Origin of the sequence: Spartinivicinus poritis, from assembly GCF_028858535.1 — a bacterium.
GTDB lineage: Bacteria > Pseudomonadota > Gammaproteobacteria > Pseudomonadales > Zooshikellaceae > Spartinivicinus > Spartinivicinus poritis.
This window is the reverse complement of record NZ_JAPMOU010000035.1, coordinates 1-57,671: the sequence shown is the minus strand read 5'-3', so window position 1 is coordinate 57,671 and position 57,671 is coordinate 1. Positions and strand designations below refer to the sequence as shown.

The following is a 57,671-nucleotide window of genomic DNA, read 5'->3' as shown; positions in this document are numbered from 1 at the left end:
CCTGAATTACCTTGTTATCTATTATTGGATGGTGTTAGAAAACCAAAATTAAAACGTTGGATTTATGAAAATGAGGAAAACCCTAAATGTATATCGTTATATCTAGAAACTAAATATCACGATATCTTGAGTTGCTCCCCAGAGCTTGTGCAAACAGAGCTATATTCAGAGCTCTGGTTAAGTTATATGGATAAAGGAGTTCTAGACCATTGGGGGTTAACTTTATTTAGCGATGAATCTTTTACTGATGTATTGAATCATTGCCGTTGGTGGCTTCAGGTTCAAACTCAGGCTGGTACAATGGCATTATTTCGGTTATATGACCCTTCATTAAGCTGGCGGCTGTTTGCTGCTTCAACATCAGAACAACTATCTTACTTATTTGGGCCTATTAATGAGATCCATTGCTATTCAGATCAATGGCATCAGTTTTATAACTCAGCTCCTGTAATAGGTGATTATAGCCAACCAGTTCGTTTAGCTGATAACCAATGGCAAGCAATCAGCGATAGTAAATATGCCAGTTTTTTAAAGCGCTTGAAATCACATACCTTACAATTCTTTCCTCACTTATTAGAGGGAAAAAATATCCAGCAACAACAAGATTGGCTAGAAACACTGGTGCAAAAAGCTAACTCACATCAGTTTAATACCGTACAAGATATTTATTTTTTTACCAATGTTATCGGATATTTAGGAAGGGATGCGATGAATCCCAGCATTCACCCAGAAATCCACCAGTTAATTACTCAAAGTAGTGAATTAACACCTTCGCAACGTATAGAGCTCGCCGCTGTAAAAGCACAGCAATTTGTAGTAAGCAGGAAATCCCATGGCTAAAAAAACTGATGATGCAATGGTTGCTGCTTATCAGCAGGAACAAACAGAGCCAAAGGAGGTTGGGCAAAGTTGTCCATTTAAAGGCCCTCTTTGCTTATACCCCTTACGTTATGCCATGGTAGAGCAACCAATTGAAAAACATCCTGCAATTAAGCCAAATGTTAACACAACGGTAAAACCAATAGGGTTACGCTTAGCGCGAAAAGGTTTCTTATATTATGTGCACTCTAAATATCCAAACCGGGTAAGAGCCCAAATTATTACTGAGGAAGGAAAGTTTGCAGGTAGGCCATATTTAAAATTTCCTAGAAAAGGCACTCTTTGGGTAGTTTATTCAGAGATAGAGTGGACTAAAAAGAAAAAAAAGTATATTGCCGATAATGTAGAAGGCATGCGTAACCGTTTTATGCAAATGATTAACCTGGAAAGCTGTACTGCTGATAAAGGTTCACCTCATTTGTTGCCGTATAAGCATGGAACTGGCTTGATTGCTGAGTGTGAACCAGGTGAAATCAATGATCCATTGGAAGCACCTGCTAAAAAGGCTGCTCAAACAAGGAAAAGGCCCAGAGATACTAGTAATTGGTTTGAGTTTGAAACTGACCCCTTCTATTGGTCAATGAATAAAGTTGAGTTGCCAGGAGGCCATCACTTATCGAAGTTTTCTGGTAGTCCACCGAATGAGTCGGCCTTTATTTTATTACACGATGTGTTAGGGGTGTTAAAGGATTTAACTAATTTTCATGGTTATCTATCAGAATGGCAAGAAACCTGGAGAATGGATAATCAACAAAAATTCTTTGCAGCTGACTTTATTGAAAGCCTCTATACATATGACTTTAAAGAGGCTAAGAGTTACATCGAGCAAAGTAGTAAAAGTAACCAAAGCTTATCAAAGGACGAATATAAAATTCTTGAAGAACGTAAACAAAAGCAAGATGAAATTGAAGAAATAAACAAAGAAATCCACAATAGCATACCTACTATTAGTCATGACCCAGAAGAAGTAAGGAGAGGAAGAGAGGAGTATTATCGAGAGTTAGCCAAAAAGCAGGAACAAATAGATCAATTAAAGCGTGAAATTAGTAAATTGGAAGGTCAGATAAAAAATATCCAAGGAGACAATGCCGAAGGTACAATCGATAGTTTTGATGACTATGTAAAAGGTAAAGATGATTTATTTTCTGATTATGGAGGGCTTGCACCAAGAGTAAAAAATAGTACACGTTTTCAAGAAATGTCTACATTTATGAAAGAAAATCGTGCTATGTTACAACGCCATGATGAACTTATCGAGTTAATTGTTGCTGATCGTACAGAGCATATACCAAATTTTTATGAGGTAGCGTGGTATTTTGATTCAGAAGACCCATATCAGTATATAGATTATACAGAATGCCTATATGCTTGTATTAACTTTATATGTGAAACCCAAAAAGGAACAGAGTTTGCCCATGACTATTTTATTAAGCAGTTTGGCCCCCAAACGATGCTTACTCTTATGCCAACGGCTGATGTTGACTGGGTAAAAGTACATAATGAAGTGCGTAAAATGCTGGGTTTATACAAATCTATAGCGGGTGCTTTAACCCCTTTTCAAGATGCAGATAAATTAAGTGACCTTTTAAAGTTAAAAGATTTTGATAGCCCCCTGGTTCAGCGTATAAAAAATCTTCCCCAAACAGATCAACTTGCTCGTAGTGTACTCATTCCAGCCTATAATTTAGAAATGCAGCAACAGTTAGCAGGTGAGCTGGATAAACTAAAAGGAGAAAGCAAAACACAACTTAAGTCTTTTGAAAACCAGTTTATCAAGTTAATGAAAAAAAGTAACCGAGGTATGCATAGCTTTTTCTTTGAAAGTTGGGCTAAAGATGGAATTGATTTTAAGTTGGCAAGTGAAGCTGATATCCAACGGCTAGATACTTTATTAAAACAGGCTTCTACAAATCATCAGCAGGTTAAAAACCTTATTAAATCCTCGAAAGCACTAAAAAATCGACAGCAGACGATGACAAATCAAATAGATATTGACTCAATACGTCATAAGCGAGCTGTACTTAGAGAAAAAATAAATCAATCTCGTGCTCAACAAAAAACAGTTGTATCACAATTATCAGATATGACTGATGGAATATCTAAACCTGGAGCGGGGGCAGCTTCAGTTACCTTGATTCATCCAGATTTAGAGGAGTTAAGATCCAACTATAACAATGCCAAACAAGGTTTATGGCAGGGTTATGGTCACGCTGAGACCGAAATAGAGGTAAAAAAGTTAATTAGACCTGGCTTTTCGTTAGCTTTGAACTTATTGATTATGAATGTTATTAATTCTTACTTTGTAATTAGTAAATTAATGGATAAACCTGAAAGAAGCGCAATGGATGAAGTATTGCTCTTTGGAACCATCAGTGGTCTTGCTGGCGGTATAAATAGCTATATTTCAGAGGTATGGCGTAAAGGATTAAAAGATTCGTTAGAGAAGTCACAAAATCCACTAATGGCTAATAAGCTGGGTAAAGTAACTTTACTTTCTGGGTTTGCAGGTGGAATTTTTACATTTTTATCGTCCTTAGCTTATACAATTTATGAATTTGAAAACTTTACTAAAGCCAGTGAACAGGGAAATACGGGAGCTAAGTTTGCGTCTATAGCTAAAATAGGGGGTAATGTTTGGTCAGTCTATTTATCTGGTCGTCAAATGCAAGTTACAGGACATGCTGTTATACAAGTAATTATGGAGCGTAATGTTAGCTGGCGAATGGCTTTGGCAAGTCGTGCAACAGTTTTAGCCAGACTAAACTTATGGATGATTGTTGCCACAGCAATTGTAATTATAGGAGGATTAGCCTATGAAATGCTGAATCCAAGTAAACTAATATTATGGGTTAAACATTCTATTTGGGGTATAGACAATCGAAGCTGGGATTTTCCTACTACTCAACAAAAACTAGCTGAAGTTGTGTTAAGACCAAGGCTTGAAGTCAAGGCTGGTATTCAGCATATATCACAAGCAACAGGCCAATTTAGTTATAAAACCACTCAGACCTACTTAAAACATAGTCTAAGTTGCTTTGGAATAACACCAAGCCGTTTTGCTCAAGTTTTACAAATCCATCAATATCACCCTTTAGCACTATGTATTATCGTGTTGGTTGATGGAAAGTGGATAAATAAAACAGATGAAATATTAGAGACTGCAGATTTTACTGTATTGGAACAAGGGTTAAGAATTGACTATGATTGGCCAACGTACTTAGTGAAAAAAATATCACGAACAGAGTGGACTATTGCTGTTACACCAGATATAGCAGTAGAGCCGTTGGATAAAGCTTACCAATTTATCCGTTATAGCACCCAAGGTACCACAGTCACAGAAATGGCAGAAAATGATCGATTAACGACACAAGGACAATATCCTCTTATTGCTATATCCGATGACTATATAACAATGGGGCAAACTAATGATTAACCGCTCAGAAATGTCTGGTGGTACGACCTTTAAAGATAGGCTAAATCAGCTAATAATTCTATCTCCCTTGCCAGTTAATACCAATAATAAAGCAATTGATACCTCTGGATTTATTAAGAAAAAAGATTCCTCCAATATTGATATTGGAGGTGCAAGTTTTCGTTATGCTCTTGAAATCTTTGGAATGGCTATTTCAATAACTTGGGCTTTCGCTGTCGTAGCAATTTTAATTATGTATATGACAAATACTTCATCTAATATAAATTATCTCCTTTATTTTGCTATTTTTTTATTTACAATATCGTTGCCTTTATTTTTTATCATTCCAATTGTATGGAATGCTCATCGGAAACTAATTAAAAGCCCCTATCTACGCTTTAACCGTCAACGCCGAGAAGTGGCTTTGCCTTTTGGTGAGGGCAACACGCGTTTTACCATTATTCCTTGGGAACATATCTATGCTTGGGTGGGTACCTCCCGAACCTTAACGGATGAAATGACCCATGTTCAGTCCAGTTTAACCATTACCATGGCTAGTCGCAGTGATCCTCAAGGGTTTACTGGCCGTTATGAAATTATGTGTGGTGATGAACTGAACTGTATTATGCAGTGGGAATGTATCCGCCGCTTCATGGAAGATGGGCCAGAGGCTTGTCCTGATCCCTGTAATCTAGACACATTGGAGGAATACATTGATAGCCGTAAGCGCTGGAAGGAAAAGAAAGTCTTGGAAGGGTGGGATTATTGGAAACAACGCATTAGTGACTGGATGCATTGGTCTTACTTTGCCCATTGGTTTAGTGACTGGCAACAAACTAAATTACAAGATGTTATGCCAGCGGAAATTAAGCAGTGGTCACAGCCCATCCCAGAAGATCAGTGGGCTAAGCCTTCAGCTGAGTTAGTCGAGGCCAACGCCACGGTAGCAGCTTATTACCATCAGGGCGGTAAGTTTGGCGATCAAAGTATGCCAACCTTTGGCTTAAAGAACCCCCGTAGGGTAGTGGCGAGGGACGTTATCACTAAATGATTAAACGTAAAGACTATATCGCTGGCTGTCGTTTAAAGGAGGGAATGCAAGAAAAATTGGTATTATCACCTTTACCTATAAGCACTCAAGAGCAACCTTTCGATACTGTTGGTAATATGAAAGAAAAAACTAATGTGTATTTGGATGTTGGTGGCGGAAATACTCATGTTCAAATTGAACTGTTGGGGCTATTTACAATAATAATGTTTTCTATTTTTTTGTGTGTATGGTTATTCATTACAGGTATGTCTGGTTTTCAATTTAATAGAGATGATTTCCTATTATTAGCATTTATTTTAGGGATATTTTTAATTGGTGAAATGTTATTTATATATGGAATCTGGCAAACACATCGAGACTTAAAAAAATCTCCTTTTCTACGATTCAATCGTCAACACCGTGAGGTCGCTGTACCTTTTGGTAAGAAAAATAGCTTTATCACTATTCCTTGGGAGTCGCTCTATGTATGGGTAGAAACAGCCACCGTGGCGAGTGACACTATGATGGCTTCTACCTCCATTCTGATGTTCACCATGGCAAACCCTGATAATGAAGAAGAGTTTTGGAGTGGTTTTCAATTGGGCACAGGGGGACATGAAGCTAATTGTGTCATGTTATGGGAATGTATTCGTCATTTTATGGAAGAAGGACCTGAAGCTTGTCCAGAGTCGAACCAGCAAGCTAACCTGGCTGAATATATTCGCAGTCGATAGTATTTTAAAGAAAATGTCCTTACGCCCTGGGAGTATAAAAAGCTTAAAATGGCCGATTGGCTGCAATGGCGTTACTTTGCTTATTGGTTTGAAGGGTGGCAGCAAAAACGAATGGTTAAAAAGATACCACAAGAAATTCAAACATGGTCACAGCCTATTCCTGAAGACCAGTGGGCCAAGCCATCGAAACAGTTACATGAAGCGGAAAAAATTACGCAAACTTATTATCAGCAAGGTGGTAAGTTTGGTGGCAAAGATATGCCTATTTACCAACTGAAGTGACTGGTGGTAAAAATTGGAGGTTATTTTGTCTGTATCATTTTAATATACTCTTTGGTGTATTTTTCCACTAGCATGTCAACAGTTCCATCTTTTTTATACTTAACGATTTTTTGGTCAATGATACCAATATGATTTTCAAGGTTTTCCTTACTCTTTTTAGATATGGCAAAGTAAAATAATCCGGAATACAAGGGTTCGGGTAAAATCTCAATATTATCTCTTATTTTCATTTTTTCTAGAGTTAAGGTTCCTACATATTTACTATAGGGTATGAAGTCAATTCGTCCCAAGATTAGCTTTGTGAAATTTTGCTTTACAGTGCTCACTCTTTCTAAGTGAATGAGCGATTTATTTTTTAAAAGAAATTCATCAAATTCGGTTTTGAATTTGTCACCAATAATTGCGCCACCTCTACGGCCTTTTAAATCATTCCATTGTTTAAAAGGAAATGCGTTACCTTTCTTGACAAAAATCACTGCGGGATTTGTTAAAAAAGGGGTTGGAATATAAGTTAAGTATTGCTTGCGTTCTTCATTTTTATATATGCCTGCTATAAGATCAATTTTTCCTACTTTTGCTGCTTCTTGTACTCGAACCCACGGGCCAACAAATTTACTTTGGGCATCATGACCTAATTCAGATAAAATTCGTTCTGCTAATTCAGGGCCAACCCCCACAATGGCATTGTGTTTATTTTTGTACATGACCGGAGGAAATTCAGGGTGAGCAGATATGATAGTTTGCTTTTGAGCACCCTCTGTAGCTACAGTAATGAAAACTGAGCCAGCTAGCATGATGAATGGCAAGTGTATTTTCATATCCAAATTCCACTTGAGAGGAGTAGGGTGCCCTATATCAAAAGGATACTATATTTCTCGCCCCAATCACCTATTATTTATAGACTCATGGGATCTCGTCACTCGATGGCCGCACCTAAAAACCATTCGTCTTAGCTATATGAATGAGATCAATAGGGTTGGGTACAAGTTGTAACGATCACAAGAATGCTAAAGGGGCTTATTTATCTAGGCTACGTGGATTTTCTTGGTGATTTGATGAAATAGCTGGGATAGTGGTACATGAGTAAACTTGTTATGGACCACTATCTTTTCGTCTAGGCTGGATATGCGATGGTTATATTAATATAGGCGTATACTCTGAAACATGGTGCTCTAGGATATTGTAAAATGAAGCTTCATTTTTTAGTGATTTTCCGTGACTTAAATATTGATTAATAAAATAGTCTAAGTCTTGTTGAGCGATATGTTTGGTATGGCGAATAAAGCGAGCCAGGTCTTTGTAAAATCGCTGCTTTCTGAGTGGATTGCGCTTGGCTTTTTCTAAATCAATGAGCTTTGCAGTGAAAGAGGAGGATGACGGTACATCATTAACGAAGATATGTTTTGGGTATAAACAGTTATGAGTATAGCCTTTATCGTGTAACCCCTTGAGTGATCGTGCAACCGCTTTTAATACTGGCTGCCAAGAAGCTAAATGTTGAGAACGATAGCGTTGATACCATTGTTCAAGGCTGCAATAGCCTTCTAGTGCTTGGGTGATTAAAATCGCCTGGATACCATCTTTATGATGTCTCTCGCCATAGTACAGCGGAATAGCTGTAGGAATATTGTGCTGTTGAAGTACTTGTAGGTTACTGAATTCCCTGGAAAATGTCGGAATGCCTTGGATAGGGTGTCGAATTGTTTTGGTATTGTGGTTGAATTGTTTTTTGATAAAAATGGGGTGCCGTTCACTGGCTGGTGATTGTAACTCTATTTTTGAAACACCACTCCAACCGTTTCTTCGTTGGTTAGGGGGTTCTACCCATTGTTCTGGAAACTGCCATATATCTTCAAACTCATAAAAGTGGTTGCTCTCAAAAATGGCTTGCCAGGTAGGATTAGTGAAAAACTCCCGTTGGGTTTGGTGAGTTTTACTACTCATATTTCCCCCGCGTATACTTTTAGTGTTGTTTCATTTTTATTATCAATAGCTAAATCATCGATAGCTAATAACTTTTATATTTATGTATAAATAGGGTTAAATTTTAGGAAGCGTTTAGCAATAAAGTCAAAGCTTAAGGCAGGTAACATTGAGAAATTGAATGTATGTCTCAGATTATCTGAGGACTCAATTAAAGGGCCTCTAAAAATTACTATTGTAGATGGCCCTTAATACTGAAAGGAGTAAAAGGCATTGTATGCCTTGTGATGTGCCTTCAGTTGGTTTAATACCCTTGTAGCTTATCTATATATTCCGGTAAAAACAGCGATATCGATGGAATGTAGGTGATAAGGATTAAGAAGCCTAGCAACAGCATTAACCAGGGCAAAGCGGCTTTGATTACCCAACCCATACTTTGTTTGGTAATGCCTGCTGTAACAAATAAATTAAGTCCTACGGGTGGGGTGAGCATACCAATTTCCATATTAACAACCATGATAATTCCCAGATGGATAGGATCAATTCCTAACTGAATAGCAATTGGGAATAAAATCGGGGCCATGATTAATAAGATGGCTGATGGTTCCATGAAATTACCGGCTATCAGCAGCAGAATATTAACAACAATTAAAAAGCCCCAAGCAGGTAACCCCCATTCAACAATGGTTTGAGCAATAGCATGAGGAATTTGCTCGTTGGTTAATACATAAGCAAATAACATGGCATTGGCAATAATAAATAGCAACATCACACTGACTTTTGCTGCTTCTAAAACCACTTTTTTTACTTCAGCATCCACTACCGACTTAGGTAGTGCCAACGCCATTTGCCCGCAATTGCGGGTGATAGCCTTTATTATGGATTCGTCAGGGGTGCGCCATGGACAGTCTTTTAAAGGGCCAATATCCCGATAACCAAATACTGCAATCAAAAATGCATAAATGGCTGCAACGGCGGCTGCTTCTGTTGGGCTAGCGACACCACCATAAATTGCACCTAACACAATAACGATTAAAAACAGCCCACCGGTTGCTTTAATAGCCGAGATGGTAAATTGTTTGAAACCTGGAAATGTTTGTGCTGGTAGGTTTTTAATTCGAGCAACAATATAAATAGCGACTAATAAAATACCACCCATTAATAACCCAGGAATTAAACCAGCCATAAACATTTTAGCAGCAGAAACCTCTGTTGCTGCGGCATAGACTAACATAACAATAGAGGGGGGGATTAAAATACCTAAAGTGCCTGCGTTGGCAATTACTCCAGCAGCAAATTTTTCAGGGTAACCCGCTCGAACCATACCAGCTATAACAATAGAGCCAATAGCAGCAACCGTAGCGGGAGATGAGCCTGACACGGCAGCAAATAACATGCAAGCCAATACTGAGGCCATGGCCAGGCCACCTCGAATATGGCCAATACCTGCTAAGGCAAAATCGATTAAACGTCTTGCTACACCGCCAGTTGATAAAAAACCAGAAGATAAGATAAAAAATGGAATAGCCAGCAAAGTATAATGATGAGATGTAGACTCAAATAATTTTAAGGCAATGGTTGCCAAAGAAACATCGGAAAAAAATAGAATGGTTAATACGCTGGATAAGCCCAGTGCTACGGCAACGGGCATGCCGAGCAACATGAATAAAAATAATAAAGTAAATAAGGCAATTGTTGTCATTAGTCTTTACTCCCTTCTTTAGCCAGCGACATACTTTCTTTTGCTTCATTGGCAAACTGGAGGGTATTGGTTTCTCCTTTGATTAATTGGATAGCAGCCTGAATAAATCGAATGGCGAGTAAAACAAAGCCAATGACTAAAATACTTGATGCTTGCCACTTGGGGATAGGCAAGTCTTCCATTTCCAAGCCAATCATTTTTAGTTTGCTGAGATAAATCCAGCCGCCGTAAATAAATAAGCCACAGTACACCAAACAAAGTACTATGGTGAGTAGTGCAACCGACCGTTGGTACAGTGAAGGCAGTGTTTTTACAAATGCATCAACACCTATATGAGCCCCAGTTTTAACACCGTAAGAAGCACCAAATAAAACCAACCAGGCACCTAAATAAAGGGTAGCTTCTTCTGCCCAAATTAAACCCTGGTTAAAACCAAACCGCATAACTACTTCTATAAATACCAGAAGAGTCATGGATACCAGAAGCAGGCATAAAATAGCTACTTCCAGTTTATTTAGCCACTGGAAAATTTTTTTCATAATATTACTCGTGTAATTGACTGCTTAATCAGTGTAAAAACCTCTCCCTCTGAGGTTATTGCAAAAGTACTTCAAACTAAATTTCTTCTCCCCCTTGAGAGTGTCGCGAAAGTACTTTAAATCAAGTCCCTTCTCCCCTGTGGGGAGAAGGTTAGGATGAGGGGCTAGTCTGCTACTGCAAGACTAGCGACAGCAACTTTAATTGAAATAAAGAGTGCTGGCTGTTTTGCGTAGCGGTGGTTTTAAAGTAACTTTACCCTCACCCCAGCCCTCTCCCAGAGGGAGAGGGAGCTAACAATGCCTTTTGTGCCACTCTTAGAGGGAGAGGGGGCCAACACAACTTCTCTGCTAGGAGGTTGAAACTTTTTGTTATTTACCCTGATTTGCACTTATTGCTGCTTGAATTAAGTCTTTGCCTAATTCTGCTTCAAACTTTTTCCAAACGGGTTTCATTGCATCAACCCATTGCTGGCGTTCTTCAGGCGTTAGTGTTACCACTTGCGAGCGTTTTGAAGCGATAATGGCTTGCTTATCTTCCTGGCCTTTAGTCAGGGCAACTTGGTTGCCATAAACAATCGCTTCTTGTAGTGCTTTTTCGACAGTAGGGCGGATATCGGCAGGTAAACTTAGCCAGAATTCCTTAGAGCTGAGTACCACATAGTCTAAGACCCCATGGTTTGACTCTGTAATATAAGGTTGTACTTCATAAAACTTCTTAGAGTACATGTTAGACCAGGTATTTTCCTGACCATCAATGGCTTTGGTTTGTAGTAAAGTAAATACTTCAGCAAATGGTTTTTTAACGGGGTTAGCTGATACAGCTCTAAACTGTTCGACTAAAACATCAGAAGCCATAATACGGAATTTTTTTCCTTTTGCGTCTGCAGGGGTTTTCAGTGGTGAGCTAGCAGAGAGTTGTTTAAAGCCATTATGTAAGTAACCCAGACCAACCAAACCTCGTTTTTCTAGTGACTTTAATAGCTTTTTCCCTTCAGGGCCCTGCTGAAAACGATCAATGGCTGCCATATCATCAAACAGGAAAGGTAAGTCAAATACCTGAACTTGCTTATTATATTTTTTTATTTTAGATAGAGCAGGGGCTGCTAGTTGTACATCACCTAATAACATGGCTTCGAGCACTTTATCGTCACCAAACAACTGGGCGTTAGGAAACACTTTAACAACAACTTTTCCAGATAAGCGCTGTTCAACTAGCTCTTTAAATTTAGTTGCCATTTTTCCTTTAGGCGTATTTTCAGCTACCACATGAGAAAATTTAATTTCAATAGGGGCTGCTAATACACTGGTGACACTCGCTAAGGTAATTGATACTGAAGCAGCGATTGTTTTTAATAATTTCATTATTTGTCCTCGTTGCGTTTTTCTTTGTTATTTAGATTTTTTTAATTATCTAAGTTATCAATCACCAACTGTTGTCTAGTTAATGATTGCCTAATGGTCTACTAACTATCAGTAAGTATGAGTCAGCAAGTATGGGGCCAACTTTAATAAAAAGTAAATAGTTCTTATTAATCAACTAATTAAGTTATGTGAAAAGAGGGTGGAAGAGGTGTAGCCTAGTCTTAGTGGGTGAGAACTCATCCATTAGTCAGTATGGAATGGGTGGAAACCCGCCCATTACGTTAAATAGTCCTGGCGGGTTAGTCCGTATTTTTTCATTTTGTCGTATAAGGTTTTTCGTGGCAGGCCTAAACTTACCATGGTTTCTTTAATGCTACCTTGGTGTTGTTTTAATGCTTCTTCGATTAAGGCTTGCTCAAATCGTTCAACTTTTTCGGGTAGGGTTTGCCGACTTTGAATATCTTCAATAGCCTGGCTACCAGGTAATTCTATGCGCCAGTCGTTGCCTATTAGTACATAGCGCTCAGCCCAGTTTCTTAGTTCCCTGACATTACCTGGCCAATCATGTTGTAATAGGGCTTGTTGTTGCTCGGTGGTAATTGGACTAAATTCACGGCCATATCGGGCGGCGGCTACCGATGCAAAGTGCTGAAAAAGCAATGGGACATCATCAAGCCGTTCGCGTAAGGGTGGAATTTTAATAGTAAGGACATTAAGCCGGTAATACAGGTCATTTCTAAATTCACCTTGCTCACTTTTTGCCAGCAAGTCTTCTTTAGTTGCAGCTACTACGCGAATATCCAGATCAATTAAACGGTTGGAGCCTAAAGGTTGCACCTGTCGTTCTTCTAAAACCCTGAGCAGTTTTATTTGCAAATTGAGAGGCATGCTTTCAATTTCATCTAAAAACAGGGTGCCGCCATTAGCATATTCTAGTTTACCAATACGTTTTTGTTCTGCGCTGGTAAAGGCTCCAGCGGTATGGCCAAATAGCTCGCTTTCAATTAGGTGTTCGGGAATAGCGCCGCAATTAATGGCAACAAAATGGTGTTTGGCGCGGTTGCTGTGCTCATGTAAATAACGGGCAATGAGTTCTTTACCAGTGCCTGTTTCTCCTTCAATAAGAATATCTGTTGGCGTATTCATTATTTGGTGGATTAGCCGGCGCAAGTTACCTATGGCTGTATTATTACCCAAAATTCTAGGGCCTGGTGCACTTTGCGTGGCGACCTCAACTTTTAGCTGTTGGTTTTCAATGGTAAGCTGTCGTTTTTCTAAGGCTCGACGCACGACATCTAGAATTAAATCGGAGTCAAATGGTTTTTCAATAAAGTCATAAGCGCCTGCTTGCATCGCTTTTACTGCAGTGGAAATATCGCCATGGCCGGTTAGCAAAATAACTGGTTGGGTAGCATCCTGCTGTAATATCTGTTTTAGCAGTTCAATGCCAGAAATCCCTGGCATATTGATATCGGTGATAATAATGCCTGGCCAGTCTGGTTGATAAGCTTTTAGTACTGCTGAGGCAGATTCAAAAGTGGTTACTTCATAATCTGCCAGCGATAGGCTTTGTTGGACGACGCGTCGTATATGTTCGTCATCATCAATAAACCAAATAAGACCTTTCATAGTACACTCATTGTTCACAACTTGCTTTCTTTTTCATTTGTAGGGGCGCCTTTGTATAGAGGTAACTCTACACTAAAAACGGCACCTCCAGCCGGGTGGTTTGTTGCGGTTAACTGGCCATTAAATGACTCAATAATACGCTTTGAAATGGTCAGCCCTAAACCTAACCCAAGGCTAATCTCTTTTGTAGTATAAAATGGCTCAAATATTTTTTTTACATTGGTAATGCCCGGGCCTGAGTCACTAAATTGAATAATTAGTTGGTTATTGTTTGTTTCTACAGTATTTTTTTCAATATTGCTCGTTTCAACATTAATTGTTATGACTTTTTTAGTACTTTCACTGAGTTCTTGAATAGCATTAGAAAGCAAATTAACAAAAACCTGTTCCAGCCGGACGGCATCCCCTAAAATAAAGGCTTCATCAAGTTTTGTATTGACCGTGTATTCTATTTGGTTACGTTTTATTTGGTTGTCAAGCAGGCGTAGCGATTCAGTTATACAGTTGATAACTTCTACTGGTAATAAGGTGCCAGATGTTTTTCGAGAGAAAACTTTAAATTGGGCAATAATATTTGCCATTTTTTTGCATAACAAACTGATTTGACCAAGATTATCCTCTGCTTCAGCTTGCCGGTTTTTTGTTAAAAACTTTCGTGCATTATCGGCATAAGCCTGAATTGCCGTTAATGGTTGATTAAGTTCGTGATTAATGCCAGCAGACATTTGGCCTAATAGAGCCAGCTTAGCAGCCTGAATCAACTCATCTTGAGTTTGTTTTAATTCAGCGGCTGTTTTTTCCCGCTCTTCAATTTCTTCTAATAACCGCTCGTTGCTGGCAGTTAAGTCAGCTGTTCTTGCCATCACACGGGTTTCAAGTAAATCCCTTGCTTCTCTCAATTGGCGCTCGTTATTAATTTTTTCAATGATAAATAATATAACCAGTAGCCCTAATGTGAGCAAAGTTGCGACTAATATTAGTGTAAACCAGCTGTCTCTGTGAGCTGATGCTAAGTCCAGTAAGATATAAACCCGCCAACCCGCTTCTGGCATATCCAGGTGGCTGGCTAAATATTGTCTTTCTGTGCCATCAGGTTCGGGAATAGTCAGTATTGCTGTTGCAGGACTAAAGATGGATGAAAGTGGTTCTGTAGTTAAGGCTAATGCTGCTATTGTTTTATCACCATAACGCCTGGTTTGGCGTAAACGCCTGAGTTGGCTCATTGATAAGGGCTGTAACGATTTAAATCGCCATTGAGAGCGGCTACTAATAAATATAATGCCATCAGGGTCGGCTACTACCAGCTGGGGCTGGTTTCTTTCCCAGGCAGTTTCCCAGCGACTTTCTATGTTGCTCAGGCTTACTTTTACGACAATCACAGCCACTGTTTGTTGGTTATGTCGAATAGGGAAAGAGAAGTAATAGCCACGTTGTTTTGATGTAGTGCCAATAGCATAGTAACGCCCCGCTTTTCCCTGTAATGCCTGCAAAAAATAAGGACGATAGTTAAAATTACGCCCAATGAAGCTGGTAGGCTGGCTCCAATTATTGGCTGCAACAGTTAATCCAGAGCTATCCAGTAAATAGATATTAGCAGCACCTGTCAGTGCTGCGGTGGTTGCAAATAAATTGTTGATTTGATCAATAGACTGGTTTGATGGTTGAGCTGCATAAGCTTCTAGTAAGGGGTGTGAAGCCAGCAGTTGGGGAAGAGACTCATACTTTGCCAAAATACCTTGAAGGGTTATTCGGTAACGGGCTAGTTCATTCTGTGCTTGTTGTTGTAACGTAATATAAGCTGAGTCTCGTGTGTGTTGTGCAAACCATAGCAGTGTCATGAGCATTGCCAAACTACCTAGGGCAATTACAACAAGTCGCTGTTGAAATTTATTTGGTGCTGACTTCATAAAAACCCTGCTCTTGGGGTATACATGCTTTCCTTGACAGGTGTTGTTGTTTTAGCGGGCTATATAATCCATCAGCTGCTGTTTGGTTTTTTGTAACTCTGGATAGTAAGAAAAATAGATGTCCAGAAATAGTTTTTTATCTTGTTCAGGTAAAGCGCTACTATGCCTTAAAAAACATTTTAGATCTTTATTGGCTCGCCAATACTTGCTAGGTAAATATCTTAGCTTTTCAAGATCAATCACCTTAACTGGCTGTTGGTCATCTGGATCAAGTGATACAAAAATATGGTTAGGGTATAAACAAAAGTGGCATAGTTTATGGCTATGCAATTGAACAGCCCACTCAGCAATATATTGAATTATTTGTTGTCGTGAGGCTTCTGTAGGTTTTTGTTTATACCAATCAAATAAATTAACATGATTAACCAATGCTTGAGTGATTAAAATAGCCTGATGTTGGTGTTTTATACGGCGTTCACCATAATATACGGGTGTTAGGGTTGCTAACTGACGTTTCTGTAATTTACAAATATTTTTATATTCCCGAAAAAAAGTAGGCTCACCACGAAAAGGGTGGGCTAAGCTTCGGGCATTGTGGTTTTCTTGGCGCTTAATAAAAACCTGTAGTGATGATGAATTCTTTTCTGGGTAATTTTCTTTGGTAGCTGCGTTTTTATTTACTACTTGCTGGTCTTTAGCTTGTAAATGATATTGAATCACACCACTCCAGCCATTACGTCGTCGATTAGGTTGTTCAAACCACTCGGTAGTTAATGACCAGATTGATTCAAAGCTATCTAGCTGGTTACGTTGGAACAGTTTTTTGAAGTTGTCAGTTGTGAAGGCTTCAAACATCATTTCTTGGCCAGGCAATTTTTAAGCGACTGGCTAGTAAACCATAATCAGATAAATAGTCAAATTCTTATAAGAAGTTGAGGTAAAAGTTATTGTTGTGAAGCTTGATGGTTGAAGTTGTCTGGCTAAACTGAATCATAAACCATTAATCACTAGTAGTTGTTATGTTGGCTATGAACCCAGCAGAAGATTTTGATTTAAAAGGTATTTTTATTCCTCCTCAACCCAAGTTGATGATTCAGATCAAAGAGGCTGGGGAAGATCTAAAAAAATTTGCTGAAATCATTAGTACTGATCCAGGTATTGGTGCTCAAGTACTTAAAACCATCAATTCACCTGCTTTTGCAAGGCCAAAAGTCATTAACTCGATTCATCAGGCGGTAATGCTGCTAGGGCGTGGTTATGTAATCAATATTATTAATGGCCTGATGTTGAAACGTGCTTATGACCATGTAGATACAGAAGCATTGGAAAGTTTTTGGCAAGGTTCTAAAGATGTATCACTAGCGATGGTGCTATTAGCCAGGCAACTCAATATTCTGGCTGTGGATGACGCTTATCTGATTGGCTTATTTCATAATTGTGGTATTCCCTTAATGCTGCAGAAATTTCCGAATTATATGGAAGTTTGTCATCAGTCATATGGTGAGGGTATTGAGAACATAGCAGAACTCGAAAGCGCGGAGCTTAAAACCAACCACTGTATTGTTGGTTACTATGTGGCGAAAGCTTGGCAGCTTAACAAAGATGTCGCTGAAATTATCAGAGATCATCACCATTTAACCTCAACAGAAGATAAATCTGCTTATTTTAAGGGTAATGATCAGGATGACCTAGTGTGCTTACTGAAGATGGCTGAACATATTTGTAAGCTTTATCATAGCCTGGGAAAACATGAAACAGACTATGAGTGGGAGCGCATCAGAGAAACTGTGCTTGACCATGTGGGCCTATCAGAACCAGACTTTATTGACCTGCAGGAGCTGACCCGAGAGCAGCTAGGGTTGTAGCTGATATAGGAATCATTAGTCTGCTAGCGTTTTACATTTTCTGTGTTTGTGGCTGCCAGCGCCAATTGATAATTGGCAGGCGTTGCCATAAAGGAATACATAACCAGTAACCAATCATACCACCCATATCGGCAAGCCCATCAAGCCATGAAGCAGATCGGTTGGGTAGGAAGTTTTGTACTACTTCTATAAATACACCATATCCTAGTAAGGCAAGTATTTTTGCTAAACCAAACTGCGTTCTAGGAAAGCTACTATCTAATAAGTAAGCAAGATAACCAAACGCTGCAAGATGCTTAAACTTATCGTCAATGGTGGGTAAAACCAAGTCAGTCTTTGGTGTAAATGCAAGCCAGCTGATGACGACCAAGCTGATGAGTAAAAGAATGAGCGATAGGCGTTGATGCCAGTGGTTAGAAAGGTTTGTCACGTCAGTTAAAGCTGATCCTTTATTTTACAGAAAAAGCACTAAGAGAGACTTCTTGCCACTCGCCAGGTTGCAAAGTGCCTAAGTGTATAGGACCAATTTGATATCGCACAAGCCGCAAAGTTGGGTGACCAATAGCGGCGGTCATTCGTCTCACTTGTCGATTCCGGCCTTCTGTAATTGTAATACTTAGCCAGCAAGTAGGGATATGTTTACGTTCTCGAATGGGTGGGTTGCGAGGCCAAAGTTTAGGGGGAGTAATAATAGTGGCTTGAGCGGGGCGAGTAAGGCCATCTTTTAATTGCACACCATGACGTAATTGGGTGAGGGCATTGTCATCAGGAATACCCTCCACCTGTACCCAATAGGATTTTGCCAGTTTGTGGCGTGGATGGCTTAAACGATGTTGCAAGTCTCCATCATTCGTAAGTATAAGTAAGCCTTCGCTATCTCTGTCGAGTCTGCCAGCTGGGTAGATATCTGGAATACTAATAAAGTCTGCCAGGGTTTCACGACCTGCCTGATCTGTAAATTGAGTTAACACTAAGTAGGGCTTGTTAAAGATAATAGCCCGAGGCCTTGGTTTGGGAGAGTTAATGGCTTTATTTGTTTTAGCGCGTTTATAGGTAGGTTTTTGGCGCTTTATATGACGAGGGGTGGTCATGGAATATATTGATTCGAGATACAGAAAACTTGTTTGTGAATTGGTTAATAAATAATCCGTATTTGTACGGATTGTAGCCAAGCTAAATTTTGACCAGAATGAAACTGTTGATAAGCTGCTCCAACCTTATCACTTATCATGTTCGTTCTTATCTTTACCCAGCTAAATTAGCTGGGTTTTTTTATGGCTGAGATTTGACAGCCGGTTGATAGTTAATTAACCAGGTTGGGCATTTAGTTAGTAGCTACCAATCATTTCAACCACGACAGTTTTAATTACAAACGCCAAAACACCTAAACAAAGCACACCAAATAATACAAAGGTGCCAAACTTTCCTGCTTTGGACTTTTTGGCTAAGTCATACACTATGAAAGCCATAAACAAAATTAAACCTGTTAGTAGCACTTTGAGTGCAAGACTTTCAAGGTCTTCCATTACAACACCTGAACGTTAAAACTAAATGTATGACAGCACTAACTCTGTTGGAGGCCCTGTCTGCTCCTGGCTAGCAAACCATCGGTTGTGAACTCTAGTATACAATAACTAAGTTATGAAAAGGCAAACACATAAACTTGCACGCCATAGTCTGCGTTAAATATGTCAGAAAATTTCCATATAGCCCAATGAAGCTAGGAATGCTGATATCAAAAAAGTACCCGACCTATAGAGTCACCTATTGACAATATTTTGGTTAACTTTGTCACAAAATAGTGTGTTTGTTGTGATGTTTGTCACTTAATCGCGATTAAAAAAGTTGGCACGATGCCTGCTGTTGATACAGTGTCGTGTATGCTGATAGCGCTATCTTGAAGCAGCTTTCATTAAAAGCGAGAGTTTTTGAGGAAATTGCTTACAAGATAGGGCTAATTTTTTTGTTTGGCGTCTATGCGTTTGGCTCGTTAGCGGTAATCCCTAGATGACTTATCTGATCATTTTGGGCAAGCTTCCTCAGTTTTTTGATTTCTGCACTACTAATCGATTTCTTGGTAGACAACTGTTGGTGTAGATCTTCTAGAAAGCTTATCTGTGCTAAGTAAAGGGGGTGAGATTCTACATACTGGCGCAGTTCTATACCACTCAAGTCGGCTACTTCGGTATGCTTGATAAACTTTAAAATAGTCACCAAACTTAGATCGGCAACATGTACAGCATCTTCTATATTAGGTCCTAACGCAAACATTAAGCATGAAATAACAGATACGGCGCTATCTAAAGCGGGTGATGCACCATACATGTCGTATTGATCCAAATCAGGCACAATCTCTTCAGCTTGAGCCAGCCATTTCTCTAAAGCAGCCGTATTTTTTTGCCCAGCAATATGTTCCCAAAGTAAGCTAACGGCTTGTTTAAGTACATTGATATCACCAAATTGAGCCAGCTCTGAAAATAACTGATAGTTAGGCAAACTACGCTCAGCGATAGCTGTAGCAAATGCTAACTGTTGCCAGTTGGTTAGTGGTTTAAGCTGTTTAATCAATTGAGCTTCATTCAAACTGGTTGACCTTTTAATGGATTGGAAATGAGAATATATGGTAGTAGTGCATGTATTACTAGTTTACACATCAACGGGTATTAGTCTCAATGCAGGTAATATTAGAGATGCCTATAATGAGCGTTTTACATCTGATGTCGTATCATTAGCAATAGCCTACAATACACCCTAATGCTCACACAGTCTTTTGATTTTTAGGTACACTTACCCTTTGATTAATAAGACATTATTGGTTAGATAGTACATGGTTTATTTTCTAGGCCGGTTTTTTAAACAACTTAATCATCACTTTCTAAAGTTATCCCTGTCAGGAATAACACTGGCGGTTGTTGTGCACTTGTTTCTTTCTTGGGCGCTATTGTGGGGGCTCGGAGAAGAAGACTTAGTTAAGCCCGAGGTGTATGTTTACTATTATCTGACAACAGCAACCACAATAGGTTATGGTGATTATTCACCGGTGACAACCTGGGGAAGACTATTAGTTGCGTTTTGGGTTATGCCTGGTGCGGTTGCACTATTTGCAGCTTATTTAGGCAAAACAACACATTTGGTTGTAAGTTGGTGGAGAAGAGGTATGCAAGGTAAGGGGAACTACTCCAATTTAGCTGATCACTTTTTGATTTTAGGCTGGCATGGAGATGGTACTACTCGGATGGTTGAGTTAATTACTGCTGATGCTAAGCGTGCTGAGCGAGACATTGTTCTTTGTGTGGATGATGAAATAGAAAATCCTCTTCCTGATGTGGTTTCATTTGTGCAAGGTCGAGCGTTGTCTGATGAAAGCTTGCTGTTACGGGCGGGCGTGAAAAACGCAAGCCGTATTATTATTTATGGTAAAACTGATGACCAAACGCTGTCGACAGCTTTGGCAGTAGATGCGTTAAAGCCGCAAGGCCATATTGTTGCTCACTTTGAAGATGAACGTAAAGGCGAACTACTCAACAGCCATTGCCCGAAAGTAGAGTGTAATACGGATATTGCCATAGAAATGCTGGTGCGTTCTGCGGAAGACCCAGGCTCATCTCGGGTTCAAACACAGCTGCTGTCAGCGTTGGCTGGTCCCACTCAATTTAGTTTAAAGATACCTGATAATTTTGTGGGTACTGATTTTGGCAAGCTCTTCTATTATTTAAAAGAGCATCACAATGCTACTGCTTTTGGTGTAGCAGGAAATGTAGCAGGTACCGATTTAGTCCTTAATCCTAATAAAAATACCCCCATCAAAAGTGGTCAGCTAGTTTACTTTATGGCTCAAGAACGTATTACAAGTAATGAGGTGAAGTGGGATTCACTGGTGGGCTGATTCAGTGTTTTTAAATTTGTAATAGAGGCCAGTTAATGTTTGGAAAATGGTTTAAAGGTAAACAGTCTGAAACATCTGAGCAAAATAAATTACCTAGCCCTCTAAACTTACGGCTTGGAGCCGCAGTAACGTTGGACACTGTGGTAATGACCATGCTGTCTGATAAGTTAAATTTTGAGGTGCCTTCCAGCCAGCAAATTATTGAAGCACAGGGAGCCATCAGTCTTGGGATGGGGTCTTATATTAGCCGTTACTATACATCGGAAGATGGCTTTATTCAGGTGAATACGACAGGTGGTCATGAAGAACAACATATTGATGATGTAAAGTTTTTTGTGTTTGCTAAAACGCTATATCCTGGCACTGATGCAGAATGGAATACTTGGCTGGCAGAAGGCGGGCAAATAGGACAACCAACCTTGAGCTTTCTTGATACCCAGTATCAAAGGGGCTTTAATTCAGAAACACCAGGCGCTATTCGGCCTATAGAATTCACTGAAACTGTACACTCTAGAAGTGGTGAGCCACCTTACCAAGTTGTACATCGAGCGATGTTTTATGAGCGTCCTTTAAGTGGCAGTGAACGTTATGAGGGGTTGCTAGTGTCTGCAGAGCATAATTCTGATGGCGATTGCCTGGTATTTAGTTTGGGGATTGACTTAGACCCTATGTCACTTTCTGTTATTTAAAAAAACTTAACCAGTAACTGGAAAAAATCATGATTACTTACTTAGCCAATATAGGTTCGTTTTTTTTATATTTTATTTCTGCATCTCTCTTAACGATGGCGTATGTTGGCGTATACACAAAAGTAACGCCTCATGATGAATGGGAGTTGATTAAGAAAAATATTACAGCAGCAGCCCTGGCTTTTTCTGGCAGCTTATTGGGGTTTATCATTCCATTAGCCAGCTTAATTATCCATGCAGTCAATCTGATGGACTTATTTTTGTGGGGGATTGTTGCGCTGCTGGTCCAACTGTTAACGTTTAAAGCCATTAGTCACATTATGCCCTGTATTTCTGAGCGTTTGGCAAATAACGAAATGGCTGCTGGTATTTGGTTAGCTGCTGCATCTGTTGGTGCTGGTACTATTACCGCTGCTTGCTTGACCTATTAACTGGGGGATTCAATGAAGCGTTCAAAAACGGTAAAACTGGTTTTGATGGGGTTGGCCCCAATTGCTTTAACAGCCTGTGATGATGAGCCCAACTATGAATATATGACACTTAATGAGTGTATTGATTATGTCAGGGCGGTAGATAAAGACTCAGAGTTTGATCTGGATATTTTAATTGGGCCTGGCTATTCCCGCTCTAAACTGGATAAGTCTTTTTATAAATACCGCGAAAAAAAATATGGCTCTTCTTATGTGAGCTCTAAATCCTCATCTACCAGTAGCAAAAAAACGACCACTTCATCTCGTAGTGGGTTTGGTTCCTCGGCTTCTGCCAGAGGGTCTTGGGGTAGAAGTAGCTGGGGAGGCTAATTCACCATGCAGCGAGTGTCGATTAATCCGCGGGCAGACTGGCAAGCACTTGCTAATCAATTAGGTTTTAAGTTTCATACCTTATATGGGGAGCCGTATTGGGATGAGTCAGCCTATTATCAATTTACTTTACAGCAAATTGAAAGTGATATAGAAAACCCAACTGCTGAATTGCACGGCATGTGCCTAGAACTGGTTGATAAAGTGGTTAGTAATGAGCAGCTGTTGCAACGGCTGCATATTCCGGAGCTGTATTGGGACTATATCCATAATAGCTGGCGGGCAGGGGATAAGCATTTATATGGGCGAATGGATTTAGCCTATGATGGCTCGGGTCCTGCAAAATTTTATGAATATAATGCAGATACTCCCACCTCGCTTTATGAGAGTGCTTTTTGGCAATGGATTTGGCTGGAACAAATTATGGAGCAATCCATGCTACCTACTGGGTGTGACCAGTTTAACTCTATTCAAGAAAGGTTGATCGAGCGTTTAGCGGTATTGGATATACCCCAACCATTGTACTTTGCTTGTTGTAAAGGCACAGAAGAAGATCGGGGCACGGTGCAATACTTTGAAGATTGTGCACTACAGGCAGGATTAGCCACTAAGTTTATTTATGTAGAAGATATTGGTATTAGCCCTGAAGGTGAGTTTACTGACTTAGATGACTACACCATACCTGCCTTGTTTAAGCTTTACCCTTGGGAATGGCTCATGGAAGAGGCGTTTGGCCCTGCTATTCCGGACTCTGGCACTCATTTCTTAGAGCCCCCCTGGAAAGCAGTGTTGTCAAACAAGGGTATTTTACCATTATTATGGGAGATGTTTCCTAATCACCCTAACCTGTTGCCAGCCTATTTTGAGGATGAAATTAATCAAAACAATCAATTTACCAAGGGATTTGTTCGAAAGCCCTTGCTTTCAAGGGAAGGTTCTAATATTACGATACAGGATCACCAGGGAATTCAGCATGTAGTAGAAGGCCCTTACGATGATAGTGGTTATATTATTCAGGCCTATCATCCGCTACCCGCCTTTTCAGGCAATTATACTTTGGTGGGTAGTTGGGTTATTGCAGACGAACCAGCGGGTATTGGAATCAGAGAAGATCGCCAAGTAATTACCAAGGATTCGTCACGGTTTTTACCCCATGTGATTATTGATTAGAGGTGTCTTTAAGCTACACCTTAATCTGGCTCTGTGATGGGGTATTTTGAGGTTCAGAAGTGGTTAATAATTCTTTTAAGTACCAGTTACATCGGTGTACTACCCGTTGAAAACCGTCAACCACATCATCTGTTGATGCAGTCAACGGCAGTTGTAGTACTGCACAGGCCTCTGTTGCATCTGGCGTAATAAAAAAACTAGTGGGATGTTGTTGCTCAGCATCTCGATTAGCAATTAATAAGGCTGCTAATGAAGTTGGTTCATTAGGGACAGGCCCAAGTGAGGCTAGAATTTCCAGCTGTTCGTTATCTATTTCAGATAAACGTATGGTTTGCCCGGACTCTAAGGTTAAAACAATTTCTAGCTCATCGTCATCCAAAGGAGGGGAATATTCGCCACCTATTGCAGCGAATAATCCCTCCATTTTTTCATCAAATAGTTCACTGGTAAACATAATAAATCTTAAGGTTTAGCTGGCAGGGCTTATGCGCTGACTGCACCAGAAAGCCCTCTGACCTCAGCTCGATTAAATTCAGCAATATTGTTAGCATTTGAGGCTACAGCAATACGACCACCCTCGAATATTTTATAACCCGGTACTCCTGTATTCGCTTTTTGAATTTCATGGTTGCCAGATTCTAGTAATACTTTATCGTGAAGTGCTTGCCGCTCATCAGTCATTGCGCTAGAAAAGTCTGCTACATGACCACTATTTAATTCTTGCTCAATTAATGATTGCTTGACTTCGGCATCGAGTAATCCCGTGCGATCTTTACCGCTCATGCAGTTCCAGGCCGGTACAACCCCCATTTCATTACTTAATAGAACAACTAACTCTGGCAAAGCATAAGCTCTATTACCATCTAAACGGTGTTGATTAGTTAACATCAGCGCTGCAATATTATCCAGATAAATTTGGATACGTTGGTTTTTTAGCTCATCATTAGACGTGTTTTTATAATTAATGGCCCAGCTTATCAACCGGTCCAATGGCTCTCGGTTATTCTGGTCGGCCATTTTCCAGCCAGTGATATCAGAGTTAGGGTGTTGGTCAGCAAATTTAACCAGGTTAGGAAACTTACTAGCCAATTTAGCGCCGCCATTGACACCAAAATTAAATGCTAAAACGTCCAGCTGTACTTTAACCGTTTTATTTTCACCTTTAATATTAACCGTAAACTCTTTCGGACCATCACTTGCCCGTTGCCAAGCAGCTAATTGCTCTTGAATAAATTGTCTTTCTTTATAGCCCTTACCTTTATAATACTGAGAAGGGGTAAGGAGTGATGTAGAGGTGAGCTTTAAGTTGAAAGGCTCATTAGAGTTGCCAGATTGTAAATGGTTAATCAGCTGGTTTTTATTTAGTTCAAGTGCAGCGGTAATGACTTCTTGGGTACGCTTGTCAGCACCGGCTTGGCGGGCATCTGGCCCTTTCACGCCAAAAGGGGTATTAACCCCGTGGCGAACACCTTTAAAAATGGTGTTTCCAGTTGAGTCCTTAAATTCTGATACCCATAAATTAACAGCATGCTTATCTTCGCTGGTAGCCATGGAGCTGATACCTGATACCTTTGAGTGCTGATAAGCCATTTGTAGAGAGGGTAACTCTGCTGCTGGTGTCATTTCGCTGGTGTATTGTTTACCCTGCCATTCAATGGTTTTTGAAATAGGCTGCCAATTCACTTTATGGGTATTTAATTGGTGAGCAATCGCTGCTTTATAAGTCTGTTTAGCTTCTTTTAATAAGGCTTTTTTATCTGACTTGCTTAGTGGCTGAGAAGACGTTGCCTCAAATGCTTGCATAAGTTGTTTGGCAAACTGATTACTAGTAGTTTTGGTTGTCTTCATTGCCTCTTTCATAAATGCGGCTTTATTTTTTGAGACATCGAATTTTGTTTCAGAAAACCGCTCAGAAAAATCACTCAATAATTTGTCTAACTTAGGTGTTACTGCATTATAAACTTGCCATTTTTGCTTTTCTGGTAGTTCATTGACCTTCGCTATTAAGGCTTTTTTTGCCGCTTCTTGATGGGTTTTTAGCAGGTTATTCATACCTTCCAGCTTGGAATGTGCCTTGCTTTTTTCGTCTGTTTTAAGTTGGCTGTCGGCTGTCTTAAATTGATCGGTGGCTGTGGTCATACCAATCAGTTTAACTGGTTGCTGAGAGGCTGTATAAAGAGGTTGTTGCTGGGCTGAAACCTCATAAGACTTTGCTTTTTTACTGAAATGGACTTGAAAAAAATGACCAATATTTGAGAAAAAGCTGTGAATTGTTGAACGGTTTTTTTTATCACTAGCAATTTCAAGATCTCTTGCATTATTGATTGTGTTAAGACTCAGGGATGGCTGAGGGCTGCTAGTAATGGACATAAAAACGACTCCTAAAGGTCTTATCCTTAACCGTAAGCTATCAAGTAGTACAAGCAAGTAGTACAAACGATAGCGATTAGTTGCTACAGATATAGCTACTTTATAACGTTAAAGGAGGTCGTAATCTTGTAGATTTGGGTTGAATCTTTTAAAGTTTAATCAGAATCATGCATGAGAGCATAATGAGTTGTATATAAAACCACCGGCGATGCCGGTGGGTAGTGATTATTTTTCTCCCAAAAAGCCGCCTGTTTGATGAGCCCATAGCTGTGCATAAATACCACCAGCTGATACCAGCTCTTGGTGAGTGCCTTGCTCAACAATTTTTCCTTGATCCATTACAACTAAGCGGTCCATTGCTGCAATAGTTGAAAGACGGTGAGCAATGGCAATCACGGTTTTGCCTTGCATAAGCTTATATAAGTTATCTTGAATAGCGGCTTCCACTTCAGAGTCAAGAGCGGAGGTTGCTTCGTCTAATACTAAAATGGGAGCATCTTTTAACAGCATTCTGGCAATCGCAATCCGCTGTCGCTGGCCGCCAGATAATTTGACTCCGCGTTCACCTACTTGTGCTTCAAACCCTTTATTACCTTTGGGATCGGTTAGCTCATGAATAAAATCATAGGCTTCTGCTTTTTTACAGGCGGCGATTAATTCCTCTTCCGAAGCATCTGGTTTACCATAGAGAATATTTTCCCTGACAGAGCGGTGTAATAGCATGGTATCTTGGGTAACCATGCCGATGCAGGCCCGTAATGATTCTTGCTGAACAGTTGCGATATTCTTCCCGTCAATTTGAATAATACCCTGTTCAACATCATAAAACCGAAGCAGTAAATTAACCAATGTTGATTTACCTGCACCGGAGCGGCCAACTAGGCCAACTTTTTCACCTGGCTTGATACTTAAGTTCAGGTTATCGATTACGCCTGATTGCTTACCATAATGAAAACTGACATTAGAAAATTTAATGGCGCCGTCATTGATTTGGAGTGGAGAAGCTTGCTCATGATCAAGTACATCTCTTGGCTGGCTTAGAGTACCCATACCATCTACAACAGTACCAATATTCTCAAATAAAGCACTAATTTCCCACATTATCCAATGGCTCATTCCATTTAAACGAAGTGCTAGCGTAATCGCAACGGCGATAGCGCCTATTGTGACCTCATTTAATGACCACAAATAAAGGGACAATGCGCCAACAGCAAAAACCAGGGTATAATTAATCCACTCCAAGCATATATTAAAGCCCGTCACTAGTCGCATTTGCTTGTGCACAGTGGTTAAGAATAAGTCCATGCTATCTTGTGCATAGTCAGCTTCTCGTTTGGTGTGAGCAAATAATTTTACTGTTTGAATATTGGTATAGCTATCGACTATACGGCCAGTCATTACAGAGCGAGCATCCGCTTGTTGGGTTGATACTTTTCTCAACCTAGGAATAAAAAACCATTGAATACCAATATAAGCAGCTAACCAAACTAGTAGGGGAATCATTAGGCGCTTATCGGCTTGGCCAACCAGTACTATCATGGTTATAAAGTAAATGGTGATGTATACCATCACATCCACAAGCTTCATCACTGTTTCGCGAATGGATAAAGCTGTTTGCATGACTTTAGTTGCAATGCGACCTGCAAAATCATTTTGGTAAAAGGACAGGCTTTGTTTTAGCAGATAGCGGTGAGCCATCCAGCGGATAGCCATGGGATAGTTGCCTAGCAGAGTTTGATGCACCAGTAATGAGTGAATCAATATAACTCCAGGAATGCCAATTAAAAGGGCAACACTCAGGGCAATTAACCAGCCTTTTTCCTTTTCAAAGAAAGTGGCTGGATCACTTTGCTCCAGCCAGTCGATTAATACCCCCATCATGCCAAATAGAGAGGCTTCAGCAACTGCGGCGATTGCAGTAAATAGTGATACTAACAATATGGGCCGCCACATACCTTGAGTATAATGTAAACAAAACATAAGCAGGGTATTAGGGGGCTGCTCAGGTTCGCGCTTAGGAAACGCCTTTAACACTTGTTCAAAATAGGCAAACATTATTTTTCCTTTAAGAATTAAGGACCGATGATATTTTCGTTATATTTTGCAATAAAGTCCATTACGGAAATAGTCATAACTAGTAAGACAATTAATCATTCTGCTTAGGAATACTAAAAAATTAGCGAAAAGTATTATGGACATCTCTAATAATTGTTTACTACTTCTAGCCTTTTGATAAATTTGTAATCAAGACATTGTTTTGAAAACAGGCTGGTGACCTGTTGAAAAGCAATAACCCTTCTATCTGTTTAATGGAAAGAGTGGGTGGTTCCTAACGATGCATTAAAGAGAATCTTAAAACCACGGTTGCTGGTAAACTTGACAATACTTAAGACTATTAACACTCTGTGATGAAGTTTATTGCTGGCCAGTGCACGAGCAGACGTAAAGAGTCTTCTTATTGGTTAAAAATATTTTAAAGCTGAAGCTGATATTGTTAGTGATGTTATTTGCAAGCTATCTTTATTTGACACTAACGCTATTGAGTAAATTTGTTGTTCGCCTTCGAAGTGTTATCTTCACCTAGGGATGATAAAAGCTGTTCGTTTTAACTATATAGTAATAGCTGAGCTAGTTGTTTGAATCGCCATTGTGATGAGAATATGAGGTCGTTTAGTTGTAAGTATATTTTTATTGATTTTATTCCCATTTTTGTATTGAGTACTTGCTTTTATAGGCAAAACCTTAAGCGACTTGAGAGGTGGAGAAGCTGGTGATTTCTGATAGCTGTACTACCCTGTAAAGCAGCAATCTGTGGTTTTTTGTTGGGTATAAGGATCTTTTTGTTATTAAACAGATATTTAAAAGACGATAATAGCCTAAGAGGTGGAGAGATAGACAAAAATGGTGAATAAGTAATGCAAGAACAGCAAGCGACTAACAATGAAGAGGCTCAATGGCTGACATTTTCATTAGAAGGTGAAATCTATGCTGTTGAAGTGCTGCGTACTCTAGAGATTCTCAATTTTATGGAATTGGCTCCTGTTCCTGGAGCGCCAGATTACGTACTGGGTATGATCAGCTTGCGTGGAGAAGTGATTAATATTAATAGTCTCAGATTATTATTGGGTCTTCCTGGTAGTAATGTTTCTAATCAGTCTCGTATAATACTGCTTGATATCAGTGGACAGATACAAGGTATCTTGGTTGATAGTGTATCCGAAATAATTAGTATTAAAAATGCTGAAATAGATAGCTCGAATGAACATGGTACTAATTGTCCATTTGTTATCGGTACAGCACATTATGAAGAGGATATAATAATTTTGATTTCAGTAGAAAAGCTCTTAGCAGTTGATAGCCCTTGACCGTTAGTAAGTGACAAGACCGTTGCCAAGAAACAATTTATCTGCCCTTACCTCAATTACCTATTATTTATAATATTCACTGGACCATCCTCGTCATTCGGTAGTTTCCAGCTAGCGATGGTAAGCCAATGGATGTTGTTATTGCTAGCCTTACAGTAGAAGGCTAGCCCTAAATAACCCATTTTTATCGGTTATTTTATACGTTTGTTATTGAAGTATGTATTTAAATGTATGTGCAGCAGCAACAGCGCCAAAACCTCTACCGGGATTAAATATTAAAGTATAGGTTCGATAGTTTTTTAACATACCAGCAGGAAAGTTAATCGAAAAAACCCCAGAGGAGTCAATCAAGGGGCTGGTCATTTCCAAGATAGGTTGGGTGTTTTGCTCTGGTGAATCGCCAATATTATTTCCATCAAACACTTGTAGCCAGGCTAAATTATCACTTGCAACAACATTAGGTGGGCTGTTGTAAACAGCAGTAATGCCTGTAAGTGCTTTTCTTGTAACAGCTATTGTGCTGCCGCCAGATTGAGCTGGTTGACCAAATACCATTGCTCTTGTGGCAGCGACACTCCTTTCGTCTTTACCTGCTGTAATCGCGATTGTGTAAATACCTTGTTGGAAGTTTATTCTATCAGAATGCAAAACATAGTGGCCTTTATTAGAAGATAAGGGGGCTTTAAATAAAGGTTTCATTGAAAAGTCTACTTCTGTTGTATCTTTCCAAACCATTACCCAGCCAGTCTCTAAATCATTTGGTGTTATGAAATTAAAAGAAACAGTTGTTGCATCTAAGATGTTGAAATTAGAAATTGCAGAGAAATGGGATTTTGCAAATAAACCTGCAGAGCAGCTATCAGAGTTATAAATACCTTCAACATGGCTAGCATTTACTATATCAGCACATGATGTGTTTGGTGTTTCGGCATTTGTATAAGCATTAAAAAATAATGAGGATAAAACAGCTAACCCCAATGTTTTTTTTATTTTCATTATATAAGCCCTTTGATATTTGAAATGGTTTAACAGATTTGATTGACGCCATGAAGAATAATATCAATATAGCATTTAGCAATTTAATATTTCACTATAGTTATATGACATGCAATGTTTATTGTTGCGGAACTATTTTTGATTGGTTAGCCAGTTCATTGAATTATGGGTAAATATGAATGTACGGAAAGTTCGTGATAAGTAAGTTAATAAATATTAATGAGGTATCTGTTTTTATAAAAAAGCCACTGAGTAATGCAGTGGCTTAAATTGAAGTGTGTAGTTAATATTTTTTTAAGTAATTAAATACAATTAGTGGTTTATATATAGTGTTGCTATTTTATTTTTTGTTTTGTGCATAGGGCCTAGTATGGCAGTCTTTCAATATGAGTAATACCTGCATTCCCATCTAAAGGCTGGTATATACTAACCATAGCAGGGTAAGTAGCTGCGCCAGGATAAACTGGAGTAGCATTACAGAAAAAAGCATAGTTTTTACCAGAAACGACCTGAGAGGCTACAGCAACAGGTTCATACTTTACTCCTTGAAAGTGCTCAAATGCTTCGCTAAAAGCTACCTTTGCTTGTTGATCAATGTTACAGGTAAATGGTCCATATGCTCCAAGAGCTAAGTTAGGGTTAGACATTACTTTCTCCTTAAAGAATATTTCCAAGTAAATTAAAGTTAAAAGGGTGAGTTATTTACTTACTTATTAATACACCCACTATCCATTTGGTCATAATGTCGTTAGTCGTTGTTATTCAACAACTCGATAAGTATAGACAATAGATGTAGAATAACCAGAAACTAAAAAACACTTGATTTGACTATAATTAACTCTTTCGGCTTTCGAATAAAGTGTTAATATGTAAAGACAAGTTAGATTTTTATCTTCTTGATTTATTTTGTTTTTAGTAGTGAAAATACAATTATTTATTGCAAATGAAAATTCTCCAATACATTGGTTCAGTTGTTTTTCTGCTACTAGGCGTAAGCCAGTTTTTACCAATTTATCTCAAGGGCATCTCTAATAATTATTAGAGATGCCCTTATGCCTGGGTTTATTTGAGGGGCGGCTAGCAATGACACAGCTCATTTCATAGGAAAGCTTACAGGCCATATCATTGCCACACCCCTGTTTTTGTGGTTATCAGTCAAACTGTTTAAAACAGCTAACAAAAAATGAACAGAAGGGCCTTTGTGTTTGAGTTTTTGGTCTTGATTACTAGAAAACGCTAGGAGGCTCAGCACTCCCAGCATACCTTACCCTGTTTATGGCTCAGCGTAAGGCAGCACTAATTTAACAAAAAGTTGTCAGACGAACAACTTAAGTACATCTTCTGTTGGCTTGATTACGTTGTCTGTTGAAGCTATTGCAAGTAGGTTTGTTTGGCTGCTTCTGGCTGTTCATGGGGGTTGTCAATTTGCATCTGTTGTATCTTATAGCCCAGCAGCTGAACCGCACCTTTATAACGCTCAGCGCCATTCAGGCTGAACTCAAATTGATAACTGCGAGCGAATACAACTTGTCCTTGGCTATTACGCTTCAGCTTTAGCCAGTTGAGGGCAACGGTATCATCCAGTAGTTGCAACTGCATGGACTTGCAAGTTCGGGCGACAGCTTGCTTTGCTAGCTCTTTTGCTTTGACTGCATCCCACCAAAGTAAAGCGGCGGCAATACATATGATAATAAGTAACCAATCAAACATATTTCATATTTCTTTGTTTCGATAAACTTATGGCTGTAGGTTACCTGATTAAGGGTAACGACACATGGTATATTTCATAAGTATGATCTTTTTAGATTTTATCAAGAGGCGCTAGTGGGGGTAGACGCCACTAAGCTATTTTTTTTTAGCTTTTTTGCTGAGGTTGGTAACGACTTCTTCAGGTAAGTCATCTATGTTAAATGGCGGTTGAATGACTGGATAACTGGGTTTCATAGCGGTAAGAGTATGGTTCAGAATTTTGGCAATGAGCAGGTCACGAAACCAGGTATAGTCGCTAGGTATAATATACCAAGGGTGTAGTGGACTATGGGTTAGCTGGATAATTTGCTCATAGCTTTTTATAGTTTGGCTCCAGTGTTTTTGAATGTGTAAATCTGTTGGTGTTAATTTCCAGTGTTCTTCTGGATTAGAAAGGCGTTGTAAAAGACGGTGGCGATGTTCTTGGCGACTTATATGTAAATAAAACTTGATGACCTGAGTCCCTGTATCTCTTAGCAGTAATTCAAAACTATTAATGTGTGTTGCATGGTTGTGTAAGCCTTTAGGCTCAATACCCTCATTGACCATATTGCGAAGTATCCACTCATAGTAACTGTGGCTAAATATTCCAATCATGCCTTTACTGGGCACATAATGATGAAAACGCCGTAAAAAGTCATGACGCTGATCATCAATGCCGGGTGGGTCGAAGGTATGCGCTGAAATACCGTGAGGGCTAAGCCCCGTAAATACTTGCTGTAAATTGGATAATTTAGCAATGCTATCCATTGCTTGAAAAATAATAAGCAATCCCTGTTTTTGTTCTGCAAACAATTTCGTTTGCCATTCATTCAAGAGAAGGCCTAGTGTTTGGGCTTCTTTTTTGGCGTTGGTTTTATCCAGATTAAAGGTATAACTTGGGTTATATGCCTCTAGGTTAAGTTCTCCTTGTGATGGTGGTAAAAAGTAGGCAAGATCCACCATAAGCCCGTCCTCACTGTTATAGTTATATCATTTTTAGTATAAGTCTAGTTGTGACTAGTTTTTTAGTTCTTTTAGTGCTGGCTATCTACGGCCACTGTTAGATGTAACCATAGGGCACTCACCTTAATTAGTTTCAGCAATATTTCGTCGCTTAATTCGATAGTGTTCATAATCAGGTACACTATGGGTGTAGTTTTCCCCCATGAGTGGTGACTGAATCAGGAAGTCTGCTGTGGCCTGATTACAAGCAACGGGAACGTTCCATACTGCTGCAATCCGAAGCAGGGCTTTTACATCCGGGTCATGAGGCAGTGGCTCAAAGGGATCCCAGAAGAAAATGAGCATATCTATGCTACCTTCGGTAATTAGTGCTCCTACTTGCTGATCGCCCCCCAGAGGGCCACTAATTAACTTTTCAATGGTTAAATCTAAGTTATGTTCCAGTAGTGCACCCGTGGTGCCTGTTGCATATAAGTGGTGCTGTTCAAGAATAGGGGCATGTTCACTTACCCATGCAAGCATTTCTTTCTTTTTATTGTCATGAGCCACCAGTGCAATATGTTTGGGGTGATTCATGTGGCGTTGTGTATACTTCATTTTTGTGTAACCAGGCTTTGACAATTTTTATCATAGTTCATAAGGGACGTGCATGAAATAACTCGCTAGATTTTTGTTCCAAGGTGCCCGTTTGGTAAGGCGCAAAAAAGAAGGCATAGTTAGGCCTACGTCGAGTTTTTGCCCTAACCATCAATAAACTAATAGCGCCAAGCGGGATAGGTTGGAGCCAAAACCGTAAGTTATTTCATGCACGTTCCTAAGTGTTTACAGTGACAGTGCATGACGACTTTGCCACTTTAGGGTAAGAGATGGCCAAAAGTAACTTACCCACAATCCAAACATAAAACTACGAACAACTTGTAACAAATAGTAGCTGACAGTGTCGAAAGAAGTGGTGGTTTTTATGGCTACCCCTAAGCCATACCAAATAAGCAGACCACTGATTACCCCTCCAAGACAGCGGAAAAGCCTTCCTTGCGATTGAGTTAACTGCTGCCAGCCTTGTTGTTGATAGTAAAGAATAGCGCCAACCCATAAACCCGCCAGCATAGCTGTGTCACGGCATATCGACTTTAAATTAACTGGCACAAATGGCTTGTTGGTTTGGCTTGCAATATATGCGTTGGTTATCCAGTGTTCGGGAATAATAAAAGACTGAGTTGATAAATAACTGAAGATACCTATTAACAATACAACACCGCAAATGCAGAGTACCAGTGCAATCTGAGCGGCAGGCTTAAGTTGGCTAAACCAGGGTGTTAGTTTGCGCTCACAATAACTGAATATGATCAAACAACTTAAGGCAACACCCCAACCAGAAACTACCTGGCTGGGAAAATGAGCACCAAGAAAAACTCTGGAAAGTCCAATCACAAAAACAATGATTGCACAAAGCAACCAAAACCAGGGGGTATTAATAGTGAGAGCCCAGCGGCCCCAAAAGCTTAAACTACTGTTAGCATGCCCAGAGGGCATACCAAATGCGTGATCAGGAATGCTTTTATATAACTCAGGTGCTAGCCAGTAAGGGCGTGGTGCATGAATAATAAGCTTGAAAATACCATTAAGGGCACTGGCTAATAACAAATAACCACTTAAACTGACACCTAAACGAGGGTTCCAGCCCCAATACAGCAAACCAATAATTACCAGATACAGCTCACCATAGCCCAGCCAGGAAAACAGCTGAAAAACAACGTGCAAACTACTGAAATGGGCTTGAGCCCAGTTGATAATTGCTACATCCAACAGTCATTTCCTTAATTTTCTTGTTTAGTGAGATTATACATATGGGTATCTCTAAAAATAAACTGTTAGCTACTTCCCTAAAATTCAAATTGTCTGGAAGGATTAGCCTCTGAGAAGTGTCTATTATAAGAACTAGAATTTAATAAGGAGTGAGCGCAATGAAAGCAAAACAGCTGTTATTCACCACATTTGCGATGGCTTTGTCTGTCAATATCTGGGCAAGTGGTCTTGAGCAGGTTTCATCCAGTCACAGTGTAGACCAAACAACTGAAAATTTAGTCAAAGAGCTCAACAAACTTAAAGATAAGGGAGTAAGGGTTTTCACTGTTATTGATCACATGGCTAATGCTAAAAATGTAGGTTTAAAGCTGCCACCAACCAAGCTGGTTATCTTTGGTAATCCAAATGTAGGCACCAAGCTAATGCAGTGTGCCCATACGACAGCTATTGATTTACCACAAAAATATCTGGTGTATCAAAATAAAGCAGGTAAAACGGTTATTACTTACAATAATCCAAGCTACCTAGCTGAACGACATCAAATGAAAGGGTGTGAAGCCGTTATTGGTAAAATCCAGGGTTTATTAGCTGGAGTAGCAAATAAAGCAGCAGCTAAATAATATATTTTTAAAGCTATATTGTGAGGCAGTAGCCTATGGTTATAGGCTACTGCCTCAGCTAACATTGTTTTATGAGTTAAGCCTGTTTATAAATTAAAGTGCTGGCGTAAGCTTTGTTGTAAATGCTCACTACTTCCATTTGATATTACAGCCCATACTGGGTATTTGTTCCTCTGCAATGGGTTGGCCTGCTACCAAATTAGTAAGCGCTTGTCGTAAGTCTTTACCTGTGACAGGTTTGTTATTACCTGGTTTTGAGTCATCAAATTGCCCACGATAAACACACGTCAACTGACTATCAAATAAGAAGAAATCTGGTGTGCAAGCAGCATCATAGGCTTTTGCTACTGCTTGGGTTTCATCATAAAGGTAAGGGAATTTAAATCCTTGCTTTGTTGCCATGAGCTTCATTTTGTCTGGGTGGTCATCAGGGTGGCTGACCACATCATTAGCACTGATTGCTACACAGCCAATACCCTGTTCATTATATTCATTCAACAGTTGAGTATATTGATCAATAATATGAATAACGAAAGGGCAGTGGTTGCAAATAAAAGTCACCAATAAACCGTTAGAACTTTTTAGTTCAGCGAGTGAACAATCTTTACCAGACACGGTGTCAGGTAAAGTAAAGTCGGGTGCCATTGTGCCTAATGGCATCATGGTTGATGGAGTGAGAGCCATTTAGCCTCCTTGAGTTTTTACGACTAGCGTCCATTGAGAGTATGTTTTATAAGTTGTTGGAAGTATAAATTAGTTACTTCTTGTTGCCTAATTTTATAAGTAAACTTGCCTTTCATTTCATCCATAATCAATAGGTATCAATTATGTCTACTGTGACGTTTCAAGGTAATCCCATTAGTATTTCTGGTAAGTTTCCTGGGGTTGGTGAAAAAGCAGCCACTTTTGTTTTATGCGGAGCAGACTTGTCGGATATTAAATTAGAAGACTTTGCAGGAAAAAAAGTTGTGCTTAATATTTTTCCAAGTATTGATACCCCTGTATGTGCTGCCAGTGTTAGAACCTTCAATCAAAAGGCGGCTGCCAAAGAAAACACGGTCGTTGTTTGTATTTCTGCTGACTTACCATTTGCCGCAGGACGTTTCTGTGAAATAGAAGGCATTGAGGGGGTAACATCTGCATCGTTTTTCCGCGCTCCAGAATTTACTGAGTCTTACGGTGTGAATATTAACGAAGGTCCTTTACGAGGTTTAGCTGCACGGGCTGTGGTTTGTTTAAATGAACAAAGCCAAGTGGTTCATAGTGAGCTGGTTAAGGAAATTACCGAAGAGCCAAACTATCAAGCAGCACTTGATTCTTTATAAAGCGAACTTGATTTTTAGTTAAACAATTAACTAAAAAAGCAACCGTAATCAAGACAGTTGTGTGTCTTGATTACGGTTGTGTTAATAAATGTTCGCGAAGAGTGTACCAATTGTGAATTATGTTTATGTTTAAAGATAAAGCGATATATACTCACAGCGAAGGATATTTTAGGCGAGGCCACCGAGTGATGAAGCCCCAGGAGTTTAGTAAACTAAATGACTGGGGTGAAGAATGATGGTAACAAAGCCTAAAAATCATTCGCGAAGAGTATAGGTTACATTGCTTGTCTTGGGCTTAACGTAAAATCAACATTACTCACCGTATCACTTTCACTATGATTTTTTACTTCAATAATTTCCATAGTGAGTTTACTAGGAGCAATGCTACGTTTACTGCGACGTTGAGAAGTTATTCCATGTTGACGTTCATAATCTGCAATTTCTTCATCCGTTAAAGGGATATCTGGTCCTGCATCAATATTATATTGGGTACCATCTACCGTCATAAACTTTCCATTTAATTGGGCTCCGAAGCGTCTTTTACTAATTTTACCCAAGACTTGCTCTACAGAGCTTTTGCCGTATTCATTAATCATCCATGGCCAATCCCAGCGGCTGTAACCTTTAATATCATGGTGTAGGTATTGATCAATAATATCTTCTGATCCATTTAAATTATTACGGTTACCAAAAGTGTAATCAAAGAAAGGTCTGTCTTTCGGGTGATCATTTCTTGCGTTACCGCTCCAGCGTAAAAAGTTGGAATAAGTAACATTGTAATTCATATACATTTTAGATTGATAAGGGATATCTGACTTTTGTTCAAATAACGTTAGGTAAATAGTTCGTTTGGATTTTGGTGGTATGGTTGCGCGGTATTGGGCTACTTGGCTGGTAACCTGCTCATTGCCATTAGTTTCGTTCCAACCCTGGGTTGCACTAAACTCAGCGGTAATTTTAATGCCTGCCCCTAAAATTGGAAGACCCGCCTTAAATGTTTTTTCAACACCAATCTTTTCGGTAAATGAAAAATTATCCTGTTTAGACCAGCTAACTTTTTGATCGTATTTCAGGTCGGCAATGGCCATGTCTTCTGTACTGGCAAAATTGCGAACGACTGCAACATAAGTCCTTAATGGCTTTCTATCATAAACTTGTGGCTCTCCTAAGGTTAAGGAGTCTGGGTTGGTAAAGAATTTAATATTGTCAATATTCATTTTTAATCTTTTATCTGCCCAGTATTCATCAGCATGGGGATCATTACTATTATAACGAGCACTGATTGTATAACTATTAGCGCTGTTGTATTGCACTGCTAAATCTTCACCCACATACTGTGAGGCTGTACCCCCTGTCCAACCATAACCAAGGTAGTGGGCTAAAAATGCTAGAGGTTGATGAAATGCCTGATCAGAAACTATATTCCATTTTAAGCTTGTAGCATCATGATTTGCGTATAGCTTATCTTGAAAAGAGGGGATGGTATCTTTTACTGTCGCATGGGAAGTGGTTGTATGGGAAATAGTTGCAGAAAATAATAGCAAACTAATGGTGGTGCTTAGAGTAGGCAGTTGCAGTTTGAGTGGCGTAAGCATAATTGATCTCCATTACTTAAATTAGGAGTATTTAATAGTTGTTTTTTTAGTATTAGAGGTGCCCTTTAATTAATCGCAATACCTGATAACACTCATTGGCTTTTTTGCTTTGCATAAAACTAATAAAGCATATGCTTTTTTAAGTGTTCTTAAATGCAGAGCTATCAAATACAGTATTATCAAATGAAGCAGTGCCAAAATAACCTTCCGTTGTTAAAGTTAAATGACAATTGTGTTAATAGTGTTAGTCTTAAGTGGTTTAATATTAAGTGTTTAATATTTTGTTTTTGTTGTGTTTGTTTCTCCTGTGTATTTATTTAAAGTGGTGCGCAACTGTGATTTGGAGGTCGTATTTATTTTGATTTTTTGTGGCTTGGTTTTTGTCGGCCTTGATTTTGTTTTATATTTGTTTTTGGGGTGGCCTGCTCCTGATTATTTAATAATTATTATTTTAATGTTCTCGTATATGTTTTAGGAAACTGACTTATATTGTGAGCTGTTGTTTTTACGTTACTAAAGATTTGTCGTGTAAGTCAAAGGTGATTTTGTGGATTTGATGGGAGAATGAAAAGCAAAAGATAAAGCGCCTTGTTGTTTTTTGTATTTAAATGGGGCTCATCTCACCTCGTAGCACATATACAAAATTAGGTAACGTTTCTTCTCCACTGGCCTTCTGGTTACTTTGTTATCAGCTCATGACGGTAGGAGCGGCTTACGAGAGGGGCTCATATAAAAGTAATTTGATGTGCGTCACTATTTTGTAGGGAGTTCATCATGCTTTTGCTTTAATTAACCGTTTGATCAAGTAAAATGTGAATTGCTGCATAATAATATTTATACATGTGTTTATTATTTGTACGCCTGTTTGAGTAGCGAAGTGATATGTCATGGAAGCGGCAGGCAGTAATTCAGGAAAGGTTGATGTTATGACGATTATGACTACTGTTACAAATGATGAAGTTATTATTCATTTAGGTAAAACGTTCAAAAGTAGCGATGTTGCTGCTTTCGTAGAGGCATACTGTAAGCAAAGTTCATCCAAGCAATTGATTATTAATTTAGAAAAAACTGAATATATCAGTAGTTGTGCGCTAGGTTTGTTCATCAACTTAAAGAATCACTTTGGTAGAGGACCTCTACGGTTTATCAATGGGAGTGATTTTGTTAAAAAACTGTTTAGTCCAACCGGTTTGGATGAGCGATATTTTATTGAGTACGCAGCTAGTGCTTAATAGGAGCACTACCTCGTCACCATTTTACTAATTTGCTGCGCTTTATCTTCATCAGAGGCATCTGAACTTGGTGGTATAGTGATGCCTTTTTGTACGGCAGGACGTTCACTGATTAGCGTTATCCACTGTTGTAAATGGTTAAGCCCAGTAATATCGATACCACTCCATTCGTAAGATCTTACCCAAGGCCAAGTAGCAATATCGGCAATGGTGTATTCAGCACCTGCCAGATATTGATTGGCCGCCAATTGCTTGTCTATTACTTCAAATAAACGACGAACTTCATGTTGATATCGGTTGATAGCTGCAGGAATTTTTTCAGGAAAGTAGCGATAAAATACATTGGCTTGCCCCATCATTGGCCCAACCCCACCCATTTGAAACATCAGCCACTGAATGGCTTGTGAGCGCTTATAGGGATCTTGAGGTAATAATTGTCCCGTTTTTTCAGCTAAATAAAGGAGTATGGCACCAGACTCGAAGACAACAAAGTCTTTGTTATCATGATCAATAATGGCAGGAATCCTCCCGTTGGGATTAATGGCCAAATAACCTGCTTGCTTTTGCTCACCTGCAGATAAATCCAGGTGATGAACTTGATAGTCTAAGGCTAGCTCTTCCAATGCAATGGAAATTTTATAGCCATTTGGTGTTGCCGCAGTATATAGCTCAATCATGACTGGTCTCCTAACACTTTCTGGATAGCTGGGCGAGTATTAACACGGGTATACCATGATTGTAGATTGGGTAATGTTGCATCAAGGTGAATATCCAGATGAGTCATAAACCTAACTAGAACATAAGCGGTGATATCAGCAACTGAGTATTTGTCACCTGCTATGTATGAGTGTTGCTCCAGCTGTTGATCAAGGGTTGGCAAGAAATTAATTAAACGGTCTCGTGACTCTTGCCCCCAGGATTCAATACAGTTTTCACGATCACGATAAACCCCGGTAATATTTCTAAATGCCTGGAAACTAACAAATAGCCCTTGTAGTTCTACTATACGTTGCCACATTTCTATTTGAGCACGTTCTAAAGCTGTATCACCAAACAGGGAGGGTGTTGATGGATATAGTTCTGCAAAATAACGGCAAATGGCCATGCTTTCACAAATGGTAGTTCCATCATCAAGTTCTAATACAGGAACCTTGCCATTGATGCTTTTAGCTTGGAATGAATCAGCTAAGTTTTCACCTGCCCGAATATCTACCTTCACCCGTTCTATGTGAATGCCCGTTTCCGCAAGAAATAAGCTGACTCTAAGGGCGCTTGGGGCCATAGGTTGCTCATATATTTTCATTGTGTAGCTCTTTTCAGAACGATCAGTTAGAATTGAATTTAGCCCATATATAAATGACCAGTCAAGAGATAGTTTACGTGAAATGGAAGCATGCTTTATTATGTGGAGTTATCGCCTACTCATTGAAATGATAGGCCAGGTAATGAGATGTAGGTGCATGAGATGAGAGTGATCGCACATGGCAAGAGCTTGTAACTTTGACCGTAACGAAAAGCTTGTTGAGGCGATGCAGCTGTTTTGGCAAAAAGGCTATGCAGCAACTTCTATCGCTGACTTAGTTGAGCACTTAGGTATTAATCGTTTCAGTTTATATAATACCTTTGGTGATAAACAGCGTTTGTATCATGAGGCATTGACTTACTATTTAGAGAAAGAGTCTTTACCTAAACTTGCTTCTTTGCTTGCTGATCATGCAGGCTTTGAAGATGTTATCAACTTTATTGAAAAATTTGCCAAGATTCAGCAAGACCAGGAATATGGTTGCTTTATGCAAAATGCGCTATTAGAAAAGTGCTTATCAGATGAAGTTGTATTTCAAGAGGGTAGCCGACTTTTTGAGCAAATAGTAAAAACACTCCATACAGTGATCAGTCGTTCGAAACAAACGGGACAGATTTCTGCTGAAGTAGACCCAGCCAGGCTCAGTCAATTTTTATTGATGCAAATGCAAGGCATTCGTGTGTTAGGTAAAGCAAAACAATATGCAATGATAGATAATGCCATGGCGATGCTAAAAGGATATTTAAACTCATTAAAAGTTGAAGTTTAGTTTATTGTATACTTAAAGCCACTTTTGGTTATGCGTTGAGTGGTTTTTAACATAGCTATCCTATATCAAAATACCTTTTGTTGAATCAACTTTGTTTGTCTGTAGCTAGCTTCTGCCTGTTAAATGTAGTCTATTTAAAAAGCAGCTTAATCGTTAGTGAAAAAAAAGGAGGACATAATAAATACTTATTTCATGTCCTCCTGAGGAGAGAAAAGGAGATATTATTTAGAACAGCCTTGCTAGTCAGAATATTCCATCAGAGAAAATAATTATTTTTACTTTTGATTTAATTGATTGCTATGAATCACCTCATTTTTTTGTACTTGCTTTTTCACTAAGCCTTCTACCAAAAGAAACAGCATAAGAAGGGCTTCTGGCTTTTAAAATAGGGTCATCAGATGGTTCAAAACCACTAGTTAAAATGAGTGGATCAAAGTTGATATCATCACACTTACCATTTGCTTCGCTATTAACCTTTAAAACATTTAGTTGTGCTGCAATAATTGTTTTATGTTCCCCCTGCCATAGTGCACTGGCATCATTAATTGGATCATCAGGATTAGCAATGGTAATGACCATATTCCAAGTTACCGGCCCTGTTTGTAGGTTTGCTTTTATATTGTCAAACAAGAGATTATCACTTGCTTTGATTTGTTGAGGTAGTTTCGCTTTTGATGCAGGTTCAAATGACCACCTGATAGGCGTTCTTTTGCCTTGAGAGTTAACTAAATAAAAGCTATTTATGCTATTAAAATGCATATTTTCGTATAGCTCAACATTTTTTATCTTTTTAGCCAAATGAGCCTTAAAGTTTAAAATTTCTGGATGCTTGGCTGTAAGCATTTGTTTTGCTTGGGCATCACCACCTTTAGCTTTGTTAAGTAATAAAAATCCTTCTGGTGTTGCGACAGGAAAAAAGTCTAGCGTATTCATAGCCATACGCTGTTCTTCGCCATTTTTAGCACGTATCAACAGGCCCATGCCATGCTCTCCTGGCTTATTATCAGGTGCAGTATTATTTCCCCCTTTATGGGATAGCCGACCTATAACAGTAGATGTCGCTTTAAATAAAGGACTATCTGAATATAGTTTTATTTCTGGATTTACAGGCTTAAGAGTGCCTTCAAAACAAAAACCTTTGGTATGGTTCCGACGCTTACCTTCAGTAATACCAAAATTCTTTTCAAAAGTATCGATAATTTGAACTGAAAGATTGCTATTTTCTGCACTAAAACAGTTTAATGATGCAATGGTTAATGCAAGGCCTGTTATGGTCTTTTTCATATCAATACCCTATTGGTTCTATTATTTATTGAGGCTTTAGGTAAAGAAATTTGTACAAAATTTAACTAAAGATCTTAGGGAGAATCAGCAATTACACCAATGTTGTGTAATTGCTGGTGTTATGCTTTTCGCAATTGATGCTATTTTCGCCAATAATTATTCGCTGCGGCTATGGTTTGAAACTCGATAGCGACAATTTGGCCTGCTTGCATCAGTTTGCTGGTATCTTCAGCATAGTCTGGCCTTAATTTAGTTCGAATATCTGCATCAGGCTGTATAGCTGCAATGGTTTTTCTGGCAATTTTTATAGCTAATTCTCTACCTGCCGCCGGTGTAGCAGTGATAAGAGAAGGCAATATTTCATCATAAACAGACATAAGTTGCTCCTCACAATACTGTATACCCTTTATATTGGGTATGTTTCTTTTCTTAAACATTTTTCGTTATAGGTAGCATGAGCTGTTGTAAGTAAATATTTGCTTGGAAGGCGTTAGCATATAATCAAGCTACCTAGCTTTCTTAGTCTCAATGCAAATAGTTTGTATACAAATAGTTTGTACACAAATAGTATGATGAGAGAAAGTTGCTTGTCAATTAGTTTGTGTGCAAACTAATTATCATCATATAGAAGTTAAGGTATTCCTGTGTCTGCTCCTAAGTTAAATGATCAGCTCTGTTTTGCGTTGTATGCAGCGTCAAATGCGGTGACACGCTACTATAGGCCATTGCTTGAGCCATTGGGGTTAACTTACCCTCAGTTCGTGGTGTTGATGGCGTTGTGGGAGGATGAAGGGGTTTCCATTAGTCAGCTTGCTACTAAAACTGGGCTAAGCAAGCCGACAATGACCCCCTTACTTAAGCGACTGGAGCAAAAAGCATTAATTGAGCGACAAGCAGAGCCAGGTAATGACAGGCAAAAGTGTATAGTACTAACCGAGGAAGGGCGCAGATTATCAACGCAAGGCGATGAAATTGCCCAAAAGGTATTTTGTGCTACAGGTTTAACGGAGCAACAAGCCAGGCAGCAGATTGAGTTTTGTCAGCAATTGATTACGACATTTGAATAGATAATTATTGCTTATTATGCTTTAAACAAGCTCTTAATAGCTTATTCTGCAATCTTCTTTATTTTTTCTTCTATCTTTATTTCTGCGTTTATGACAATAACCAAGCATAAAGGAATAGCTTGGTTGTCACTGATAAATTTTAGGCTAAAAATTTTATATTTATTAGAGATGCCCTGTAGACTGGTTTTATTTTCTATATGTTCAGGGTAAGTTGAAGATACTCTGAAGTTCAATAAACGAAATCTATGGTTGTTATAGTCAGGATTTGTTGTCTAGATAAAGTGGTCTTTGAATAGAATGCAGGAGGAATGTTTATTTAAGCGCGAGAGTTAGTTGTTTTTTTAGTTGGCAGACTACTTATATAAAAGTCGCGATACACTTTTAGATTTGGGACGTTAACAAGAATACTCGTAGTGAAGGGTATATCTATTAAATAGTGAGCTTATCTTATGAAACTTGAATCTGCATTAGCTGAATTAGGACAACGTTGGGGCATACCCTTATCACTAAAGCAAGGTGCAATTAAAATCACTGATAAGCAAGCGCGAGAGTGGTTTCTTGAGTGCCCTGAAGGAAGTGAGGTTTTTACAATACATACAGCACTAAATGTACGGCTTACTTCGGCAAGTGATTTTGAATATTGGCTTGCTCTAAATACTAACCGCGAAAAATTAAGCTGTGCTTGGGTTGGCCTTTATGAAGGTGAGTTATCTCTTGGGGTCTCTTTTCCTTCAGATTTGTTGGATGATACTCAGTTAGAGAATTTATTTGATAACATGTATCAGTTAAAGCAAAGCTTAATCAGCACTAGTATGAGAGAAAGTCAAACCACATCAGTTAATTATAATGGTGTTTTTGTATAGCGATCGTTTTTTTGCATAGATAGTAAGCCATCCGTTATAAAATTAAGCCACTTTTGCTTTGTAACAATCAAACTATTATTTTCAGCTTTTGATTAGAGATATTGATTATGTACACAACGTCTGTTCAAAACAATTTCCATCATCAATCGGTTGGCTTAAACTCGTCACAAAATGGTGTTTTTCAACAGGCTCAAGCACAGCATACGGCTCGTGAGCCTAGCCAATCACCTATTAAGCCAGTAAGTCAAATTGATGGAGCATTTAGGAAGCAGCTGGAGGCTGCAACCGGGCCAACCCGTGTGGGTGCTAATGCAGTAATTGCAACCCAGCTGGATCATTTGGAAAGAGTAAGTAAACCATCAGTTATATCTGATCACTTGCCAGCAGTATTTCAGCTATCCACAAGTAAGGGAAATTTAACGGCTTCTGTAGCTAGTTGGAATATGCTAGCTGAAGTACATAAAAACAATAACTATGAAAATGTTGCAATTGATGAGTCTACTCAAGCACTTTTTAATCAAGGAAAATTAGAATATTTTTCAGGTAGAAATAATGAGCTTAGTAAAGCTTGGTTATTTTCTGATTTGGCAACTGAAATGGCAAACTCAACACAATTTAGTCAGCCTAAGGTATTGAGTAGCTTTTATAAAGGTGAAATGGTAGGACAGCAGGCATTTCTGAAATTTTTAGAAAATGAATATAAAAATGCTGATCATGCAGTGCTAAAGCCTACCAGACAGCATTCTGCGGAAGAGCAAATAGCACATAGAACGGCCGCACGTGAGGCAATCATTAGTGAAATGATTTCTTCAGGTAGTGAGGGCAAATCATCTATTCGTGAGGACTTTTATACTACAGCAGTTACTACTTTAAAGCTTTATAACACGCTTAATCATGGCTCGATTAGTTGGGCAAATCGAAAGAATACCTTAGAAAATAATCAGGCACTGCTGCAAAAGCTTGCTCAAAATCAAGTATTGACGATTCAAGAGTGCACTGAGCCAAAGTGGTTTGTTGATCAATTGAATAGCAAAGATAGTAGTAAACAATTTAAGTTTATTGATCATAAAGTAGGTGCAAGTAGTAAAAATAATGACCATTGTGTTGTAATTTATGATAGTAATAAATGGCAAGTTAAAGATACCGAATCAGATGTACAGAAATTTCATTTAGGTAGAAATAAGCCTGCGATCTTGTTAAGGCTAACAGAAAAAACAAGTTTACATAATGCTAGTAAACCACTTGAAACAATGGTAATTGGCTCAGTACACTATCCAGGAGGGAATGATGGAAAAAACCACCTTACAACAGTTAATGAAAAATTAGTGGCTTTAAGTGTGGAAGAAAACGAAAATATTTTTGTGGCTGGTGATTTTAATCAATCAAAAGAAACATTAGCAGATAAAGTAAATCAACTAGCTGGAAACTATAATGAAAACTCAGAAGTAAACACTAATATGCTATTTTCTTCGTTTAATGTGATAGAGCCTGCTAGTACAGGTGGAACTATGGCGGGCCCTGACTGGGGAAGAGAGCATGAAGGTGAAATTATTGATATAGCATTTTCCAATATGAACGTTTCAGGCTCTGTGGTTGATATGAAATACTTTGTTTGATAAGTAAGTGTTTAATAGGTTTTGTATTTTAAATTTCGATACAACCAAAATGAAGGGTATATTAGGGGTGCCCTTAAGACTTAAGATAAGAGGGTAATATCATGCCTATAACAGGCGCTCACTCTGTGCAAACTAATCATATACAAAACACTCATATAGCTAGTAACAACAATTTTTCAGTAGACACTAATAAGAATAATTTTAACGCTGCACAGTCTGCTGACCCGACTAAGAGTGATTTAAAGGTTACTGTTAATCACCTTGCTCCAACAGGGGCTAAAAGTGCTTTTAAAGATTTGCAGGTACAAGATCAATCTAGTCAAAGTTCAACTCAATCTTTGCAAACTGAAAAAGGTTTGTCTGATTTGTTGTCGAATATTGCTAAATCAGTAAATATAGAAAAGTTTGATGTCCAACAGTTTTGCTCAGGTTGTTATCAAGAACAAAAAAATATTATAAATGATCTTGCTAGTACCTTGATCAAGCATGCAAATGAGAGAGATGGCAAGCCAGATAAATTGTTACGTGAGATATTAACTGAAGTAAAGCTTAACCCTAAAAATATAGAGGACAGTACTAACTTTGCTTTACGATCAGCCATATTGCAGGCAAGCGAAATTACAGGAGTAGGTATACAAAGCTGGGATGTATATACTAAAGGAGGAGGGCCTGCGCCAAATGATAAAGAATTTTGGTCATGGGTAGAGCAGCCTAAGAGCTGGGTCGAAGAAGCTCAGGCTGCAGCACTTAAATTTAGTGAAAGTGCTTTTATCAAAGCATTACGTTTAGCTCAGGAAACTCCTGGTAATGCTGAAGTTATTTTATATAAAGGAGGCTTTGGTGCAGGTAAAACCACTCATAGCCAAGAGCGTTTTGATGGGCTTGCTGATGGTGTTGTTGCACCTGATAAGGGTAAAACCTTTATTCGTAAAACAATGAATGTTACACATGCTGCAGCTCATGTACAAGGATCGAATACTACTTATAACTTATTTATGGGAATGATTAATAACCTTGTAGGTCCAATTGTTTATGACTCAGCTTTATCCAACCCAAAAGAAATAGAAGCCTTTTTGAAAAAGGCTGACTTTGCTCCAAATAAATCAATGTCACTAAATGAAAAAAATCGTGATTCAGAAAGCAGTTCATCAATTAAGATAAGCCAACTAACCAAAAGTAACTCTGGTAAAGAAATGATTGGCAAGCCTGCTAGAATCATTGATGTTACACGAAATGATATTGCTCGCTCACTTGCTGTTTTATCACGTGAGATAGGAGGGGAAGATCCTAGAACGCCAGTGGGCTTAGTGATTAATGGTGCAGCTCGTGACCGTGCTAATCGTGCTGCTTGTATGAATACTGTTTTAAATTACAAGCCTGATGTATCTGTTAGGGAAGACAAAAAAAGTAACTTGTTTGGCCAACATCATTATGAGTTACATGTAGGTAATGAAAGTAAAATGGGTACAACACATGTATTAACTATTAATCCTGGGTATGTAGGTTTTCATATTAACCAGGAGCAAGCCGATAAAGCACTCGCTAGCCAAGGAGTAAAATATAACGCTAAAGAAAATCAGTTTGAGCCTATTAGTACAGAAGTTGAATGGAAAAACTATTTAACAGAGCAATTTCAAAAAAATGTGGCAGAATTAACAACACTAATAGGTAAGGGGGAAGCCGAATTTAGGTCTGCAGGGTTTGCTAAGAGAACTATTCAGTTTTCGGGTGCTCAGCCAATAACAACAGTTGAGTCATTATACCAAGCAGCTGACGATAAATTTAAAGATAGCATTTCTTTGGTTGGATTTAGAGCTGCTTTTGATGAGCTGCCAATTGACAAACATCAACAAGTTATTGAGGGGATTATAAACAAGAGCATAGAAAAAGGGCATGTTTCTTATCTTGATCTTCCATATATTTTAGCAGCTGGTATTCATCAGCGATTACAGTCTGATCCATTTATTAAATAAAAATCAAAAAACTATACTTCGTGATGTATCTTAATACTGCATCACGATTTTTTAAAATTCTTTTAAGTGAAAATCTTCTTTCCATAGCTCAAAGTGTTTTTTTACCAATGAGTTAGGTAGTTTTTGTTTTACATATTGATTTATTTTTTTACTAAAAAAATTCAAGTGTTTTTTGCAGGGAGACTTTTTAGAGAAGCCGAAATATAAACCTTCTTCGGTTACATACTTAGGGTGAGGGGTAATTTGCATTGATAATTTTGCTTTAGTTAAACTGGCTAGACCTGGGTATAACCCGTGGATTAAATAATCTGCATTACCTGATAGCAGCTGCTGAAAAGTGTCATCCATTTGCGCTTTGTATTCAATATCCAGGTGTTGTTCAGTAAATCGATCAAATTCTTGGCCGAAACTACTGCCTGCTGTAGTGACTCCTTTTAAACTAACTAAGTCTTGCCACTGGCTAAACTTAAAATTATATGCTTTTTTACTAGGGATAAATAATACTACAGGATCTGTTAGAAATGGTGGATGAACATAGTCCATATAAACTTTTCTTTCTTCGTTAATGTAGGCTCCAGCTAAAAGGTCTACTTTGCCTTGTTTCGTGTCTAGCTGAGCCTTCGCCCAGTCACCTACATGCAATGGGTCTATTTTTACATTTATCTCTGCAAACGCTTTTTCAGCAAGCGCAAGCGCTAAACCGCGGATTTTGGTTTTATCTTGCTGATATTGCCAGGTAACAGGAGGGTACTCTATATCTCCAGCCATTTTAATTGTGGTACATTCACCCGCTATCGAAGCAGAGACGGCGAAATAGAGGATGTATGGGGCACTGTTTGTAATGTACATGACTGGTTTGCTCTTCAGGCTTGATCTTATAGTTAAGGATAGACTGATTTTTGTTAATGTATATTGGTGGTATTGCACTGGTCGTTGCTGGAACAGACGTTGTTTCTCTATACATATTTTTTGTGGAAAGAGCAGACACCAATATATACTGTTACAGTATATAAATAAATTATAACTGAAATAAATATAAATTCATGTCATGATAGCTCTAACTAATGAGTGTTAGGAGGGTGTTTATTATTAAAATAACCTTCCTCTGTTTGTTAGTTATAGTGAAGACCAATTAATTACCTACTCTTAAGCTAGTAAATAAAACATGCAATTCAATATTTTTTTAAATACCAAAGCTATTGTGTTGAGCTTTTTGTTATTTTCCTCAACAGCATCTGCCACGTTCTCAATTATTGCTTATGATCCTGATTCTAAGCAGATAGGGGTTGCTTTAGCTAGTTGTATTATGATGCCTGAAGATATTCCTTTTAAAGCAAGTGATATTCTAAATGGTATAGTACCAGGAAAAGGTGTCATTAATACCCAAGCTACAATTGATATACCAAATATTAATTTAATACATGCAAAAGAATTAATCGATAAAAATACTCAAGCCTCTACAGTTATCCAATATTTGGTGCATAAAGATTCAGATCCAACTTATATACTAGAACGTCAATATATAGCATTAACTATTAATAATGAGCAAGTAGATATTTCAGCTTATACTGGTAACCAAGCTAGTGGGTTTACTAATGTTATTAAAGGTGACACTTATGCAATAGCAGGCAATTTATTGACCGATCCTAGTGTATTATTAGCAATGGAGTTTGCATTTAAGAATTCTTATGGAGAGTTAGCCGATAAGCTAATGAATGCACTGACAAGCGTTAGAAACTTGAACATAGGCGATAAACGTTGTCAAAACAAATCAGTTTCTAGTTTATCTGCATTTCTGCGGGTGGCTAAAGCCTCTGATAGCCCAGATGACTTATTGATAGATTTAAATTATCACTCTACTGATGAGCAAGATGATGCAATTACAAGGTTAGAGAATGCACTTTATCTTTGGAAACAGTTAAATCAAGTCCCTTAACCTTATACACGTTGTGGGTGACTTTTAGGCTACCGATCTTGTCCTAAAGCCAAGTAGCTGGTTCGGCATCGTCAAGTAACATCGCTAATGAAAAGGGCGTATACTTAACTTCTCGTGTAGCCCAGGTTGTTTCAATACTGGCTATAGATATGATGAATGGGGCTAAGCTCGATGGCTAATGGAGTAGTGGCTGTTGAGGCTTGATTTCTGAGTAAAGTCGCTGGTAATTAGCTATAGACTCTTAGTTTTCTCAATCAGCTCTTTCAGTAAGTCGTTATTTTCAGTCAGGGGATCAAGAAACCAGGCAGCGGGTTCACGGGGATGCCTTTAGTGATATCAGGTACTTGACAGATCCAACAGCTAGTTTTTCATTGATCACGAAAATATACTGCTTTAGTTAACTTATGCATAGTCCTTTGTACCTGGGTAGTTGGTTTAATTGACCTGGGTTTGTTTTCTGTTCAACTAATGACTTTTAAATATGTTTACCATATAATCAAACAGCTAATTTCACTGAATAATGGTAGTATCCAGCTTGCCAGTATATTGTTTTTGATAAGTTAAGCTATTTATATTTAATTATACTTGGCTAGTTTTATACTCATTAATGCAGTGTTTTTGAATAGATTATATTTTATAACCTGTAATTAAAATGTATATGGCGTGAGTAAATACTTTCCTTGGCGAGCTGCAAATCATATTGAGCTGTTAATTGATGGGGACGCTTTTTTTCCGCATATTTTTTCAGCTGTGGTGAATGCAAAAGAGTATGTCATTATTGAAATGTATTTGGCTTCCTCAGGAGTATTATTTGAGGCATTTTATGATGTGCTTGCAGAGGCAATTAGTCGAGAAGTAAAGATATATTGGCTGCTTGACGATTTTGGTAGCTTGGGTTTAATAACTAAAGACCGACAGCGCTTGGCTAGGCTTGGAGTACAGCTGGTATTGTACAACCCACTAAGTCTAAAAAAGCAACGACTAACAGAGAACTTAAACCGTAACCATCGCAAGTTGTTTTTGATAGATGGAGAGCTGGCTTATATTGGTGGGGCAGGCATAACCGACGACTTTTATAACCCTAACACCCGACAAGCGCTTTGGCATGAGGTAATGCTAGCTGTGAAGGGGCATGTAGTGGTTGATTGGCTGGCTTTATTTAAACAGACCTGGGGACGCTTTAGTGACTTACCTATACAGGTTAGTCAACCTGAGTTCAAGATCCATAAAGTGGAACAAAACTATTTGGCTAGGTTGAGTTTTGGTAGCTACTTTCGTGATGCCGACATCGTAAGATCCCTTGTTAAACAAATAAAGAAAGCGCAGCATCGGGTATGGTTTGCGACACCTTACTTTTTACCTTCTAACAAAGTACGGCGGGTGTTACGAAGGGCTGCTAGAAAAGGTGTAGATGTACGACTGTTACTATCTGATAAATACACTGATAACCGTTGGGTGCGCTATGCAGGCCATCGTTATTATTATCGACAGCTTCGTGAAGGAGTAAAAATTTATGAATATCAGCATCGTTGTTTACACGCAAAAATGGTGCTGGCAGATAGCTGGGTAAGTATAGGGTCGTGTAATTTTGATCATTGGGATTTACGTTGGAACTTAGATGCCAATCAAGAAGTAAAATCGGGTCTATTTGCAGAGGAAGTCAAGCAGCTATTTGAACAGGACTTTACTAACTGTAAACAGTTCACTTTAGAAGAGTGGTTGAGCCGTCCATGGCATAAACGCTTACGGGAGTGGCTGTTTAGTGTGCTAGGGCGACTCGCTATTCGAATTGGACGATAACAGTTGTGTATCAAGTAAAATTTGTATTTCTGGAATACATGACCCACATACACTGCCTGCCAGTGTTGCCTGGCTGACTGCTGCGGTACAATCTAGTTGTTGTTGTCTAATGGTATTGCAAATAATTTTTTGGCTCACTTGTTTACATGCACATAATATTTTTTCATTAACTAAAGAATTTGTTTTATTATTGGCAATTAAACGATGTAGTAGGGCAGGTTGTAAATTAAGAGTCAGTAGGTCATTGAGCCAAGCTAAGTCGAAGTGGTTAAGGCGAGGAGCAATAAATACACACGCATGTAACTGTGGGCCATTAATAAAACCATAACGAAATTCCTGTTCAGTTTTATCATAAAAAGCTAAACGAGAGCTGGCACTATCTGGCTTAAGCTGGGTGATTAACTTACTATAAAAGGTTTCTGGCGACTGCTTGCTGGCTAAGCGGTATAAATAACCACCTTTAATATGTTGTTTGGTCCAGTAATCAAAATGTTTTAGTATTAGCTTTTTACGAACGACTACAACTGCTTCACAATTATATTGCCAGGGTGAAATGGTAACTGGTGTGTACTTCGACTCTGGCTGGCCTGAAAAAGGGTCAACATTAGGGTTGATTAGTTGGCTTACTTGGCCACTACTGGCAAGCATCCGAGTCCAATGCATAGGCATAAAAACCTGTCCTGATAATATTTGTTCAGACACTTTAGCTTTAGTGATCAATGTCCCTATGTTGCTAGTGAGTTGCACTAGTTCATCGTGTTTGATAGAGAATGTTGTAGCATCAAGAGGATTTAGATGAACATACGGCTCTGATATATGTGTGCATAATTTAGGTATAAAGGAAGTGCGTGTCATGGTATGCCACTGATCTCGAATACGACCAGTATTAAGTATTAAAGGGTAGGTTGAGTTAGTTTTTGTGACGGGTGGCTTATAACTTACTGTAATAAATTGTGCTTTAGTTGTTTGAGTATAAAACTTTCCATCTGCAAAAAAGCGTTTATTATTGGATTGCTTAGTATTTTTTATTGCTGGCCACTGAGTGGGGGTAAAGTCATGATATTCTTGAGTTGTTAGGTCAGTCAATAAAGATAAGTCTAGATCGCGGATGCTATTATTTCCAAGTGCATCATTTTCAAATGCAGTCAGTTTAGCGTACTCTTTAAAAATATCAGCTTCATTTTCATAGTTAAAAGCCTGATAAAACCCCATCTGTTTTGCAACTTCACATATAATCCACCAATCCGGTTTGGCTTTACCAGCAGGTTTGACTAGGGTGCGCTGACGGGAAATACGTCGTTCAGAGTTAGTCACCATGCCAGATTTTTCTCCCCAGTCAGTTGCTGGCAACAGTATATCAGCATACTGGTTGGTGTCAGTTTCAAGCATGCAATCAGAAACCACAACAAGTGGGCAGTTTTTTAGTGCCGTTATTACATGCTGGGAGTTAGGCATACTTACCACAGGATTTGTTCCCATGATCCAAATGGCCTTAATTTTACCTTTGGCTACAGCATCAAATAAATCGACAGCCTTTAGACCTGGTTGTTTAACCAGCTTACTGGTATGCCAAAAGCGACTTAGCAATTCATGGTGTTGTGGATTATTAAATTCTAAATGGGCTGCTAAGCTGTTTGCCATACCACCGACTTCACGGCCACCCATAGCATTAGGCTGACCGGTTAACGAAAATGGTCCACATCCTGGTTTGCCTATTTTGCCCATAGCTAAATGGCAATTTAAAATACTGTTTACTTTATCAGTCCCGCAACTCGACTGGTTGATGCCTTGAGAATATAAAGTAACGACTTTATCTGTTTCAGCAAACCAGCGATAAAACTGAGTAAGCAAATCACTTGAAATGGCTAAATGTTTCGCCAAAAACAACAGGTCATGTGCTTCATTTGTCGCCGCTTGTAATGCCAGTGAAAACCCTTCAGTATATTGTCGAATAAAGTGATTGTTCAGTTTGTTTCCCTGACATAAATAGTGAAGCAAACCATTAAATAGTAATACATCAGTACCAGGCTCAATAGCAAGATGTAGGTCAGCCGTTTGTGCTGTTATTGTCTTACGAGGGTCTATCACAACAATTTTTAAATTTGGGGCTTGCTGCTTAGCAGCTATAATTCGCTGGTATAAAACAGGATGACACCAGGCAAGGTTAGCTCCGGCAATAATAATTAACTCTGCTTTTTCCAGGTCTTCATAGCAACCAGGTACAGTGTCACTACCAAAGGCGCGTTTATGTGCTGCAACACTGGATGACATACATAAACGAGAGTTAGTATCGATATTAGGGCTGCCAATAAATCCTTTCATTAGTTTGTTGGCAACATAATAATCTTCAGTTAATAACTGTCCAGATAAATAAAAGCCTATAGCTTCAGAACCAAAGTGATCAACAACTTGTTTAAAATCCGTTGCGATCTTAGTTATTGCATTTTGCCAGCTTGTAGTTTTACCTTCAATATAAGGTTGTAGCAGTCGTCCTTTATTATTGACGATTTCCCCTAATGCCATACCTTTGGAGCATAACCGACCAAAGTTAGCAGGATGTTGTTTATCACCTCTAACAATCACCTTATCATTGTTGACCCGTGCTTCAATACCACAACCAACACCACAAAATGCACAGGTGGTTTTTACCCAAGTATTTGTCACTGTATGTATCCACATTAATTAATCTATCAACTATTTTTACTAATCCTTGCAAAGAGTAATCCAACTTAAACTACAAGGTAAGTATTAAAAAAAATAGGTGGTATAGCTAATTTTGTTGGCTAAGTTTGATGTAAGTAATTAAATGTTATGCATAGTCTTAGCGCATAGCGCACCACTTTGGGGATATCTTAATAGAAGTTAAACATCTGTTCATTAAGTGTCAGCTACCCAGGTATTAGGCTTTATGTGGCCTACAATGAATTAAAATCATAAAAAAATTTATTGGCATCAACTTTGCTCGACTGCATGAGTAAAAAATATTGTTGCTAACAAAATCTAGAAAATATTTGCGAAAGATACAGGTGAAAAGCTGCTGTGGTTTGATGAAATATTCAGCTAGTGAAAGACTTGGTTTAGTTGGAGGTTGAAAATGAATACACAGAAGATTGTGATTGTGGGTAACGGCATGGTGGGACATGAGTTTATTAAGCAAATGCTTGCCCAGCAAAATACAAAGCAGTTTTCAATTACAACTATTTCCGGCGAGCCAAGATTAGCCTATGATCGAGTGCATTTAAGCAGCTTTTTCTCAGGTAATTCTGCTAAGCAATTGATGCTTGCTGACGAAAAGGTTTATAAAGAAAATAATATTGATTATATCTTAAATGAAAAAGTATGTTCTATTGATAAAGTTAATAAAAAGATACACACAACCAGTGGATTATGTAAGTCTTATGATAAGTTGATATTAGCTACAGGCTCTTATCCATTTGTCCCGCCAATAACAGGGAATGACCAGCCACACTGCTTGATTTACCGAACGATTGAAGATTTAGAGAGGATAAAAGCTTCTGCAGATACAAGTAAAATTGGCGTGGTGGTAGGTGGTGGTTTATTAGGTTTAGAGGCGGCTAATGCACTGAAAAGCCTTGGTTTAGAAACTCATGTGGTGGAATTTGCTCAACAGTTGATGGCTATTCAGCTTGACCAAGGTGGTGGAGCTCTGCTCAAACGTAAGATAGAAGCATTAGGTGTGCGGGTTCATACTAATAAAAGCACTCAATTAATTACTACTGGTGAACAAGCTCGTTATCGCATGGAATTTGCAGACGACAGCTATCTAGAAACAGATATGATTGTATTTTCTGCCGGTATTAGACCCTATGATGAGCTAGCCAGAGACTGTGGTCTAACAGTAGGGGAGCGGGGTGGTATTATGATCAATGATTATTGCCAAACCGGTGACCCGGATATTTATGCTATTGGTGAATGTGCAGTATGGAACAAGCAAATTTTTGGCTTAGTTGCACCAGGTTATCAAATGGCGAGAGTAGCGGTTGCTCATATTAATGGTGACAATAGTCAGCCATTTACTGGGGCAGATTTAAGCACTAAGCTGAAACTGCTTGGAGTGCAAGTAGGCAGTATTGGTGATGCCCATGGGCGTACTCCCGGTGCTCAGTGTTATAGTTTTAATGATGAAACTGAACAAACTTATAAACGACTAGTGGTGTCTAGTTGTGGTAAAAAATTACTGGGTGCCGTATTAGTGGGCGATACGACTGATTATGGTAACCTACAGCAGTTGTATATTAATGGAATGGATTTACAGCAGCCACCAGAGCAGTTGTTAATTCCCTTATTAGGTGATACATCGCCTGCGACAGTAGGTATTGAAGGGTTGCCTGAAACAGCTCCAATATGTACCTGTTACAGTGTATCGAAGGGCGATATTCAACAAGCAGTGCAACAAGGTTGTTGTGATATGGCTGCGATTAAATCGAATACTTCAGCTTCAACTGGTTGTGGTGGTTGTTCTACTTTGGTAAAACAGGTGTTGGATAATGAGCTAATCAAACAAGGTGTCGAAGTTAATAATAACCTATGTGAACACTTCAGTTACACCCGACAAGAGCTAGTTGATATTATTCGTATTCAACAAATTAAAACGTTTAGCCACTTAATTAAGAAGTATGGTTCAGGCATAGGCTGCGATATTTGCAAGCCGGCAGTTGCATCTATTTTATCATCTTATTGGAATGAATATATCTTAAAAAATGAGCATGTAGGCTTGCAGGATACTAATGATGCTTTTCTGGCTAACTTGCAAAAAAATGGTAGCTATTCAGTCGTGCCGCGGATTCCTGGTGGTGAAATTACCCCAGATAAATTAATGGTAATTGCAAAAGTTGCCAAGCAGTTTAATTTATACACTAAAATTACTGGAGGGCAGCGAATAGACTTATTTGGGGCTGCACTTCACCAGTTACCAGAAATATGGAAACAGTTAATCGATGCAGGGTTTGAAACGGGCCATGCCTATGGTAAAGCCATGCGTACGGTTAAATCCTGTGTAGGCACCAGCTGGTGCCGTTATGGAGTACAAGACAGTACCAGCATGGCGATTGCCATTGAAGGTCGTTATAAAGGACTACGTTCACCCCATAAAATAAAAATGGCGGTATCAGGTTGCACGCGAGAGTGTGCTGAAGCGCAGTCAAAAGATATCCTAATTATCATCATGCCTAAGCTATATTTAGTAGCTTACCTGGTAGCGGAGGTGTTCTCAGCGCTACAAATGCTA

General features: G+C 38.8%; 53 protein-coding genes (1 of these 53 running past the window's edge). 24 read left to right on the top strand and 29 right to left on the bottom strand.

Annotated features, from left to right (window positions below; translation table 11 throughout):
* The 5 genes in view from ORQ98_RS21155 to ORQ98_RS21135 are tightly spaced (at most 48 nt apart) and all read left to right on the top strand, a layout consistent with a single transcriptional unit that may run on beyond the window.
* Window positions 1-840, top strand: the 3' portion of a protein-coding gene (locus tag ORQ98_RS21155; protein WP_274690816.1) for a DUF4123 domain-containing protein. The gene continues 24 nt to the left of window position 1, outside the view; the window shows 840 of its 864 coding nt (coding positions 25-864); the start codon falls outside the window, past its left edge; it ends in the stop codon at window positions 838-840.
* Complete coding sequence (locus ORQ98_RS21150) at window positions 833-4,312, top strand: toxin VasX (RefSeq protein ID WP_274690815.1); 3,480 nt, start codon at window positions 833-835, stop codon at window positions 4,310-4,312. Before ORQ98_RS21155 ends, ORQ98_RS21150 begins: the two co-directional genes overlap by 8 nt.
* Window positions 4,305-5,342, top strand: coding sequence for a hypothetical protein (locus tag ORQ98_RS21145; RefSeq protein ID WP_274690814.1), 1,038 nt, complete (start codon window positions 4,305-4,307; stop codon window positions 5,340-5,342). Before ORQ98_RS21150 ends, ORQ98_RS21145 begins: the two co-directional genes overlap by 8 nt.
* Window positions 5,339-6,055, top strand: a complete 717-nt coding sequence (locus tag ORQ98_RS21140; protein ID WP_274690813.1) for a hypothetical protein — start codon at window positions 5,339-5,341, stop codon at window positions 6,053-6,055. Before ORQ98_RS21145 ends, ORQ98_RS21140 begins: the two co-directional genes overlap by 4 nt.
* A 48-nt stretch (window positions 6,056-6,103) precedes the next feature.
* Window positions 6,104-6,337 (top strand): hypothetical protein, encoded by a 234-nt coding sequence (locus ORQ98_RS21135; protein WP_274690812.1) that lies wholly within the window; start codon window positions 6,104-6,106, stop codon window positions 6,335-6,337.
* Window positions 6,338-6,357: 20 nt separating this feature from the next.
* Here the strand turns inward: ORQ98_RS21135 and ORQ98_RS21130 are convergent, their stop codons facing one another.
* The 8 genes from ORQ98_RS21130 to ORQ98_RS21095 all read right to left on the bottom strand — a co-directional run bounded on the left by ORQ98_RS21130 (window position 6,358) and on the right by ORQ98_RS21095 (window position 16,257).
* Window positions 6,358-7,155 carry a substrate-binding periplasmic protein gene (locus ORQ98_RS21130; protein WP_274690811.1) on the bottom strand — a complete coding sequence of 266 codons (798 nt, stop codon included), beginning with the start codon at window positions 7,153-7,155 and terminating at the stop codon, window positions 6,358-6,360.
* 316 nt (window positions 7,156-7,471) lie between these two features.
* Window positions 7,472-8,281, bottom strand: a complete 810-nt coding sequence (locus ORQ98_RS21125) for a lipopolysaccharide kinase InaA family protein (protein WP_274690810.1) — start codon at window positions 8,279-8,281, stop codon at window positions 7,472-7,474.
* A 283-nt stretch (window positions 8,282-8,564) separates the two neighbouring features.
* Window positions 8,565-9,962 (bottom strand): TRAP transporter large permease, encoded by a 1,398-nt coding sequence (locus ORQ98_RS21120; RefSeq protein ID WP_274690809.1) that lies wholly within the window; start codon window positions 9,960-9,962, stop codon window positions 8,565-8,567.
* Window positions 9,962-10,501 (bottom strand): TRAP transporter small permease, encoded by a 540-nt coding sequence (locus ORQ98_RS21115; RefSeq protein ID WP_274690808.1) that lies wholly within the window; start codon window positions 10,499-10,501, stop codon window positions 9,962-9,964. Before ORQ98_RS21115 ends, ORQ98_RS21120 begins: the two co-directional genes overlap by 1 nt.
* A 369-nt stretch (window positions 10,502-10,870) precedes the next feature.
* The gene (locus ORQ98_RS21110) at window positions 10,871-11,863 is read right to left on the bottom strand and encodes a TRAP transporter substrate-binding protein (RefSeq protein ID WP_274690807.1); all 993 of its coding nucleotides are present in this window, start codon (window positions 11,861-11,863) and stop codon (window positions 10,871-10,873) included.
* Window positions 11,864-12,139: 276 nt separating this feature from the next.
* Window positions 12,140-13,492, bottom strand: coding sequence for a sigma-54-dependent transcriptional regulator (locus tag ORQ98_RS21105; protein WP_274690806.1), 1,353 nt, complete (start codon window positions 13,490-13,492; stop codon window positions 12,140-12,142).
* Between the two features lie 14 nt (window positions 13,493-13,506).
* Window positions 13,507-15,399, bottom strand: a complete 1,893-nt coding sequence (locus ORQ98_RS21100; protein ID WP_274690805.1) for a sensor histidine kinase — start codon at window positions 15,397-15,399, stop codon at window positions 13,507-13,509.
* A 51-nt stretch (window positions 15,400-15,450) separates the two neighbouring features.
* Entirely contained in the window at window positions 15,451-16,257 is an 807-nt protein-coding gene (locus ORQ98_RS21095; protein ID WP_274690804.1) for a lipopolysaccharide kinase InaA family protein, read from the bottom strand.
* Between the two features lie 161 nt (window positions 16,258-16,418).
* Here ORQ98_RS21095 and ORQ98_RS21090 point away from each other — a divergent pair, with 161 nt between their 5' ends.
* Window positions 16,419-17,264 carry an HDOD domain-containing protein gene (locus ORQ98_RS21090; RefSeq protein WP_274690803.1) on the top strand — a complete coding sequence of 282 codons (846 nt, stop codon included), beginning with the start codon at window positions 16,419-16,421 and terminating at the stop codon, window positions 17,262-17,264.
* A gap of 31 nt (window positions 17,265-17,295) precedes the next feature.
* Here ORQ98_RS21090 and ORQ98_RS21085 read toward each other — a convergent pair whose 3' ends face one another.
* From ORQ98_RS21085 to ORQ98_RS21070, 4 genes are all read right to left on the bottom strand, one after another.
* Window positions 17,296-17,694: a VanZ family protein gene (locus ORQ98_RS21085; RefSeq protein ID WP_274690802.1), complete on the bottom strand. Its 399-nt coding sequence runs from the start codon at window positions 17,692-17,694 to the stop codon at window positions 17,296-17,298.
* Window positions 17,695-17,713: 19 nt separating this feature from the next.
* Window positions 17,714-18,355: a pseudouridine synthase gene (locus ORQ98_RS21080; RefSeq protein ID WP_425347699.1), complete on the bottom strand. Its 642-nt coding sequence runs from the start codon at window positions 18,353-18,355 to the stop codon at window positions 17,714-17,716.
* Window positions 18,356-18,592: 237 nt separating this feature from the next.
* Window positions 18,593-18,790, bottom strand: a complete 198-nt coding sequence (locus ORQ98_RS21075; RefSeq protein ID WP_274690801.1) for a DUF2788 domain-containing protein — start codon at window positions 18,788-18,790, stop codon at window positions 18,593-18,595.
* Window positions 18,791-19,238: 448 nt separating this feature from the next.
* Window positions 19,239-19,847, bottom strand: a complete 609-nt coding sequence (locus ORQ98_RS21070; protein ID WP_274690800.1) for a DUF416 family protein — start codon at window positions 19,845-19,847, stop codon at window positions 19,239-19,241.
* Between the two features lie 37 nt (window positions 19,848-19,884).
* Between ORQ98_RS21070 and ORQ98_RS21065 the strand changes: the two genes are divergently transcribed.
* From ORQ98_RS21065 to ORQ98_RS21040, 6 genes are all read left to right on the top strand, one after another.
* The gene (locus tag ORQ98_RS21065; RefSeq protein ID WP_274690799.1) at window positions 19,885-20,019 is read left to right on the top strand and encodes a hypothetical protein; all 135 of its coding nucleotides are present in this window, start codon (window positions 19,885-19,887) and stop codon (window positions 20,017-20,019) included.
* Between the two features lie 72 nt (window positions 20,020-20,091).
* Window positions 20,092-21,150 carry a potassium channel family protein gene (locus tag ORQ98_RS21060; protein ID WP_274690798.1) on the top strand — a complete coding sequence of 353 codons (1,059 nt, stop codon included), beginning with the start codon at window positions 20,092-20,094 and terminating at the stop codon, window positions 21,148-21,150.
* Window positions 21,151-21,185: 35 nt separating this feature from the next.
* Entirely contained in the window at window positions 21,186-21,839 is a 654-nt protein-coding gene (locus ORQ98_RS21055) for a DUF2491 family protein (protein ID WP_274690797.1), read from the top strand.
* Window positions 21,840-21,868: 29 nt separating this feature from the next.
* Window positions 21,869-22,270, top strand: coding sequence for a DUF350 domain-containing protein (locus ORQ98_RS21050; protein ID WP_274690796.1), 402 nt, complete (start codon window positions 21,869-21,871; stop codon window positions 22,268-22,270).
* Window positions 22,271-22,282: 12 nt separating this feature from the next.
* Window positions 22,283-22,639 carry a hypothetical protein gene (locus ORQ98_RS21045; RefSeq protein WP_274690795.1) on the top strand — a complete coding sequence of 119 codons (357 nt, stop codon included), beginning with the start codon at window positions 22,283-22,285 and terminating at the stop codon, window positions 22,637-22,639.
* 6 nt (window positions 22,640-22,645) lie between these two features.
* Window positions 22,646-23,809 carry a glutathionylspermidine synthase family protein gene (locus ORQ98_RS21040; protein WP_274690794.1) on the top strand — a complete coding sequence of 388 codons (1,164 nt, stop codon included), beginning with the start codon at window positions 22,646-22,648 and terminating at the stop codon, window positions 23,807-23,809.
* 13 nt (window positions 23,810-23,822) lie between these two features.
* On the opposite strand, the gene ORQ98_RS21035 is transcribed toward ORQ98_RS21040, so the two are convergent.
* The 3 genes from ORQ98_RS21035 to ORQ98_RS21025 form a co-directional block, all read right to left on the bottom strand.
* On the bottom strand, window positions 23,823-24,263 hold the full coding sequence (locus tag ORQ98_RS21035) for a hypothetical protein (protein WP_274690793.1): 441 nt from the start codon (window positions 24,261-24,263) through the stop codon (window positions 23,823-23,825).
* A gap of 29 nt (window positions 24,264-24,292) precedes the next feature.
* Window positions 24,293-26,179, bottom strand: a complete 1,887-nt coding sequence (locus tag ORQ98_RS21030; RefSeq protein WP_274690792.1) for an inositol phosphate phosphatase SopB — start codon at window positions 26,177-26,179, stop codon at window positions 24,293-24,295.
* 225 nt (window positions 26,180-26,404) lie between these two features.
* Entirely contained in the window at window positions 26,405-28,234 is a 1,830-nt protein-coding gene (locus ORQ98_RS21025; protein WP_274690791.1) for an ABC transporter ATP-binding protein, read from the bottom strand.
* 860 nt (window positions 28,235-29,094) lie between these two features.
* On the opposite strand from ORQ98_RS21025, the gene ORQ98_RS21020 reads away from it, so the two are divergent.
* Window positions 29,095-29,544, top strand: a complete 450-nt coding sequence (locus tag ORQ98_RS21020; protein ID WP_274690790.1) for a chemotaxis protein CheW — start codon at window positions 29,095-29,097, stop codon at window positions 29,542-29,544.
* A gap of 207 nt (window positions 29,545-29,751) precedes the next feature.
* On the opposite strand, the gene ORQ98_RS21015 is transcribed toward ORQ98_RS21020, so the two are convergent.
* The 6 genes from ORQ98_RS21015 to ORQ98_RS20990 form a co-directional block, all read right to left on the bottom strand.
* Window positions 29,752-30,540: a hypothetical protein gene (locus ORQ98_RS21015; RefSeq protein WP_274690789.1), complete on the bottom strand. Its 789-nt coding sequence runs from the start codon at window positions 30,538-30,540 to the stop codon at window positions 29,752-29,754.
* A 365-nt stretch (window positions 30,541-30,905) separates the two neighbouring features.
* Entirely contained in the window at window positions 30,906-31,187 is a 282-nt protein-coding gene (locus ORQ98_RS21010; RefSeq protein WP_274690788.1) for a hypothetical protein, read from the bottom strand.
* Between the two features lie 724 nt (window positions 31,188-31,911).
* Window positions 31,912-32,250, bottom strand: a complete 339-nt coding sequence (locus tag ORQ98_RS21005; protein ID WP_274690787.1) for a DUF3301 domain-containing protein — start codon at window positions 32,248-32,250, stop codon at window positions 31,912-31,914.
* 135 nt (window positions 32,251-32,385) lie between these two features.
* Window positions 32,386-33,234 carry a polyphosphate kinase 2 family protein gene (locus tag ORQ98_RS21000; protein WP_274690786.1) on the bottom strand — a complete coding sequence of 283 codons (849 nt, stop codon included), beginning with the start codon at window positions 33,232-33,234 and terminating at the stop codon, window positions 32,386-32,388.
* Between the two features lie 123 nt (window positions 33,235-33,357).
* On the bottom strand, window positions 33,358-33,831 hold the full coding sequence (locus tag ORQ98_RS20995; protein ID WP_274690785.1) for a methylglyoxal synthase: 474 nt from the start codon (window positions 33,829-33,831) through the stop codon (window positions 33,358-33,360).
* 225 nt (window positions 33,832-34,056) lie between these two features.
* On the bottom strand, window positions 34,057-35,040 hold the full coding sequence (locus tag ORQ98_RS20990; RefSeq protein WP_274690784.1) for a phosphatase PAP2 family protein: 984 nt from the start codon (window positions 35,038-35,040) through the stop codon (window positions 34,057-34,059).
* A gap of 158 nt (window positions 35,041-35,198) precedes the next feature.
* Between ORQ98_RS20990 and ORQ98_RS20985 the strand changes: the two genes are divergently transcribed.
* On the top strand, window positions 35,199-35,660 hold the full coding sequence (locus ORQ98_RS20985) for a DUF302 domain-containing protein (protein ID WP_274690783.1): 462 nt from the start codon (window positions 35,199-35,201) through the stop codon (window positions 35,658-35,660).
* A 129-nt stretch (window positions 35,661-35,789) separates the two neighbouring features.
* Here ORQ98_RS20985 and ORQ98_RS20980 read toward each other — a convergent pair whose 3' ends face one another.
* Window positions 35,790-36,344: a thioredoxin family protein gene (locus ORQ98_RS20980; RefSeq protein WP_274690782.1), complete on the bottom strand. Its 555-nt coding sequence runs from the start codon at window positions 36,342-36,344 to the stop codon at window positions 35,790-35,792.
* 143 nt (window positions 36,345-36,487) lie between these two features.
* Here ORQ98_RS20980 and tpx point away from each other — a divergent pair, with 143 nt between their 5' ends.
* On the top strand, window positions 36,488-36,985 hold the full coding sequence (gene tpx / locus ORQ98_RS20975) for a thiol peroxidase (protein WP_274690781.1): 498 nt from the start codon (window positions 36,488-36,490) through the stop codon (window positions 36,983-36,985).
* 275 nt (window positions 36,986-37,260) lie between these two features.
* Here tpx and ORQ98_RS20970 read toward each other — a convergent pair whose 3' ends face one another.
* Complete coding sequence (locus tag ORQ98_RS20970) at window positions 37,261-38,580, bottom strand: aerolysin family beta-barrel pore-forming toxin (protein ID WP_274690780.1); 1,320 nt, start codon at window positions 38,578-38,580, stop codon at window positions 37,261-37,263.
* A gap of 887 nt (window positions 38,581-39,467) precedes the next feature.
* Here ORQ98_RS20970 and ORQ98_RS20965 point away from each other — a divergent pair.
* The gene (locus ORQ98_RS20965) at window positions 39,468-39,812 is read left to right on the top strand and encodes an STAS domain-containing protein (protein ID WP_274690779.1); all 345 of its coding nucleotides are present in this window, start codon (window positions 39,468-39,470) and stop codon (window positions 39,810-39,812) included.
* A gap of 8 nt (window positions 39,813-39,820) precedes the next feature.
* Here the strand turns inward: ORQ98_RS20965 and ORQ98_RS20960 are convergent, their stop codons facing one another.
* Window positions 39,821-40,489, bottom strand: a complete 669-nt coding sequence (locus tag ORQ98_RS20960) for a glutathione S-transferase family protein (protein WP_274690778.1) — start codon at window positions 40,487-40,489, stop codon at window positions 39,821-39,823.
* Entirely contained in the window at window positions 40,486-41,115 is a 630-nt protein-coding gene (locus tag ORQ98_RS20955) for a glutathione S-transferase family protein (RefSeq protein ID WP_274690777.1), read from the bottom strand. The genes ORQ98_RS20960 and ORQ98_RS20955 overlap by 4 nt, the downstream gene beginning before the upstream one ends.
* 178 nt (window positions 41,116-41,293) lie before the next feature.
* On the opposite strand from ORQ98_RS20955, the gene ORQ98_RS20950 reads away from it, so the two are divergent.
* On the top strand, window positions 41,294-41,884 hold the full coding sequence (locus ORQ98_RS20950) for a TetR/AcrR family transcriptional regulator (RefSeq protein ID WP_274690776.1): 591 nt from the start codon (window positions 41,294-41,296) through the stop codon (window positions 41,882-41,884).
* A 309-nt stretch (window positions 41,885-42,193) separates the two neighbouring features.
* Here ORQ98_RS20950 and ORQ98_RS20945 read toward each other — a convergent pair whose 3' ends face one another.
* A complete protein-coding gene (locus ORQ98_RS20945; protein ID WP_274690775.1) occupies window positions 42,194-43,168 on the bottom strand; it encodes a catalase family peroxidase in 975 nt (324 codons plus the stop codon).
* 140 nt (window positions 43,169-43,308) lie between these two features.
* Window positions 43,309-43,545, bottom strand: coding sequence for a hexameric tyrosine-coordinated heme protein (locus tag ORQ98_RS20940; RefSeq protein WP_274690774.1), 237 nt, complete (start codon window positions 43,543-43,545; stop codon window positions 43,309-43,311).
* A 267-nt stretch (window positions 43,546-43,812) separates the two neighbouring features.
* On the opposite strand from ORQ98_RS20940, the gene ORQ98_RS20935 reads away from it, so the two are divergent.
* From ORQ98_RS20935 to ORQ98_RS20920, 4 genes are all read left to right on the top strand, one after another.
* Window positions 43,813-44,235, top strand: a complete 423-nt coding sequence (locus ORQ98_RS20935) for a MarR family winged helix-turn-helix transcriptional regulator (protein WP_274690773.1) — start codon at window positions 43,813-43,815, stop codon at window positions 44,233-44,235.
* Window positions 44,236-44,684: 449 nt separating this feature from the next.
* Window positions 44,685-45,098: a type III secretion system chaperone gene (locus tag ORQ98_RS20930; RefSeq protein WP_274690772.1), complete on the top strand. Its 414-nt coding sequence runs from the start codon at window positions 44,685-44,687 to the stop codon at window positions 45,096-45,098.
* Between the two features lie 107 nt (window positions 45,099-45,205).
* Complete coding sequence (locus ORQ98_RS20925) at window positions 45,206-46,714, top strand: exonuclease/endonuclease/phosphatase family protein (protein WP_274690771.1); 1,509 nt, start codon at window positions 45,206-45,208, stop codon at window positions 46,712-46,714.
* Window positions 46,715-46,815: 101 nt separating this feature from the next.
* Complete coding sequence (locus tag ORQ98_RS20920; RefSeq protein ID WP_274690770.1) at window positions 46,816-48,687, top strand: hypothetical protein; 1,872 nt, start codon at window positions 46,816-46,818, stop codon at window positions 48,685-48,687.
* 51 nt (window positions 48,688-48,738) lie between these two features.
* Here ORQ98_RS20920 and ORQ98_RS20915 read toward each other — a convergent pair whose 3' ends face one another.
* Window positions 48,739-49,536, bottom strand: a complete 798-nt coding sequence (locus ORQ98_RS20915) for a substrate-binding periplasmic protein (RefSeq protein ID WP_274690769.1) — start codon at window positions 49,534-49,536, stop codon at window positions 48,739-48,741.
* 316 nt (window positions 49,537-49,852) lie between these two features.
* On the opposite strand from ORQ98_RS20915, the gene ORQ98_RS20910 reads away from it, so the two are divergent.
* Both ORQ98_RS20910 and ORQ98_RS20905 read left to right on the top strand, forming a co-directional pair.
* Window positions 49,853-50,623, top strand: coding sequence for a DUF1028 domain-containing protein (locus ORQ98_RS20910; RefSeq protein ID WP_274690768.1), 771 nt, complete (start codon window positions 49,853-49,855; stop codon window positions 50,621-50,623).
* Between the two features lie 663 nt (window positions 50,624-51,286).
* A complete protein-coding gene (locus ORQ98_RS20905; RefSeq protein WP_274690767.1) occupies window positions 51,287-52,423 on the top strand; it encodes a phospholipase D-like domain-containing protein in 1,137 nt (378 codons plus the stop codon).
* On the opposite strand, the gene ORQ98_RS20900 is transcribed toward ORQ98_RS20905, so the two are convergent.
* Entirely contained in the window at window positions 52,391-55,087 is a 2,697-nt protein-coding gene (locus tag ORQ98_RS20900; RefSeq protein ID WP_274690766.1) for a nitrate reductase, read from the bottom strand. The genes ORQ98_RS20905 and ORQ98_RS20900 overlap by 33 nt on opposite strands.
* A gap of 430 nt (window positions 55,088-55,517) precedes the next feature.
* On the opposite strand from ORQ98_RS20900, the gene nirB reads away from it, so the two are divergent.
* A partial coding sequence (gene nirB, locus ORQ98_RS20895) for a nitrite reductase large subunit NirB (protein WP_274690765.1) occupies window positions 55,518-57,671 on the top strand: 2,154 nt, incomplete at its 3' end.

Bases quoted from the DNA above. Each gene is read 5' to 3' on its own strand.
- ORQ98_RS21020 (WP_274690790.1), top strand. From the start codon at position 29,095: ATGCAAGAACAGCAAGCGACTAACAATGAAGAGGCTCAATGGCTGACA.
- ORQ98_RS21135 (WP_274690812.1), top strand. From the start codon at position 6,104: ATGGCCGATTGGCTGCAATGGCGTTACTTTGCTTATTGGTTTGAAGGG.
- ORQ98_RS20910 (WP_274690768.1), top strand. From the start codon at position 49,853: ATGCAATTCAATATTTTTTTAAATACCAAAGCTATTGTGTTGAGCTTT.
- ORQ98_RS21145 (WP_274690814.1), top strand. From the start codon at position 4,305: ATGATTAACCGCTCAGAAATGTCTGGTGGTACGACCTTTAAAGATAGG.
- ORQ98_RS21120 (WP_274690809.1), bottom strand. From the start codon at position 9,962: ATGACAACAATTGCCTTATTTACTTTATTATTTTTATTCATGTTGCTC.
- ORQ98_RS21150 (WP_274690815.1), top strand. From the start codon at position 833: ATGGCTAAAAAAACTGATGATGCAATGGTTGCTGCTTATCAGCAGGAA.
- ORQ98_RS20970 (WP_274690780.1), bottom strand. From the start codon at position 38,580: ATGCTTACGCCACTCAAACTGCAACTGCCTACTCTAAGCACCACCATT.
- ORQ98_RS20925 (WP_274690771.1), top strand. From the start codon at position 45,206: ATGTACACAACGTCTGTTCAAAACAATTTCCATCATCAATCGGTTGGC.
- ORQ98_RS20930 (WP_274690772.1), top strand. From the start codon at position 44,685: ATGAAACTTGAATCTGCATTAGCTGAATTAGGACAACGTTGGGGCATA.
- ORQ98_RS21115 (WP_274690808.1), bottom strand. From the start codon at position 10,501: ATGAAAAAAATTTTCCAGTGGCTAAATAAACTGGAAGTAGCTATTTTA.
- ORQ98_RS21060 (WP_274690798.1), top strand. From the start codon at position 20,092: ATGGTTTATTTTCTAGGCCGGTTTTTTAAACAACTTAATCATCACTTT.
- ORQ98_RS20940 (WP_274690774.1), bottom strand. From the start codon at position 43,545: ATGTCTGTTTATGATGAAATATTGCCTTCTCTTATCACTGCTACACCG.
- ORQ98_RS21025 (WP_274690791.1), bottom strand. From the start codon at position 28,234: ATGTTTGCCTATTTTGAACAAGTGTTAAAGGCGTTTCCTAAGCGCGAA.
- ORQ98_RS20960 (WP_274690778.1), bottom strand. From the start codon at position 40,489: ATGATTGAGCTATATACTGCGGCAACACCAAATGGCTATAAAATTTCC.
- ORQ98_RS21075 (WP_274690801.1), bottom strand. From the start codon at position 18,790: ATGGAAGACCTTGAAAGTCTTGCACTCAAAGTGCTACTAACAGGTTTA.
- ORQ98_RS21130 (WP_274690811.1), bottom strand. From the start codon at position 7,155: ATGAAAATACACTTGCCATTCATCATGCTAGCTGGCTCAGTTTTCATT.
- ORQ98_RS21040 (WP_274690794.1), top strand. From the start codon at position 22,646: ATGCAGCGAGTGTCGATTAATCCGCGGGCAGACTGGCAAGCACTTGCT.
- ORQ98_RS21125 (WP_274690810.1), bottom strand. From the start codon at position 8,281: ATGAGTAGTAAAACTCACCAAACCCAACGGGAGTTTTTCACTAATCCT.
- ORQ98_RS21090 (WP_274690803.1), top strand. From the start codon at position 16,419: ATGTTGGCTATGAACCCAGCAGAAGATTTTGATTTAAAAGGTATTTTT.
- ORQ98_RS21080 (WP_425347699.1), bottom strand. From the start codon at position 18,355: ATGACCACCCCTCGTCATATAAAGCGCCAAAAACCTACCTATAAACGC.
- ORQ98_RS21050 (WP_274690796.1), top strand. From the start codon at position 21,869: ATGATTACTTACTTAGCCAATATAGGTTCGTTTTTTTTATATTTTATT.
- ORQ98_RS21015 (WP_274690789.1), bottom strand. From the start codon at position 30,540: ATGAAAATAAAAAAAACATTGGGGTTAGCTGTTTTATCCTCATTATTT.
- ORQ98_RS20965 (WP_274690779.1), top strand. From the start codon at position 39,468: ATGGAAGCGGCAGGCAGTAATTCAGGAAAGGTTGATGTTATGACGATT.
- ORQ98_RS20955 (WP_274690777.1), bottom strand. From the start codon at position 41,115: ATGAAAATATATGAGCAACCTATGGCCCCAAGCGCCCTTAGAGTCAGC.
- ORQ98_RS20985 (WP_274690783.1), top strand. From the start codon at position 35,199: ATGAAAGCAAAACAGCTGTTATTCACCACATTTGCGATGGCTTTGTCT.
- ORQ98_RS20980 (WP_274690782.1), bottom strand. From the start codon at position 36,344: ATGGCTCTCACTCCATCAACCATGATGCCATTAGGCACAATGGCACCC.
- ORQ98_RS21030 (WP_274690792.1), bottom strand. From the start codon at position 26,179: ATGTCCATTACTAGCAGCCCTCAGCCATCCCTGAGTCTTAACACAATC.
- ORQ98_RS21005 (WP_274690787.1), bottom strand. From the start codon at position 32,250: ATGTTTGATTGGTTACTTATTATCATATGTATTGCCGCCGCTTTACTT.
- ORQ98_RS21100 (WP_274690805.1), bottom strand. From the start codon at position 15,399: ATGAAGTCAGCACCAAATAAATTTCAACAGCGACTTGTTGTAATTGCC.
- ORQ98_RS21065 (WP_274690799.1), top strand. From the start codon at position 19,885: ATGGTAGTAGTGCATGTATTACTAGTTTACACATCAACGGGTATTAGT.
- ORQ98_RS21105 (WP_274690806.1), bottom strand. From the start codon at position 13,492: ATGAAAGGTCTTATTTGGTTTATTGATGATGACGAACATATACGACGC.
- ORQ98_RS20920 (WP_274690770.1), top strand. From the start codon at position 46,816: ATGCCTATAACAGGCGCTCACTCTGTGCAAACTAATCATATACAAAAC.
- ORQ98_RS21045 (WP_274690795.1), top strand. From the start codon at position 22,283: ATGAAGCGTTCAAAAACGGTAAAACTGGTTTTGATGGGGTTGGCCCCA.
- ORQ98_RS20945 (WP_274690775.1), bottom strand. From the start codon at position 43,168: ATGAAAAAGACCATAACAGGCCTTGCATTAACCATTGCATCATTAAAC.
- ORQ98_RS21035 (WP_274690793.1), bottom strand. From the start codon at position 24,263: ATGTTTACCAGTGAACTATTTGATGAAAAAATGGAGGGATTATTCGCT.
- tpx (WP_274690781.1), top strand. From the start codon at position 36,488: ATGTCTACTGTGACGTTTCAAGGTAATCCCATTAGTATTTCTGGTAAG.
- ORQ98_RS21055 (WP_274690797.1), top strand. From the start codon at position 21,186: ATGTTTGGAAAATGGTTTAAAGGTAAACAGTCTGAAACATCTGAGCAA.
- ORQ98_RS21110 (WP_274690807.1), bottom strand. From the start codon at position 11,863: ATGAAATTATTAAAAACAATCGCTGCTTCAGTATCAATTACCTTAGCG.
- ORQ98_RS20915 (WP_274690769.1), bottom strand. From the start codon at position 49,536: ATGTACATTACAAACAGTGCCCCATACATCCTCTATTTCGCCGTCTCT.
- ORQ98_RS20995 (WP_274690785.1), bottom strand. From the start codon at position 33,831: ATGAAGTATACACAACGCCACATGAATCACCCCAAACATATTGCACTG.
- ORQ98_RS21010 (WP_274690788.1), bottom strand. From the start codon at position 31,187: ATGTCTAACCCTAACTTAGCTCTTGGAGCATATGGACCATTTACCTGT.
- ORQ98_RS21140 (WP_274690813.1), top strand. From the start codon at position 5,339: ATGATTAAACGTAAAGACTATATCGCTGGCTGTCGTTTAAAGGAGGGA.
- ORQ98_RS21095 (WP_274690804.1), bottom strand. From the start codon at position 16,257: ATGATGTTTGAAGCCTTCACAACTGACAACTTCAAAAAACTGTTCCAA.
- ORQ98_RS20950 (WP_274690776.1), top strand. From the start codon at position 41,294: ATGGCAAGAGCTTGTAACTTTGACCGTAACGAAAAGCTTGTTGAGGCG.
- ORQ98_RS21000 (WP_274690786.1), bottom strand. From the start codon at position 33,234: ATGGTGGATCTTGCCTACTTTTTACCACCATCACAAGGAGAACTTAAC.